This is a genomic window from Geomicrobium sp. JCM 19037 (assembly GCF_000698105.1).
Classification (GTDB): Bacteria; Bacillota; Bacilli; order Bacillales; family Marinococcaceae; genus Geomicrobium_A.
Window position 1 is genome coordinate 57,672 of record NZ_BAWZ01000011.1, and the last position, 50,402, is coordinate 108,073.

Genomic DNA, 50,402 nt, shown 5'->3' on the forward strand with positions numbered 1-50,402 from the left:
AAATGACAGCCGCGAGCCAACCGAAAATGACAAGGGGTATGTTAAAGTGTAAAAATGTCGGTACACACGTATCCCAAATGTGGTTGTGCTGGCCATCCGCATTAAGACCCGCAGTAGGCCCTAATGTACTGTCTGATGCCGGTGCACCTGCATCACCAATAGCACCAGCTGTTCCGATTAATGCAATCGTTGCAAGGGGACTAAAGCCCATCGCTGCACAAATCGGTACGAACAAAGCAGCGATAATCGGTACGGTCGCAAAAGAAGAACCAATCCCCATCGTGATCAGAAGCCCGACTAGAATCATGACGATGGCAGCTAGCCCTTGGCTGTCTCCCATCCAAGCTGTGGAAGCATCGACGATCTGTTCCACATGCCCCGTTTCTCGAATCACTTCAGCAAATCCAGCAGCGGCAATCATAACAAAAGCAATAAACGCCATCATTTTCATACCATCGGTTAGAAGTGCGTCCGATTCTTTAAAACGAACGTTTCTGCTAAACACAAGAATAATGAGTCCGGCAAGACCTGCAAAAATCATGGACCCGTAAATGATTTGAACAATAACTGTTGCAATGACAGCGAGAATCGCAAAAATGATGGAGTATACCGTGTAAGACACCGGTTTGTTTGTGTTATCACTCTCGATCGGTACGTTTTTATACGTTCGTTGCTTACGATACGTAATAAAAACAGCAACGAGTAGTCCAAGGAACATTCCAGCTGTAGGTAACAACATTGCCAACGACATCGATGAGCCGGCAGGGTCCATTCCGTTCAATTCCATGTTTTCAAGAACAATATTATGGAATAGTGCCCCGAATCCAAACGGTAAGAGCATGTATGGCGCCTTTAGACCAAACGTCATAATTGACGCAACCGCTCGGCGGTCAATTAGAAGCTCATTTAACACTTGTAAAATTGGCGGAATGAGGATCGGAATAAAAGCAATATGAATGGGAATAACATTTTGTGACATACAAGAGATTAAAAAGATGACGAAAAGAATGAGCACTTTCGGCAAAGTTTTTGACCGCGATTCTCCTTTTCTGCCAATGAGACGAACAGCCCCATCAACGAGCAACTGTGGCAGTCCCGTTCTAGTGAGCGCCACTGCGAAGGCACCAAGAACAGCATAACTAAGTGCAATTTCGGCATTTTCTCCGAGGCCTTCGCTGAAGGTAGCAATCGTTCCTTCCATGCCGAGGCCGCCGAAGAGCCCACCAGCCAAAGCACCTATAATGAGGGCAATGACTACATGTACACGCATAAGGCTTAGAATAATCATAAGTAAAACAGCAATAATAACAGCATTCATGAGAATCACCCTTTGATTACTTTAGCTCGATAAATCACTAATGAACTAAAATGTAATCTATCATTTCATAGCAAGACTGTCAACCGTGTATGCTTTCATCAGACAGAATAGTTTGAATTAATTCGTTTCTGTATTCTTTTTCGTTTCACGTATGTGCCGCCAGACACTTCACGAACGTGATGGACGACGATGAATGCGTTAGCGTCAATTTTTTCAACGATCTTTTTAGATAGAACAGTTGAGGAGTCGGTACGATAATGTACATTACATTTCGCTCTTGTTGTGTATAAATGCCGTGCCCTTTAAAAACGGTAGCACTTGCTGTCATTTTTTGAACAACTTCTTCAGCAATTTCAGGTGCTTTGTTAGAGACAATATTCACTGCCCGTCTCGTATTGACTCCTTCTAAAACAAAATCAGCCGCTTTCTTTCCGATAAATAGCGCAATGATGGTGTACATCGTATACACAGGTCCAATAATAAAAACTCCGCTCAGGACGATCATGAGGTCTAGAATAAAGTTCGTAGCTGTAAGATCGAAACCGAAACGAAAATTCAGCATTCTAGCAATAATCGATGTACCACCCATGGAGCTACGTGCTCGGAAAATAAGCCCGAATCCAGCACCTGTTAAGATCCCTGCAAAGATTGCAGCAAGTAGCGGATCGTTAATTGGAGATCCTAGGCCTTCTGTGAGAAAGATAAACAAGGAAAGTAGTGGGATGTTCATGAGCGATAACATCACCATACGTCGTGGAAGAAACCGATAACCGATGGCTAGAAGAATGCCATTTACGATGAATGTTACGAGTGCGGGTGATAAATTGAGGCCATAATAGAGTAGTAATGAAAGTCCAGCAACTCCTCCTTCAGCAAGTTGATTTGGCATTGATAATAGTGTGATGGACATGGCAAATAATAAGGTGCCCATCGCCATCACGAGAAAATCTTTAATCGTATTCACCATTCTTCACCTCCATTAATCATGATCATCATAACACTTCCACTGTGACAATATTCGTACATTTCTTTATTATGGATAATAAGATCAAGAGAGGAGTGTGTATCATGAAAGCAGTCGGATTTTATCATGATGGAAACTTGGAAGATGTTACCGTTCAACAACCTGAACCTGCGGAGCGTCAATTGCTCGTAAAAATCAAAGCGGTATCCGTGAACCCCGTTGACACGAAACAATTTACGGCTGGTGTTGGTCAGTTTGAAGAGCCACGAATTCTTGGTTATGATGCGGCAGGTGTCGTTGAACGAGTCGGTGATGGGGTCAAACAATTTCAAGAAGGCGATGAAGTGTACTATGCGGGTGATGTCACAAAGCTTGGCACGAATAGTGAGTACCATCTCGTGGATGAGCGTATTGTGGCGAAGAAACCACGGTCGTTATCTTTTTCCGAGTCAGCTGCAGTGCCTTTAACGACAATTACTGCTCGGGAAGCTTTATTTGATCGAATGGGTGTTAAGAAACAACGAGAAGAAAACGCAGGGAAAAGGTTGCTAATTGTCGGGGCAGCCGGAGGCGTAGGCTCAATGGCGATTCAGATTGCGAAGTGGGCTGGTCTTAGCGTTACGGCGACAGCGTCGCGTAAAGAAACGAAAAAATGGGTGCACACATTAGGTGCAGATCACGTGATCGATCATGGAGACATATTAGCTGATGGACAAGGTTTGTATACGTATGTCTTGTGTTGCACTCATCTATCTGACTACTGGGAAATCATTACAGCGGCCTGTGCGCCGCAAGGAAACATTTGCAGCATTGTCGCTGAAGAGCCTTTGGACCTTTCACTACTGAAAACAAAAAGCATTACGTTTAGTTATGAGTTCATGTTTACTCGCTCAATGTATGAAACCGATGACCAAATTGCACAGCATGAATTATTAACAGAAGCTGCGCGGCTTTTCGACGAAGGTGTGCTAAAATCAACGGTTCAAGACGTATACTCACCGATTAATGCTCAGAATTTAACACATGCTCATGAGAAACTGAAAAGCGGGCGTGTGATTGGCAAAATTGTCGTCGAGTCTTTTTAACGCTTTCGCCAAATTGCACGCATATATCCAATCAGAAACCCTGTCTTCATTAAGTTTGACATGCTTTGACTCTGAAAAGACGCTTGGGCAATGGCAAGTGAACAACCTGCCTGAGCGCTTTTTACGATCCTCGTGTGAATCAATTTTTGATGATGCCCCTTACAACGCTCTTTAGGTAGTGTACCTGCTCCGGTAAGGTTGGCCAAATCACCAGCGATGTGGAGAACGCCAAAACTATCGTCCCGATGATAATAAAACCAATTCGGATCGTTCATTAATTGCTCGTTATTGATTCCAATCGTTTCTGAAAAGGATGAAGGCATGGCGAATGCACCGGCATACAGCTTCCCGAAATACGATGAATCGTTACCGGTTAATTGTGTCGACAACTCATTGTCGGAAATGCTCGTGTCGGGATTGATCGGCTTAAAAAGGCAAACATGGAACCCTGCTTGACAAAATCCATATTCTGACAAACCACGTAGCAACGGTTCAATGTTTGTCGTAGGAGCGATGTCAAACGTGGGCGTGAGATTGTGCTGTTTGTAAAAGTCAATTATTTCAGGTAATAATGGCAAGTGACTTGGGCTTAGAAGTCGTACAGTATTGAGGGAAGGGCCTGGGATTTTCTTTACGATGAAAGCCTTTGCGCCTTCAAACACCCCCATTTCTACACCCATCGGGTTACCTGGCTGTTCCATATATGACTGCAGGCGCTGTTGAAGCGTATACGCTTCAACAGCTTCCATTTTTTTACTGAGCTTTGAAGTTACGAGCAAAAGTCTCGCTCCTTTCAAGGTTCTGTTTCCTATCATTGTACTTTACTTTAGAAAACGTTGTTGTAGAATTTCTAGTGAGAGGGTACACTATAATGAGAAATTTGGACTCGTTTGCCGCATCCACATATTGTTCACACGCTTATTTGTGGATTTGCGGTTTTTTTGTGCGAATCATGGTAGACTATATAGAGATATCATCGGCGTCAGAGGAAAGAGGGGGACAATGAGAAGTAATGTAAAAGTGGACAAAACAATGGATAAGGCAACGACGACCTCAACCGCATCTGCCTCCCTATCGGTTCCACGTCAAAGCATTTCAAAAGTCATCGCTGAGACAGTTAAAACAGGGATTGTTAAATCAAATCTGATTGCGATGTTTGCGGGTATAGCACTAGCTTTATATGCCAACCAAGTAAGTCCATTGCAAATGATCCCAGAAATTGTGCTCGCAACGATTGGTTCAGCATTTATTATCGGTGCTGCCGGCACGTTTAACAATGTATATGATCGAGATATTGATAGCATCATGGAACGTACAAAGAACCGTCCTACAGTGACGGGAGTCATGCCTGTACGTACTGCACTTATATTTGGAACGACAATCGCTCTTTTAGGGCTACTCGCTTTATTCTTTGCATCACCACTCGCAGCATTATTCGGGTTTATGGGTCTATTTCTATATGTTATCCCTTACACGATGTGGTCAAAGAGACGGTCGATTTATAACACTGAAATTGGAAGTATTTCAGGAGCAATGCCTCCGCTTATCGGTTGGGCAGCCATTTCAACGGATATGCTTAGCGCGGGTGTACTTGGACTATTTGTCGTAATGCTCTTATGGCAAATGCCACACTTTTACGCGATTGCCATTCGTAAGCATGATGAATACAAAGCCGCTAAAGTGCCAATGCTACCCGTTGTTAAAGGATTGAGACGCACATACGTGCAAACGAACGTATACTTAGTTGCACTTATTTTTGCCAGCTTTTTGTTTATGCCGCTCAGTTTAGGAATTGTGCTCGTTGCACTCCTCTTAGGAGTCGGCTGGTTGTTGCTTAGTGTGATCGGGTATCGGCGGATGGATCCCCAAAAATGGGCGAAATCCATGTTTATTTACTCTCTAAACCATATGAGTATTTTATTTGCAACGATTATCTTGTATTGCATTGTTGCAACGGTATTTTAATGAAAAATAACAAGCTGCCATAAAAGAGCATCATCTTTTATGGCAGCTTGTTTATTGCAATGAATTGTCCTTACGGTGATCCTCTAGTAAGGCATTGCAACCATACGCCCGATTGTGCTTCCACTAAATGGTCATGAACAAAGCCAAATTGCCGATATAAATGAAGAGCAGGTGTATTCAAGCTTCCAGTATGAACGTGTATAGGCGTTTCAGGGATGGAATGGGTGAGTAAATGGTTAACGAGACGTGTTGCGACCCCTTTTCTGAAGTAAGCCGGGAGCACGCATAGCCTCGTAATTTGAGCCTTGTTGACGTCAGTTTCAAAAGCGATAAACCCAACTAGCGTATCATCTTCAAAACAACCGAGAAAAGTTTCCGTACTTGATTGAATCGAATGAACGGTATCTTTTAGATAAGGAATGCCGTCGAATCCAATCACTTTTGCCTCTTCTTCATATGCGGGGCACTGAACCGTTAAGATTTCTTCTGCGATGCCCGGTTCACTCGTATTCACGAATCGAATTTGCAATGAGAGCCTCTCCCTTCATGGGATTTTTCCGAACAATCGATCAATTCACATCATTGTAGCATAGGTTGGCCATCTATACGATTGCCTTTTCGTATACCGTATGTTTCGTTTAGCAAATAGGCGACGATTGAATCACTGAAAAAAATGGGAGAAATTACAGAAAAAAATGATCATTGAAGGAATTAATTAATGTTATGATGAAAGTTACGGAGATGGAGAATGTTGAGGAGGAATTTCTTTGAATCAACCGAGAACTCAATTACAAGAAATTATAGAAGCTGTTGAACATGTCGTAGTCGGAAAACGTGAAGTCATCACACTAACGCTTACTGCACTTTTAGCACGTGGTCATGTACTTATTGAAGATGTTCCTGGTGTTGGAAAGACGATGCTCGTTCGTTCAGTAGCTAAAGCAACAAGTGCCGATTTTAAACGAATTCAGTTTACCCCGGACTTACTTCCATCCGACGTCACGGGTGTATCAATATATAATCAACGCACGCAAGAATTTGAATTCCGCCCTGGACCGATTATGGGGAATATTGTGTTGGCTGATGAGATCAATCGCTCCTCACCAAAAACACAATCAGCGTTGCTTGAAGCACTTGAAGAAGGCATGGTTACCGTCGACGGTCAAACCCATCAACTGCCTGAGCCTTTCTTTGTCATGGCTACGCAGAATCCAATTGAGCACGGAGGGACGTATCCGTTGCCCGAAGCACAACTGGATCGCTTTTTATTCCGTATTCAGATGGGATACCCAAATCAAATGGAAGAACTGGATATGCTGGACCGAACAGAGAATACTCATCCGTTTTCGCATTTGCAATCGGTCATTTCAGTAGATGAAATTGAACAATTACAACAAGAAGTCACCGGCGTATATGTCGATGATTCGGTGAAGCAGTACATCGTCGCCATTGTTAGGGAAACGAGAGATCTTGAAGGTGTCGAGCTTGGCGTCAGCCCGCGTGGTTCAATTGCGCTCATGCGTGCGAGTCAAGCGTATGCTTATGTGAATGGTAGAGAATATGTGCTTCCTGATGATGTGAAATACCTTTCACCATTCGTACTCGGTCACCGGTTGGTACTTCAGACCGATGTATTGGGTGTACAAGGGGAAGATACTGCCTGATTGAACGCGTGTTAAAGCGTGTAAACGTGCCAGCAACCTGGAAAGATAGCGTACGATGAAGTTCAAATACGGGAACTTTTTCGGTCTCGTGTTCCGACTGTTGTTCACGGTCATTATGATTGCCGTGTTATACAGCTATGCCATGTTTCAAGGTGGATTTATTAGTTGGTTTTTATTTTATAGTGTGGTAACCATCGTCGTTCTTGGCATGCTCTCGACCGTCACGCCACTCAAGTTTGTGCAAGTGAGCCGTACGATTCGTGACCAGCAACTTAAGAACGGGGATCATACGACGGTTGAAGTGACCGTAAAGAAAACAGGCCCATTCCCTCTCCTTTATTTAGGCGTCATGGATGAAGTGCCAAAAGGGGTGCGAATTGAAAGTCACCCTGGTGCATTCTTTTTTATGTTGTTTGCCAAAGAGAAGACATACAGTTATGTGGTCAAAGGTGTTAAACGTGGATTGTACCCGTTCGATCACTTCACACTTGAGACAGGGGATATGATTGGATTCTTTCGCCGAAAAGCGATAAAAAAAGTGACGAATGAGCTTGGTGTATACCCGAACCTTGCCACGCTCCCCGATTCGTTTTTGCAAAGGAAGATGCAACCACACCACTTGGCGAAACTTGAAGGCGGTGGACAGGCAAAATCAAGTTATGATGAGACGATGGATTTTTCCAACGTGCGTGAATATGTAGCCGGTGACCGCTTGTCAAGTATTGACTGGAAAGTCACCGCCCGCCAGAACAAGTTAGCAACAAAGGCTTTTGACCGTGAAGAGAGTCGAGGGTATACGGTCATGTTTGATACGAGGTCGGAAGACAATGGTGCATTTGAGTCGGCGATTGAATGGACAGCAGGGCTGGTCGATCATAGTTTTGAACATGGGATTCTAATGAATTTCGCTGCTGTAGGTGAAACTTCTTATACGACGAAGAAAGGGCAAGATCATGCGCATTTACGACACGTCATGAATATCCTTGTCAAAATCACTCCAACAGCAGGTATGAAACGCGCGCCCATTCAAAAAGGTTTCCAATTTCTAAACACGGTGATTTATGTGACCCCTACCCTTCATGACGGTGCCGTTGCGGATGTTCGCAAGCTAAAACAATTGGGGCAGCATGTGATTGTTTTTACGGAAATCACGAAGCAGCGCCGATCCAATTCAAACAGATGCGTATTCCGACAATAGAAATGCCGCTCACTCATCAAACCGATGTACGTCGAGTGTCGAGAAGGAGGAGCAGCTGATGAAAAGTGGGACATCTTTTTTTCAAAACCCTCAACACGTATTTTTGTATCTGCTCACATACATTTTATTGGCTGAGTGGTTATTTCCATTGCCTTATTTTACGGATACCGGATACGTGCACGTATTCTTGTTGTTAACGGCATTTCTTTTTGTTGTCAATGCAATTTCAATGCATTTCTTACTCCGGCTTTTGTTTGTCACAGGTGCAATCTTGTATAGTATGCATACGATTTTCTTTCAAGATGTGTTTTTAGGAATTTCGTGGTGGCAAACGTTCTTATCGATGACGTTTGAGCAAACGCTGCTCATCTTTACAGGTGATTTGTATGCTCTGAACGAAATGTACCGCTCCTTTTTGTTTATGATTCTTTTAGCACTCATGAGCTTTCTCACGTTTTATTGGGTTGTCTACGTCAGGCGAATGATGTTTTTCTTTATATGTTCAGTTATTTATGTTGCTGTTCTTGATACATTTACGCTTTATGACGGCTCATGGGCAATGCTCAGACTGTTCATCATTGGGTTTGTGCTCGTTGCACATCTAAAGATGTCACGGTTATCATTAACGTATATGAACATTTCCATGAGGCATTGGTGGCGTTGGTCGATCGTCACGTTAGTCGTCGTTAGCATTGCAACGACTGCAGCTGTCTCAGCGCCAAAGTTGGCGCCGCAATGGCCAAATCCAGTCCCTTTCATTCAAGCTGCAGGCGGTTTTGGTACGGATTATGATACAGGCAACCGCAGGATTGGTTATGGGGATCATGACGATCGTCTCGGCGGAGGTTTTGAAATGGATGATACACCCGTCATGTATGCATCCGTTGATAACCCTGGGTATTGGCGTGGTGAGTCCAAACATGTGTATACCGGACATGGTTGGGTAACAGAACAACATAGTGAAGCGATTGAAGAGAGAGGCAACGTGCAGCTTTATGGAAATGACACAGAAGTAGAAGAGCAATCGGCGCATGTGACGTATACACCTATGTTTAGCGCCAATGATATGATTTTTACGCAAGGAGAGTTTTTAGAAGCTCGTTCAAATGACAACCTCATGAATTATTATGTAGATTCGGTGAGCGGAAGAATTGAAATGGGGTCGGGTTACAATGAAGAAGCAGGCATGGAAATTGAGTATAACGATGCTGACTTCTCGATAGAACGGATGGAATACACGCCATTAGACGACAGTGATGACCCGGAATCGATTGTGTCCCGGTATTTGCAATTGCCAAACGAGCTTCCAGACCGGTTCGTGAACTTGCCGATGATCTAACATCTGAGAGTGAAAATCGATATGACGCTGTAAAAGCCATTGAGACGCATTTGCGCCTTGAATACGACTATGAAATTGAGAACGTGCCAATTCCTGAAGAAGGACAAGATTATGTCGATCAGTTTTTATTCGACAGCCAAATTGGTTATTGTGATAACTTCTCTACCGCGATGGTTGTGATGCTGCGTTCTCAAGACATTCCAAGTCGCTGGGTCAAAGGGTTTACGTCTGGTGAGCTTTCTGGCACAGAAGACAACCAGAGCGTGTATGAGGTATCCAATTCCAATGCCCACTCGTGGGTGGAAGTGTACTTCCCAGACGTCGGATGGGTGCCATTTGAACCGACACCTGGTTTTGATAATGAATCATCACACGTGTACACGGACATCGAGATTGGGGATACCGAAGACGTGGACCCGATGGACGATTATGATCCTCTATTAGATGAGCAACAAGAAAACGCTGGGCTTGAGGAAGAGGAGGAAGGCGCAGCGGCTGTAAGCGGTGATTCGTCATTCCCGACGGGTTTAGTCGTTGTTCTACTCGGAGTCGTCGTGACCATCGCAGCAACGCTGTTTTTCTTACGGAAAAAACTCATTTATGCATGGATGAAACGAAAACACCGGTCAGTTCAGTCAAAAGGGGACTTTTTGCAAGCGTATGAATCTGTGTTGTGGTATTTGAAGTTTATTGGATTAACACGAGCGAAACATGAAACACTATCAGAGTATGCGTCGAGAATTGATTTTCGTTTTCAAGATGAGCAAATGAGCGTGTTAACGAATGTGTATCATGACTTGTATTACGGAGCTAAAGATCCGGTTCTTCCCGAAAAGACAGATGGTCATATCCAGAAATTGTTTGATTATATTCACAAGAGCAGTTCGTCGTTGCGTTGACCATTCTATCGTATATTGATAAAATTAATCTCGGATTTTAACACGAACGGCAGATAAAACATTCACGAGGTGCGAGCAAATGAATAAGGAAATGAATGAAACGATCGCTGTTTTAGATTTTGGCGGTCAATACAATCAACTCATCACACGGCGAATCCGTGATCTTGGGGTGTACAGTGAGCTCTATTCAAACGAAGTGACGGCTGAAGAGCTTCAGCAATTGGACTTAAAAGGCATTATCTTCTCCGGTGGCCCAAACAGTGCCTATGTAGAAGGAGCACCGACGTGCGACCCGAAGATTTATGATTTAGGCGTGCCGATCCTCGGCATTTGCTACGGGATGCAACTCATGACCCATCATTTTGGGGGCAAGGTAGAAGCGGCCAATCATCGTGAATATGGAAAAGCGATGATTCAAGTTGAGAACGAATCAAAAGTATTCAAAGCGTTGCCGAGTGAGCAACTCGTATGGATGAGTCACGGCGATAAAATTGTTGCCCCACCTGAGAATTTCATCGTGGATGCAACGAGCCCATCATGTCCCGTTGCGGCGATGAGCAACGAAGCCGAGCAACTTTACGGTGTGCAATATCACCCAGAAGTTCGCCATTCCGAGCACGGCGACGCGCTTCTGAAAAACTTTGTGTACGAAGTGTGTAACGCAAGTGGCGAATGGTCGATGGAAAACTTTATCGACATGGAAGTCGAGAAGATTCGCGAAGCCGTTGGCGATCGCAAAGTGCTCTGTGCGCTCAGCGGTGGTGTTGACTCATCAGTGACGGCGATGCTCGTCCATCGTGCCATCGGCGACCAGCTTACGTGTATGTTCATTGACCACGGTTTGCTTCGCAAAAACGAAGGTGACCTTGTTATGGAAATGTTCGAAGGCAAATTTGATATTCATGTGAGACGAATTGACGCCGCTGATCGTTTTCTCGGAAAGCTCGAAGGCGTCAGCGACCCTGAACAAAAGCGTAAGATTATCGGCAACGAATTCATTTACTTGTTCGAAGAAGAAGCATCTAAGCTCGAAAACATGGACTTTCTTGCCCAAGGCACATTGTACACCGATGTGATTGAGAGCGGTACAGCAACAGCAGAAACGATCAAATCACACCATAACGTTGGCGGGTTGCCTGAAGACATGCGCCTCGATTTAATCGAGCCACTGAACACGTTATTCAAAGATGAAGTTCGCATACTTGGAACCGAGCTCGGCTTGCCAGAAAGCTTCGTATGGAGACAACCTTTCCCTGGACCTGGCCTCGGTATTCGTGTCCTCGGTGAAATTACCGAAGAAAAATTAGAGATCGTTCGGGAATCCGACGCCGTCTTGCACGACGTGCTTCAATCCCACGGACTCGACAAAGAGATTTGGCAATTCTTCACCGCACTTCCAGGCATGCGAAGTGTTGGCGTCATGGGAGATTCCAGAACGTATGACTATACCGTAGGTGTACGTGCTGTCACATCGATCGACGGCATGACGTCAGACTGGGCAAGAATTCCACACGACGTGCTCCAAGAAATCTCAACACGAATCGTAAACGAAGTCGCACACGTCAACCGCGTCGTGTACGACATTACGAGTAAGCCACCCGCGACGATTGAGTGGGAATAGCAATGGATGCCCTAAAAACCTTGGTAAAACCGAGCTTTTAGGGCTTTTTTATTCTTCATGGAACAGTTGTGACACACATTGGAATTTATTAAATAGCGGCTAATTTCGTTTTATTATGAATCAAAAAATTATGACTCTACAACTTACAGCTTAATGTGTATACTTATTTTTGTAGGAGAACTGATGTGATTGTATTAGAGGAGGATGTATGTTCCAAGATATACAAGTTGTGTTCATTAATCGAGACGGGACAATGGGTGAAACGGGTCATTTTATCCACCCAAATGATTTTTCACCGTATCCATTCACCCGGAAAACACTAAAAAAGCTAAAAGATCACGGTGTGAAGCTATTTGCTCTAACGAATCAGCACCGGATTAGTAAGGGCGAGGCAACAGTAGCGGACTTTCGAATGGAATTCGACGAGCTGGGCTTTAATGATTCGTTTATTTGTCCTCATAATCCAACTGAACGGTGCGGATGTCATAAACCTGAGATTGGCTTGCTTTTAGAGGCTTAAGAAAAATATTATTTAGATCTTAAAAAGACCGTTATTATCGGAGATGTAGGTTCAACGGATATGTTAGCTGCACATAAAGTGGCGGCTTACAAGGTATTAGTGGCGACAGGTTGGGGCGAGCGATCAAAAAGTGATTATCGTCACACTTGGCTAGAGACAGAGGCTGACTATTATGAAGAGCACTTGCTTGATGCCGTAGATTGGATACTAAAGAAGGGAAAAGGTGCTAAGTAGATGATTCCACTCGTATATGATCAAATTAATCAGTGGGGAAAAGACGATGAATTCTTTTTACAGTTATTGAAAAAGGTACAGCCGAAGAATGTAGCCGATGTAGGCTGTGGCACAGGACGGTTTACAATTCATCTAGCAAGAGCTGGCTACGATGTAACCGCAATTGATCCGAATGCTGAAGCGATTGCTTTAGCGAAGGAGAAAGAACATGCCGCCGAAATAAGCTGGATGATTGGAGATAGCGCCACGCTACCATCAGAGATGTTTGACGTTGTCATCATGACGGCAAATGTAGCGCAGGTCTTTTTGACGGATAAAAGCTGGCAACAAACGCTTGCCGACGTGTACCGCTCTTTAAAACCAGGTGGACATTTTCTCTTTGATACGCGTAACCCGAGCGCAAAAACATGGGAAGTATGGGAACAAGACCAAACCCCTGACCGGGCAGTAGATGAGGCTACAGGGGACCCGCTTGAAATATGGACAGCGTACGATGGTTTTGTTGACGGTGTGTATACGTTCTATGAAACGGTTAAACATGCAAAAACAGATGAAATTCTTGTGCATGAAAAAATGCAATTACTATTTCGCACGGAGGAAGAGATTACGCATTCGTTAGAGCATGCTGGTTTCGCACAGGTGCAAGTTTATGGTGACTTTGACTGGAAAGCAGCAGGAGTGGAAACGAAAGCGTTTGTTTTTCACAGCATAAAGTAGGGCTAAGATTCTAGCTAATCGACCATAATTTGTACTAGTAGGAATAATGAATTTGGTCATCAACATTTTCACAAACTCAGGTGTTACCATAGAGATTACATCTAAAAAACCATCAATAACGAAGCAAACAAGCTCACCGTTTTTGTACTTTTTACTTTCTTGTTCATTAGATAACCCCCACTACGTCAGATCTAATAAAGGGTATACATAAATTTAGCTCACTGACGTTTTATTCATAACTGCCCCTGTCGTTGATTATTTCAGGGAGCATTGGAAAGTAGAGGTGGTAAAAATGAAAACAGTAACGAAAACAACAGCTTATATTACGAGGAATAAAAAGAACAAGTTTCAATTACTAACGATGATTGAAGAAGGTGTAGAGTCATACGGAATTCAAGTTCCAGGAGGAACGTTAGAAGACGATGAAACGTTGGAGCAGTGCCTACTGCGTGAGATTGATGAAGAGTCTAAATTAAAAGCGGTTGAAATTAATGAATATTTAGGCTCTCATAAGTATTATTTAGCAACGAAACAGGCAATGATTACGAGACACTATTATTTACTCAATATAACAGAAGATTGTCCTGATGAATTCTCTGTCGTCGTGGAAAGCGACGGCATTGATAACGGTTGGCTATACCATTACAGATGGATCGATATTGAAGAAAATCAAAAGATTAAACTAGGTGGTGAGTTAGGAGAGTACCTTGACCATCTTTACAATATATAGCTGTCATGAAGAAATTAATAAGGAACAAACCTTGTAGTATTCATAAAAGGATGATGCTCGTAAACTGATGAAAAGTTTGTCATATTATGTCGCATTCCGTTTATTCTAAATGGAATATATTTAATTATAAGAAAATTTAATGTGTAATTATCGCAAATATGATTTTAAATGATATTCTTTACCTTGAAAGGTTGTGTATGTAGTGACGAATGACCAATCTATTATTAAGGAAATTGGTGAATGGTTTCGCTTACTATAACATTTTGATCTCCGTGGTGCAGCAGATAAACGAGTTGAAGTTTGCGACCTGTTGAGTAGTAAGGAAACTTCTAAGCAAGTAAAAGACTATTTTCATTTAGTCGATTTTAGACATAAGGTTACTACTGGTGAGATTATTCATCAACCAGTAAAGCAAAAAGAATTAAAAAGTATTTATGCAATTACAGAAACGGATCGTGTACTGGAGTACCTATACCATTATATGGGGGGGTTATACACTTTAATCAAGAAAATTATGGAATTTCACTAAAGCATTATCGAGTAGCAGAGAAGTCTTTGAATAAGGTGAATCGTTATGAGCAAGCTGAATTTTACTATAGGTTTGGAGCGAGTCTGTACCGAATAGACCAAAATATCATTGCAATGAACTATATTAACGAAGCGTACGAGATTTTTAAAACAAGTGATAACCATCAAAGAAGACGGACGAACTGCTTAGTTTTAATGGCGTGTATACAATCAGAGGCGAAATCATTTCATAAAGCGAGCCAATTGTTTGAACACACATTAGAACTTAGTGCTCCCTATCCTTATATGAACTCTTTAGTATTGAGAAATCGAGGGTTGCACGAATATAGGCAAGGTTTCTACGAGGTGGCTAAACACTCGTTTTATGATGCACTTCATACGGGTAACCAAAGTCAAACAATCGTAGGTGAAAAGACGAAATACAATTTAGCGAACATCTATTTAAAACTTGGGGATATAGAAAAAGGTTTGTTACTACTGAATGAAGTCGAGCAAGAATTCCGATCTTGTGATTTGAATGAATATATAGGCAGATGTATGGTGACAAGAGGACTATATGCATTTGAAGACATTAACATTGATCTTGTTGATAAAGGAATAGAAGTCTTTGATCAGAATAACTTGTATTTTCAAAAAGGAGAGGTGACTGAAGAAGTATCCAATCGATTCAACGATAAGAAAGCATACGATCAGGCATTGAAGTTCATGGAAATCTCTAAGAACACTAGTATTGAACAAACTTATATGGGAATAGTTAACATATGAAAAAAATAATTTATTGAATTAACGTTCGTGATATTAATTTTTACCGTCAATGATTTTGGTACAATCACATAGGTGAATAGTGGAGACTACGTTGCTCCTCATGATAAAGGTGATATAGAATAATAAGGTCATGTCGTTATACACTTGGAAACAAGGTGAAAGCCGATTCGTTGTGGAGTTTGATGAGGAACAAGAGTTGAAAAAAGAATAAATATGCTAAACGTAAAGCGCGCAAACGGCGGGTTCTGACGGATGAACATTTCGTTTCTTCGGTCAATTTCCGCTTCGCGCGCTTTTTCTATTGATTATGGCGTGTATGATGCAAGCGCGAAAGCTCGGAACGGAAGTTCTTGAATAACATTATTCGTCACGGTGTCAATGACATAAATACTATCACTTTCGAGGTCAGAGAGGTATGCACGCCTAGCATCGGCGTTTATGGAAACCGATCTCGTATTTACGTTTCGATCCAAATTGATTGTGCCGAGCAAAGTGTTCGTGTTTGCGTCAATAACATAAGCGAGCACATTGGATGAGTTGCCCGTGTTTAGATTTGTAACATAAATTCTGTTATTAATCTCGTCAACACTTAAGTCTGAAGACAAATTCCCAGGCTCTTCAAGAGGAATTGTTGTAACGACGGTGTTTGTGTTTCCGTCAATAACGGTAAGCACGTTTGGCAGACTGATGTTGAGCTGTTTGTATTATAAATAAAATTCGTAGCGGCGTTTGTAGCGACAGAACCGGCATAGTTGGGTGCGGTGTTTATAGTACTTGCCCATGAGTTATTTAATAAATCCAACACATACATATTGAAAGGACTAACAGGTAGATAGCCTAGACTTGTGGAAGGATTTAGCGCAAACCTTCCTGATGTCCCACCAGTTCTAGGGACGTCAATCGTCGCAATTAATTCGTAATTGTTACTAGCATCAAACCCAAATACTCGAAAATCTGCACCTACATAAACCGTGTTGTTGTCTGGATTATAGCCAATCTCATTAAAGATGCCACTCATCGGTACAGGGGTTTGAGCAATTAACTGATACGTTGAAAGGTCAATGACACTTAATCCTTGCTGGGATGTTGCATATAGGACATTCATTGGTTGATTGATGAAAATATCATTTGGTGTGCCGGTACTCTCAATTTCTGTTATTACTTGATTTCTTGCCACATCATATACAGTTATTCCGCCGTTTCGACCAATAAATAAGATATTTTCAAGTGGTGGGACTGGAGGAGTCGGTTGTGTAGGTTGGGTCGGTGATGTCGGAGTCGTAGGAGAGGTTGGCTGTGTAGGTGGAACATTCCCAGGTCCGTTAATCAGGTTGTTATTAATCGTAATTCTTTTTCTCATTTCTTCACTCCTTTACGATTAAGGTATGAAGAAAGGCGCGGTAATGCATAGTTGTTTATCAGTAGGCAAGGTCATTTTTGATGACGCTTGTCCGTGGGTGTAGCGTATAAAGAGGGGGGATAAACGATGATGTTTGTCGACATAATTGTCAATGGGTTCTAATAGAAATAAAAGCCGTTTACGAGCAAGGCTTTTACGTTGTTAAAAGGGAATAACGTATTTAATTAGATCATTTCACCGTTTGCTTCAATACTTTTGAAATGGCTTGAAGAGCGACAGCAACGTTGTCGTTACTCTCTTCTACGTGGAGCATACGGGCGTTCATGTCGAGTTGGGCAACTTCTACATTTCCAACACGTTTCGTAAGAGCGGTTTGTTCGTTTTCAATTCGGCCTAAGCGCTCTTCCACACGGTCGAATCTTTTGTCTATTTCCTCAAATTTCTTATGCATAAGATCAAATTGAGTGATCATCGTTGTTCTTGTGTCAGTCATCAAGTCAAAAAGTTGTTGAAAGTCATTGTTTTTATCCATCCGTCAACCTCCTCTTTTCTTCATTATAATCGGATTGATTTAAGCGAGCAATGGAAATATATAAGCGATCGCTAATGGGTGATATCAACCTCTACGATTCCAATGGAAATGTACATATGCGTATTCGAATGGGTATAATGGAAGAACATGGAACTGTTTATCGGAGAGCGGTATGTTCGTAAACGATAAGGGATGGGCGCAATGCGTTGGCGATGAAGGGGTGAGGGGTATGGCGTATTTTATTGAGCGGCTGGACAAATTGAATCAACGCTTTCTACAAGAGGCCGTAGCGGTTTTGGTCATTTCTTTTCATCGTGATTTGGCGTTTCTGAATCGAACGGATGAACAATTAATCAAAGCGATTGCCCCGACATTTAGACGAGAGCAAATGTATGTGGCGATAGAAAATGACAAAGTCATCGGATTGGCTGTCTATTCAACGTCAAAAGCTTATTCGCAAGTCATATCACTGCGACATGCGATTCGCTCATTTGGGATATGGAAAGGATACCTCTGTTGGATCTCGATGAACCGAAAACCGATACGATTAGCCGATGACCAATGTTATATCGAGGACGTTGCCACGCACCCTGAACATCGTAGAAAAGGGGTGGCCCATGCGTTAATGAATGTTCTAATGCAGGACGTAAACAATATGGAATATGTACTCGAAGTCGTGGATACGAATGATGCGGCGATTTCGGTATACACGGACCTTGGTTTTCATAAATACCACGCCGTTAAAGAAAATAAGCACGTGCAAAAAACATTAGGCTATTCAGAAAGGCAGTATATGAAGCGAGCAACATGAGCAAAGGTTTTGTGCTTCAAGAAAAAATGCATTACGCTGTTACGAGAAGGAGGCGTTAACGATGAACGTAGAAGTTTGGTCGGACATTGCTTGTCCGTTTTGTTATATAGGGAAACGAAAGTTCGAAATGGCTTTGGAGGATTTTGAAGGGAAAAACGATGTGAATGTGACATTCAAGAGCTTTCAGCTTGAACCAGATGCTCCGAAACATTCCGTTGAATCGATGAATGAGAAGCTCGCGAAAAAATATGGCAAGTCTGTTGAAGAGATGGAAGCGATGCAGCAACAAGTAGCTGCACAAGCGGAAGAAGTCGGATTGGATTATCGGTTAGATCTCGTCCAATCAACGAATACTGAAGCGGCTCACCGCTTGACACATTATGCAAAAGAACACGGAAGATGAATGAACTGACCGAAAAGCTATTGCATGCGTACTTTATTGAAGGAAAACATATTGGCGAAGAACAAGAGCTTGTTCGGTTAGCGGAAGAAGTTGGGTTGAAAAAAGAAGCTGTCCAAAATATATTGGCGAGCGGCGCATACAAAGAAGCTGTGCAGCAAGATATTCGCGAAGGGGCGGAGCTTGGCGTTCAAGGGGTTCCGTTCTTTGTTTTTAATAGAAAGTATGCCGTTTCAGGCGCTCAACCTCCTGAGGCCTTTTTGGAAGTGTTAAACAAAGTGAAGGCAGAAGAGCAGCCAAGTCCTCTAAATGTTGTGAAGCAAGGGGACGCTTGTTCAGATGAAACGTGTTAAGCAGCCATCCGGCTGCTTTTTCTATTTACGAACATATTGTCTTTATCGAATGATATTGTTCGGATTTCGTTGACAAGCGATATGGAACGTTGGTAGAATAATATTGTACAAAAGAATACAAGATACCTCATATAACCACAAGAATATGGCTTGTAAGTCTCTACCAAGACACCGTAAATGTCTTGACTATGATCGGTATATGTCTGCACTACTTGTGCAAGTCATTTTCGGTCGTATTGCCAATGGGGGCAACGACTTTTTTTATGGGTTTTCTTAAGGGGGAACAGTCCGTTGAAGAATTATTTTAATTTTGCAGAGCATGGAACGAGTTATAAGCGAGAGACGCTCGCAGGTTTTACGACATTTTTGGCGATGGCTTATATATTGGCTGTGAATCCTCTTATCCTCGGTGATGCGGGCATGGACGCCAATGCAGTGTTTGTTGCAACCGCCATTGCTGCAGCGATTGGTTCATTTATTATGGGGCTATGGGCAAGTATCCGATCGCATTGGCTCCAGGAATGGGATTGAATGCGTTCTTCGCCTATACCGTTGTACTAGGCATGGGGATTGATTGGCAAATTGCTTTGTTTGGCGTCTTTTTATCGGGAATTATTTTTCTTATTATTACGCTCTTTAAGATTCGTGAAGTGATTATTAACGCCATCCCTTCAGAAATGAAATATGCTGCGGGTGCAGGTATCGGTTTGTTCATCGCGTTTATCGGTCTACAAAATGCGGATATTATCGTATTGGATGAGGCAACGCTCGTTAGCCTCGGAGATTTATCAAACCCGTACACATTGCTTGCGATGTTCGGGGTTGTCATTACAGCATGCTTCATGGTGTTGAAGCTGCGTGGCGGTGTGTTCTATGGAATGGTCGCTACAGCGATTGCGGGTATACTATTTGGCTTAATTCAACCGCCGACTGGAATTATTAGTAGCATTCCAAGTCTCGCTCCGACTTTTGGGGCAGCGTTTACGCATTTAGGAGAAGTGCAGTGGACAACGGAAATGATTTTGCAATTATCGATTGTCGTAATTACGTTTTTATTCGTTGATTTCTTTGATACAGCGGGGACGCTTTATGCCGTTGCCCAACAAGCGGGATTCGTTAAAGATAACAAGCTTCCAAACGCCGGACGAGCGTTACTGTCTGATGCTTCTGCAACGTCTATCGGTGCGATTCTCGGTACGTCAACGACGACAGCGTACGTTGAGTCTTCAGCCGGTGTCGCTGCAGGGGGGCGAACCGGTTTTACCGCCATTGTGACGGCAGGGTTTTTCTTAGTGGCTCTGTTCTTCTCACCGCTTCTTGAAGTCGTCACGTCCCATGTTACAGCCGCAGCCCTCATCATTGTCGGCGTACTAATGGCATCGTCACTGAGACTTATTGAATGGGACCGAATTGAAGTTGCGATCCCTGCATTTCTCGTCGTTGTTGGTATGCCACTAACGTATAGCATCGCTAGCGGAATTGCACTAGGCTTTATGTTCTATCCAATTACAATGGTTCTTGCTGGAAAAGGAAAAAATGTTCACCCGATTATGTATGCGTTGTTCTTCATCTTTGTCGGATATCTGTTCTTCTTATAGCATGGATGACGATAAGCACTGCACCGTGTCCCCGTGACGCTGTGCAGTGTTTTTTGTGTGGATGGGAATGGCTTTGTTTGGGAAAAATGGGAGCAGTTCAGTAGAAGAGAAGGTGTTTTAATTGAAGAAAGTAGTATGGCGTTTAGCAATGATTGCTGCGGTAGTAATTCAATCAACGGTTCCGGTGGAGGCAAGTGACCCGGTCACTTCACAACTCGTTGACCGGGATGGTATTCCGATGGGGCTTGTCTATTTGGAACCTGATGACGCAGGCGTGCGTGTGCACGTAAGTGTGTCGGGTTTACGCCCAAACACAAATTACGAATTTCATTTTCATGAGTATGCAGCATGCGATGCACCGGAGTTTCAATCCGCAGGTGCGTATTGGAACCCCGACCATGAATCATCGTCAGTGGCAGGGGAATTGCCGAACATCCGTACCGACAACGATGGCCGGTACAGCGATTCGATCGTCGCAGAACACGCTAGTCTAATAGAGGGTTCGATAAATAATCCTGTGCTGCCAGCAGGTTCTTCCCTCGTTTTAGAAAGATCAGGTGCTCGAATAGCGTGTGGCACGGTTGAAGGGTGACTGTGATATGCGTTGCTTAGGAGCGAGGGGGCATTAATCCCCTATAACTTATCTGCTCATTTCAAATCTACTTCCGACAAAATGCCCGCATATCTTTTCATATGCGGGCAAGCTCTTAAGCTGCTTAATGATCTGTCAACACCCAGCCATTCGCATCAAAATCTGTAATCACATTTTCATCAGCACTTATTTGATCGATGTACCAACCTCTGCCGTTTGATTCGCTCGTTTCATAACGAAAGCGGACGTCGATCGTTCCTGAGTAATCGGCAATTGGAAAGTTTGCGGATACCCATTCCCATTTGTTTGATCCTACCCATTCGCGGTGAATGGTGTTTTGTGTGTCGTCTCGGTTGACCGAGCCTGACAATGGTTGCCACGTTTCTCCGTCATCATCGGATACTTCGACGATTCCGTAGTCACGTTCAATGTCATTGGCAATATGAAACCACGTATCAAACGTTATGGCATCATGATCTGTCGCATCGATGGAAAAGGAGAGGGTATGGCTCGCGTTTCTAGTGTACCCAGAATACCATGCCGGTTCACCGCTTGGTGCAGATACGGGTATTGCACGAGCCGCTTGTTGTGCGACGTCATGACGGACGGTATTGATTGACCCTTCATCTCTCGTCGGGTGAACTCTGTTGGAAAGAAAGATGACGAAACTGTCTGTAATCGGATCCACGACAAATGTTGTACCGGTGAACCCGGTATGGCCGACCGCAGATGGGGAAGATAACCCACCCATGAACCAACCTCGATCAACGTTCCAGCCTAGACTTTGACCGATGTGGTTTCACGGATGATTTCATTTCGCATCATCCGCTCCACCGTTTCTGGCTGTAAGATTTGCTCATCATCATACGTTCCGCCATTTAAAAGCATTTGTAGAAAAATCGCCAAATCATAGGCGGTGCTGAATAGCCCGGCGTGACCAGTTGCACCACCGAGATCATCTGCTTTTTCGTCATGCACAATGCCCCATACAAGGCCGCGCTCGTCGGTGTATTCAGTCGGAGCAATTTGCCCGAGTAGCTCTTCTGGAGGATTGAACATCGTCTCGTTCATGCCAAGGGGCTTTGTAATATGCTCATGAATATACGCATCAAGTGGTTCAGATGATACTTCCTCAATAAGTTTACCGAGAACGAGCATACTTACATCGCTATAAACCATCGTCGTGCCAGGAGTATTGATCAGTTCAATTTCTAGGATCGCATCCCACATTTCATCAACCGTATCGTATTGGCTCGTTTGAATGGAAGCGGGTACACCAGATGTATGTGTGAGTAATTGCTTGATCGTCACCTCTTCTTTGCCATGAGTCCCAAACTGAGGAAGATAATTGGCTACCGGGTCATGAATCGACACCAGCCTCGTTCCTCGAGTTGCATGACGGCTGTCGCTGTAAATGTTTTCGTTAAAGAAGCGAGATCAAAGATCGTATCCGTCTGCATCGAGATCTTTTCGTCTGAAGGCAACTCTTCTCCGTCAGCGTCAAAACGATAAGCATCGCCGTATGCTTCATGTTGAACAATCTTCCCGTCTTTTCCTACAAGAGTGACTGCACCAGGGAATAGTTGATCGGTTGTCATTCCAGCGTCGACGATCGAATCAATCTCATCGATAAATGAGGTGGTTAAGCCTGCTTCTTCGGGTGGGTGATAGGCGAGTGTGTGTGATGTGTCACGGTTGTTCCAATCTTGATCAAAAGTGGCAATCGGCGTTTCATCACGCAATAAATAGAGATCGGATTTTTTTCTGAGAAGCTCGTAAGCGGTCGTACTCAACCGGTTTTGAGCGTGGTAAAGCGAAAGGTCATCTTTGAAAGCGAGCATCGCTTCGGTGAGTGCATCAGTATCATTCGGGTCAATCATCATGCGCATGACGACGAGTTGACGCTGTAAATCATTATGTACGCGTGCATCCACGAACCCGTCGTGACGTTTGAGATGTTCAATGAGAAGTTGTACGTCAGATACCTTTGTTGGTTCGGTCGTTTGTTGCGCGGTGTCTACTGTGACCGAGTTCGCTTGAACGTCAGCTGTGAGCGGAGCAAAAGCAATGAGCAAAATCGAACATAATATGAGTAGGTGCTTCATCGAATTCCCCTTTTCCACATAAATTGTAAATACTATTCTTAATATTTACACACAGGATGTTCTGAACGTCAATCAGCAGGAAGAATATTTTTGAAAAACAGGTCCGAGGATACGGGACGATAATCAGATCATCCATCGGTGGTTCGGGGTGTGGAGGGAGTGACTTGTGAGCGTGTAGTTGCTGAGTGGGTGGTTCGGTTAGATCGACTAGCTGTTTCCAAAGAACCGCTATTGGAAGTTGATTCAGTCGCATATGAACGTTTTCCCCACGTTTGCTTCCAATCAATAGACGTCTAGTTCCAAACACGCGTAATTGGAAACAGATCCCAACTTTGTAGCGTTCGTGAAGTCTTAAATTTATATGCGGCCCTGATGGAACCTTGAGGTTAAAAGAAAACTGACTCGGTTGAGTCAGTTTATTGACAGATGGCTAGCTAATCGATGTGCCATTGGCGACAGGTTCATCAGGAGATAAGAGAATGACATCACCTTTTCCTGGAACGGCACCGAGGACAAGCACTTCTGAGGTGAAGCCAGCAATCTTTCGAGGTGGAAAGTTGACGACGGCGGTCACTTGTTTTCCGATGACCGCTTCAGGTTCATAGCGATTTGTTATTTGGGCGCTAGAATGTTTGATACCGATCTCGTCACCGAAATCGATGCTCATTGCAATGGCTGGAACCTTTGCTTTTGCTAATGGCTCAGCGGTTTTTACTGTTCCAATTCGAATGTCTAAAACTTGAAAGTCATCAATGGTAGCCACAATCATCCACTCCTTTTTCTCTAGTCTACCTTAGTAAAATAAAAAACGCACCTTCTCGTTTTGTACGAAAAGATGCGTTAGTCACTATGTATGGTGGAGCTGGAGGGATTCGAACCCTCGACCTCTTGTCTGCCAGACAAGCGTTCTCCCCCTGAACTACAGCCCCGCGTTTATGTATGAACCTATATTAATATAACAGCTCTCGCTATTTTTCGTCAAGAGAGTACAAAAAATAGCGAGTCTCTTCACTCAAATAACACCGTACTTGTGCAACAACTCCGATTCATCCCCGGTAATCCAACCGAAAATTTTCGGTTCTCCTTCTTGAAATTGCAGCAAATAGTTGGCACGAAAGGAACGTGAATGGTCTTTTCGTTTACAACATAACTCGCTTGCCACTCGGTGTGAGCAACCCCGTGATGAGCATCAATGATGTTCAGTTTGACGTGTAAGCATTGCATCGCTTTTGTGCCGATTGATCGGTAATATTCATAGCCTTGTTTCATATTTTTTTGAAGTGATTCATCGTTATCCCCGGTCATTACCCCATTCGGGTTGGCAGCGATGAAAGAATCTGTATAAAATGACGCAAAGTGATGCATATCTATCTCGCCATTCAGTGCCCCGTTGAAAGCTTGTTCATACTTCGTGAATAATTCGTTTGCGCGGTCTAACATTGTTTGTTCATTCATGGTGTTTCCTCCTTATTGGATATATGGTTTAAACGCGATATGATTGTAATGAATCTTACACTCGGGAGGTGGCCATGTACATTCCTAAGCATTTTGCAATGAAGGATGAAGATGAAGTCTATGCTTTTGTGCAGCAATATCCGTTTGCTTCTCTCGTTTCACTCGATGTAGACGGTATACCTGAAGCGACACACGTACCGCTCATTCTAGATGAAAACAAAGCGCATTTGATCGGGCACTTTGCAAGAGCCAATCATCAATGGAAAACGATTGAAGGGCAGCGTGCACTCGCAATTTTCCTCGGTGCACACAGCTATATTTCTTCTTCATGGTATGAAACCCAAAAAGCAGTGTCTACATGGAATTATGAGAGCGTACATGTGTATGGAACGATGGAATACTTGCGAGATGATGAGCTGCATGACGCATTAAAACAGCTCGTGCTCACGTATGAAGACACTTTTCTGGAAGACAGTGACTATATTGAAGGCATGAAAAAAGGCGTTGTTGGCTTTAAAATGAAAATAACAGAATTGCAAGGTAAATCTAAGCTGAGCCAAAACCATTCACGAGATCGCCAGCGGCGTGTGATTGCGAAATTGCAACAATCTGAGCGAGAAGATGACCAACAGATCGCGAAGCGAATGAAGGAAAACGAGAAAAATAAAGAAGAATAACCTGATATGTTCAGGTTATTCTTCTTTATATGCACTAAAACGTAGGCGAACGTAATCGGCATACCATTGGTCGCCGTCACGAAGGGCCGGTTCAGCAAACTGTATAGTTCGTTCTAACACTTCTTCACGAATTTCAGGTTCTAGAGGTTGCAAAAGTGGATCAGCAAAGTTTTGCATCCAAATCTTCAGTCCTTCTGCACCGTTGACGAGCGGTGTCGGACGATTGAAGTAGACAGCTTTTTCTACGACAAAACCGTGTTTCTCTAGTAGAGATGTGTACTCTCCTAAACTCGGGAAGTACCATGGGAAAATCGTCGGCATCGGTTCTTGCCCAATCTCTACAAAAGCCATATTCACAGCGGCAATAATGGTTGCGATGTTATCTTGAGCACCCATCTCTCCAATAAACCGACCACCTGGCTTTAGTGATTTAGATACCGATTGAAGGACTGGATCAGGTTCGGTCATCCAATGAAGCGCCGCATTTGAGAAAACAGCGTCAACAGGCTGGTCGACTTTGAATTCTTTCGCATCGGCTACTTCAAATGATAGGTTTGGATACTTTGCCTTCGCCGTTTCAACCATAGAGCTAGATGAATCAATTCCGTGAACGGTTGCGCCGAGTTGGGTAATGCGGTCAGCGAGCTCGCCCGTACCACAGCCAAGGTCAAGAATGGTTTCCCCTTTTTTAGGAGCTAACCACTCTTCTAATAAGTCTTTGCCATACCTGGAAACGTAGGCAGCTGTATCGTCATAAAGGGAAGGATCCCATACTTTTGCGTTCATGAACACCACTCCTCTTTAATTACATAGTATATGGAAAATCTACGAAAAAGCCAATAGAAATGATGCAAAGAAATCCGACAAAAACTGAAACGGATGCGCGTTCTAATCTAGTAGACATCGACATAGAGTGTACGAGATACGGTTTAGGAGGAGTTACTAGTGAAACAGACACCCATCTATTGGATCACCGGTATGCTGCTTGCAATGTTGTTATTGTACGTTCCGATTCACTATATCTCTACGGTGCATCAAGAACGGGCGTTAGAAGCGAGTATTTTTGAGGAATCAAATTGGAAGTATTATACGTACCAGTATCTCGGAACAGGCACACAATATACATCAGGCAACCCTACGTTTTATTTAGCTCATAACGGTGCGGGGTACTTTGTCATCCATGTTGCTCAAAATGATCGCCAAGTGGAAAGAATTACACCGATTTCTACAGATCAAGAGCAGCTCTTAGAAATCGTCGACCGCTATGAAATTCAAAGGTAACGTGGGAGAAACTGTCACAAAAATGAGGGTCGCATACGTCTTTATTTTTATGAAAAATACCTGTATGATAATATAGATTGACTATTTTACTGATAGAAAGGAGGGGTATGTGATGAAGCGTGAAAAAGCAGTCGTCGTATTTAGTGGGGGACAAGATAGCACAACTTGTCTTTTTTGGGCATTAGAGCGTTTTGAAACGGTCTATGCGGTTACGTTTGCGTATGGTCAGCGTCATAGTGAAGAATTGAATGTCGCAAAGGCGATCGCGAAAGACGTAGGCGTCGAGCATCATATTCTTGATATGGATCTGTTGAACCAACTTGCTCCGAATGCACTCACTCGTTCAGATATTGATGTGACTGATGGAGGAGAGGGTGAGTTACCGAGCACGTTTGTGCCAGGCCGTAACTTGCTTTTCTTAACGTTTGCTACGATTTTCGGTCAGCAACGTGGGGCGAATCATATCATTACAGGTGTGTGTGAGACCGATTATAGTGGCTATCCTGATTGTCGTGATGGGTTTGTTAAATCTTTAAATGTAACGCTAAACCTTGCGATTGACGACACTTTCGTTATTCATACTCCTCTCATGTGGCTGGATAAAGAAGCAACGTGGAAGTTAGCGGATGATTTAGGTAGGCTCGATTATGTACGTGAGCGGACATTAACATGCTACCACGGTGTTCAAGGTGATGGGTGTGGCGAATGTCCAGCATGTGAGTTAAGACAACTTGGGCTAAACAAGTATCTCGAGCGTAAAGGTAGTGATCGCTAATGCTTCAGCAGTTTTACCCGCAAGTACAACATGACTATCGTTATGAGTTGAATAAAGATATGCACTTTGCTGCTGCGCATTTTATTGACGATCCGAGTGCCGGCATTTGCCAAGAAATGCACGGACATACGTATTTTGTAAATGTGACCGTTGCTGGAGATGAGCTTGACAGCACTGGATTTTTAATAAATTTTAAGGAACTAAAAAAACAAGTGCATGGTCGTTTTGACCATTCACTTCTTAATAAACATCCGGAGTTCAAGGCAGGTATACCGACGACAGAAGTTGTGGCAAGTGTCATTTGGGACCAAGTCGATGAACTTTTGTCTAAAGAGGCGCACCGACCGTTTTGTCTGCAAGTCATCGTGAGGGAAACCCCAACAAGCTATGCGATTTATCGTCCGAAACAGGAGGAGCATCGATGAAAATTCCTGTATTAGAGATCTTTGGGCCGACGGTTCAAGGAGAGGGTATGGTTGCAGGGCAAAAGACGATGTTCGTTCGTACAGGTGGGTGTGATTATAGTTGCTCGTGGTGTGACTCCGCATTTACGTGGGATGGCAGTCAAAAGGCAGAAGCGCTATCGGCAGAAAGTGTGTTGGAACGTTTGGACGACACCGGTGGAGATCGTTATAATCATGTAACGATTTCTGGTGGAAACCCAGCGCTCCATAAAGCATTGGTGAGCTCGTAGAACTTCTTACAGATCGAGGAATTCAAACTGCGGTGGAAACCCAAGGGAGTTACTGGCAAGACTGGCTCCTCAGTATTGACGATGTGACCATCTCACCAAAGCCGCCGAGTTCGACCATGGTTACGAACTTCGAGCAGTTGGACTTGTTTGTTGAGCGGTTATCATCGCGAAGTGAAGGTTCGCAATCGCTCAAAGTCGTGATCTTTAACGATGGAGATTTGGCGTATGCGAAACAGGTACATCAACGGTATCCGCGCATGCCTTTTTATTTGCAAGTCGGTAATGACGATTTGCACGAGAATCAACCTGAGAAACTTCGGGACCACTTGCTTCATCGTTATGAATGGCTTGTAGACACCGTAATGGAAGACAGAGAGCTGAACAATGTGCGTGTGTTGCCGCAAATCCATGCACTCATTTGGGGCAACAAGCAAGGCGTGTAAATTGAAATAAAGGAGCTTCTCCATGGCTGGAAGAGGAAAAGAAGATTTACCAGAAATTACACAGCTTGGGAATCAAGGGACCGCATATTCTTTTGAGTATGATCCAGCAGTTCTTGAGACGTTTGAGAATCAACATCAAAACCGGGATTATTTCGTGAAGTTTAACACCCCGGAATTTACGACGTTATGCCCGATCACAGGTCAACCGGATTTTGCTACGCTTCATATTAGCTATATCCCTGACGTAAAGATGGTCGAGAGCAAATCGTTAAAATTATACTTGTTTAGTTTTCGTAATCATGGAGATTTCCATGAAGATGCGATCAACATCATCGTTAACGATCTCGTTGAGTTAATGGACCTCGTTATATAGAAGTATGGGGGAAATTTACGCCGCGAGGTGGCATCTCGATTGACCCGTATGTAAATTATGGCAAACCGGGTACGAAGTTCGAGAACATGGCAGAACAACGTTTGTTATACCATGACCTTTACCCGGAAACGATTACTAATCGATAAAAGTAAAAAGTAAAAACGCACACGGCCAAGCGCCGTGTGCGTTTTCTTTTGGGTGTGCTGTATAAGGGGGATCGGCGGCACAGACCGGTCGCGCCGCTTTCCGTCGGTGGGCGCTGGATAACCGTTTGAGTTTTTGCGCCTGGACTTATTTGGAGGGATATTGGAATTCAGCGGCGATCTAGATTAGTTGCACTAACATGTTTCTGCAAGGGCCAATGGTGAGCTTGGCAAAGTGGAAACTGTTCTCAAGTTCGGTAAAATCGCTGGAAAAGCGATATTTTCTCATAAACGAGGGAACAGATCACAAAGTCACGTGTACATCCTCGCTCTGAAGTATCCACAAGCTGTCGGCGCGAGCCGCGCCGAACCGAGTCCGGTTTTGTTTCGGCCCCGGCGGGGCCGACGTGTCGTTGGCACATCAGCCTGGAATCTGCGCGCAAGTTGGAACAAACTGCGCAGGAGTTTAGCAAAATGAGAGCCAAAATCGTTAAACTAGGCAAACTAGCACCGCGCTCCTCCTCCTCCAACCCAACAGCGCAAATCAGGAAAACCTTACGTTCAATTGACCTAGATGGTTCCGGGAGGTGATCTAGATCGCCGGTCTCCTAAAGATTCCCAAAAACAAGCAAGCATTAGCACCGCTGGTGCTGAAAGCAGTGAAAAATGATCTAGATCACCATGAAAATGATCTAGATCATCCAATATATGAGAAAAACAGTCTTTTTACCGTGATCTAGACCATTTTGGGCGTGATCTAGATCGCAGATCTCCTAGAAATTACCAATATCGAGCATCCATCCAAAGTAGAGACAGCACCATGTTGCCCTTGTGCTCTGGAGTGCAAGTATCCGCCTAAAGTGGAAAGCAACAACAAACTGTGTAATTAGGAAAATCTTAAGTTCATCCTATATAGATCACCGATCTCCTAAATATACCTAAATTCTTTACAACTAGAGGTGGTTATGAGTAAACACCACCTCAACGATATAAAAGCGATGGCACTATTATTCGCTGCGTCACGTGCGTTTTCTTTTGGCGTTAAAATGCATTTCGGTTTACGATCTGGTCGATTGCTTCATAGAGTCGGGTTCTGAAGCGGGGTCCATCATCCATCCCCGGAATGGTTGCATAAAGAGTTACAGAGAGTGATCGACCTTGTCCTCAATGAAAATCAATGCGCAAGCGGTGCGCGTCCTTTTATAGATGAAGATAAGCTTTTTTGTTTCCGAACAAATATGAGTATCGTGCTGTGCGGCACAGACCGTGAGCTTCGACGTCATCACATTTCGCCACTAACACTACAACTAGCTTACCGTTTATAAACGGTATAGATATACTTGATGTTGCCTTATGCTTTTTATGAAAAAGCTCATAAACTATATCGCTAATCAGCGTTTCACTTATTTCTCATTCGACACTTCGAACAATTCTGCAACTGTGACAAACTGAAAGCCGGCTTGTTGAAGTCTTGGAATCAATTCGTTTAAGGCTTCAGGTGAATTGACCGTGAGAGATGGCTCATCTACGCCATCGTGCAGCAGAATAACCCCGCCTGCGGTCGTGTCTGCTAGTACTCGCTCTGTCACCTCTTCTGCAGAAATTTCTTGCCAATCGTTTGGATCAACCGTCCAACCCACTGCATAATTGCCCATTTGTTCGAGACGTTCCATTTGTGAATCGAGAATCATGCCATACGGCGGGCGAAAGAGTGTGGTCGATAGCCGACGAGTTGCTCGATGATCTCATCTGTTTGCTCAATTTCAGTTTGCATTTGATCGGCAGTTAAATCCGTCAAATTAGGGTGGGTAAGTGTGTGATTTCCAAGTTCATGACCTTCTTCTTGAATGCGGCGAATGTAGTCAGGATTTGCTTCGGCCCGTTCACCGATGACAAAGAATGTAGCTTGTACTCCGTAGTCTTCAAGCGTATTCAACACGGTTTCTGTAAAACGGGGATCAGGGCCATCATCAAAGGTCAATGCAATCTGATTCGTATCAGGGTTGCCTCTTATCAAAATCACACCTGGGTATGCATCTGCAAGTTCAGGAAGTGTCTCTCCTTGTCTTGCTTCGTCAGTTTGCCCGTTTACAATAGTAGGAATTGCGCACAGAAGAAGCGCCATTAAGGTGATCCATGTACGTTTCAATCATTTCATCCTTTCAAAGAAAGTTATGTGTACCCTCGGAGTATGCCCTGGTTGAGGGGGGATTACTCTCGAATTAAAGATTAATGGGAGGTTACACTCGTAACAGATAATAGAGGGCACAACGGGGCAGGGGCTTGACACAACGGGAGCATTCCCGCGAATGGAGGGATTGCGATGTATCGTTTTGATTGCATACAGATGTCAGTATTGTGAGAAAAAGTAAAGCAAAATCAAAAATCCGCAGAACCTCTAGGCGAAGGCTGGTTTCGTTGATATGATATTCACAGCTAACAACAAGAGGTTAGCCAATACGAATCGAATGAGGAGTGTTTGATCATGAATAAAAAACTTCTATACGGAGCACTATCGGCAATCCTTTCAGTAGGTATGTTAGCAGCATGCGGGGAAGATGCCCCAGAAGAGCCAGAAGGTGGCATTGATGAAGCGCCTGCAGAAGATGGTCTCGACGATGAGCCAATGGATGAACCAGCAGATGAGCCTGCAGAAGATCCACTCGGTGAAGATGACGAAGATCCATTAGGTGAAGAAGACGAAGATCCGCTAGGTGAGGAAGACGATGAAGATCCACTTGGCGCAGATGATGACGAAGAAGACGACGAAGTATAATAGAACAATAGATGAAGGGCATTGACCACCAGCAATGCCCTTTATTTTTTGTACATAAATCTTCCACTTTTGGTGATGCTTAGAATAAAGTCATGCGCATTGAGGTGGAGAGGTTGTCGAAAATAGAAGCGATTGCAACGGTAATGCCCGAGAACAATGTATCTCAAAAAGAGATTGCATCGTTTGCTAGACGGATATTTAAAGATCGGTATAAAGATATCGATCGACTGTTGCAAGTGTTTGATAATGGTGACATTGTGAACAGACAGTTTGTCATGCCGATCGATTGGTATTCTGAAGCCCATTCATTCGGAGAGAAAAATGATACGTTCATAGAAAAAGCTGTTGATCTTGGGCATAAAGCGATTTCGAAGTGTTTGCAAGACGCACATGTGACGAAGCTGAGATCGATGCCATTTTTTGTGTAACAAGTACGGGGGTGTCTACCCCGTCTTTGGATGCAAGAATTATGAATCGGCTAAACATGAGTCCACACACAAAAAGAATTCCAATTTGGGGGTTAGGTTGTGCAGGAGGTGCTGCTGGGCTGTCCCGCGGATATGAGTATTGCCGTGCATTTCCAGAGGCGCGAGTGCTCATTCTTTGTATTGAACTATGTAGTTTGACATTTCAACCGAACGATCAAAGCAAAAGTAATCTGATCGGCACATCTTTGTTCTCTGATGGGGTCGCTTGTGTATTAATGCAAGGGGAGAAAGTGAAGTCCCGGCATACGCATGTGCCTGTCATTACACATACGAGGTCGACGCTCATGCCTGATTCTTTACGGGTGATGGGGTGGGACGTAAGTGATACCGGATTGCATGTCGTTTTTTCAAGAGACATTCCTTCGATTGTGACCGACTGGTTAGATGAGAATGTGAGTAGCTTTCTATCCGCCATTGACCGCTCAAAAGAGAATATCGATCAGTTCGTCGCGCATCCAGGGGGCAAAAAAGTTCTCACGGCGTATGAACAATCGCTGCAGCTACCTAGCGGACATACCGAGCCAGCAAGAGAGGTGCTGAGAAATCATGGCAACATGAGCTCACCTACAGTACTTTACGTGTTCAAAGAGATTATCGATCGTGGACCGACAGCGGGAGAACAAGGTTTGGTGACGGCACTTGGCCCAGGATTTTGTTCTGAATTATTGTGGGTTGAATGGAGAGAAGAGCGATGATTTTATTTCTCATTGTGATGAGTTGGGTCATATTCCAACGTGTCGTTGAACTTCAAGTTGCGAAACGAAATGAGCGACTGACTAAAGACGAAGGTGCGATCGAATACGGAGCCCGGCACTATCCATATATGGTAGGCATGCACGTGTTATTTCTCGTAACCTTAATCAGTGAAGTGTTCTGGCGAGGGTTTCCTCTCTCCCCGGTATGGCAGCTATTACTTCTCGTGTTTCTTGCCATACAAGGATTACGGTTATGGGTGTTGTTGACATTAGGCCGTTTTTGGAACACGAAAATCCTCGTTGTTCCTGACGGGGAGCGAGTGGCAGAAGGACCGTACCGGTTTTTGAAGCATCCGAACTATGTGGTTGTCATTCTTGAAATCCTCATCCTCCCACTGATTTTTCAAGCGTACATTACGATGGCGGTTTTCTCGGTGCTGAATTTCTTGTTCTTGTACTTTGTGCGAATTCCGAAAGAAGAAGAGGCACTTGGAATCCCGAAGAAATAAACGTCGCTCCTTGTCGGAAATAGCGTTTTTTATCCCCTATCCGTTTGCTCCATTTCATGATATATTTTGGCGGAAATGAAAACTTAGGGGGTAAGGGCGCCGCCGAATGAATGAGTTAATGGAACATGCGTGGAGTGTCGTTTTTATTATATTTGCGATTAATATTGTCTACGTTAGTTTGTTAACGCTTCGTTTAATCTTAACCTTGAAAAACTTGAAACTACTAGCAGCAAGTGCAGGGATGTTTGAAATTGTCGTTTACGTGACCGGTTTAGGCATCGTTTTGGATAACATGACTTCCGTCTTTCACGTGACGGCCTATGCACTCGGGTACGGCATTGGTGTGATTGCAGGCATCAAGATTGAAGAAAAGCTCGCCCTAGGCTACATTACAGTGAACGTCATCACGAAAGAATACGAGCCAGACATTCCTAACCAATTGCGTGATAAAGGCTACGGAGTAACCAACTGGGTGGCATACGGACGAGAAGGCGAACGGTTAATGATGGAGATTTTGACTTCTCGTCGAAGTGAGAAGCTACTTTATGATACAGTGAAGTTACTTGATCCGAAAGCTTTTATCATTTCCCATGAGCCAAAAGCATTTTTCGGCGGGTTCTGGGTGAAAGGATTGCGAAGATAAATGGCCCGAAAGAAAACATTTGAAGTTGTAGACAATGAAACGATTGGTGATTGTTTAGCGAGAATTGACGAAGAAGGCTATCGACCCGTAAAGCGAATAGAAAAGCCAATCTTTACAGAAGATCGTGAACAAAATGTAACCGTTAAAGCGCAAAAGATTGTGTTTGAGGCGGTCGCTAAAGATTAGATGTTCAACCGATCTGAGCTTGTCTTCAAGATAAGTTCAGATCAGCTTTTATGTATAGAAAAAACGAACCCTATTCTATCGGTAGATTAGGTTTCCGCTTAAGAAGATGAAGTGGAGGGATTTCGGTGTGTGGACAAAGACGTGTTGTGTTATTTATCGCGGTTAGTTTAGACGGTTATATTGCGACTGAGAATGAACAACTTGACTGGTTATTCGAAGTAGATGGTGAAGGCGACAATGGGATTTCTGCCTTTTATGAGACGGTTGATACAGTCTTAATGGGCAGAAAAACGTACGATTGGGTCAAAAAAGAAACGATTAACGAAGGCTTTCCTTATCAAGATAAACGAACATTCGTGTTTACAAACCAATTCCTTGACGGTGAACCGTCCGTTCAGCGTGTTCATGAAGATCTTGAATCCTTCGTTAACCAATTAAAACAAGAAAGTGGAAAGAACATTTGGCTCGTCGGTGGCGGTGAGCTAGTTTCTTCATTCTTGAAAGCAGATCTTCTCGATGAAATCACTGTAACGGTTGCCCCAAAACTCATTGGTAAAGGCGTACGGTTGTTTCCGGAAATGAATTCAAAACATAACTTGTCATTAAAACAAGTGCAGACGTTTAATCAGTTTGTAGAATTGCATTATGTGGTTGACCGATTGTAAAAGAATCATTATATCTACGCATGTAATATCAAACGAGCCATTCGTTTGTTTTTTTGTGTTGCAACATAGGAACTACTTGGGTTAATGCAATGCTCTTTCGTGATAAGAATGATGCTTAAAGCAGTTGACATTCGTTTTATTTAGCCAATATCCGAACGATCGATTATCAATATTGGTAAATATTCGAGTTTACATTGACAATTAATCTGACGCATACTACGATAGAAGAAGAGTAAGGCATTTCATTGATCTTTCACAAGATACCTCATATAAATTCGAGAATATGGCTCGAAAGTTTCTACCTGGCTACCGTAAATGGCTGGACTATGAGGAGACAAATGGTTGTCGTACGTCTATGGCAACATGTCTCCTCCCGGTGCTCGAATGAATAAGACAGCGGGTTCTTTGATATGCCTAAAGATAGGAGCGTTTAGAATGACTGTTGATGTTGGCGTAATCATGGGAAGTACATCCGATGATCCGACGATGAAGTTCGCGGTACAAATTTTAGAAGAATTACACATTCCGTATGAGAAACGGATTGTATCGGCCCATCGTACGCCTGATTATATGTTTGACTACGCATCATCTGCAAGAGAACGTGGATTGAAAGTCATTATTGCCGGAGCAGGCGGTGCGGCGCATCTTCCTGGGATGGTTGCGGCGAAAACGACATTGCCAGTAATTGGTGTGCCTGTACAATCCAAGACGTTAAGTGGATGGGATTCACTGTTAAGTATCGTACAAATGCCAAAAGGCGTACCAGTTGCGACAGTAGCGATCGGTGAAGCAGGAGCTGAGAATGCTGGATTGCTTGCAGCACAAATGCTTAGCGTTTGGGACCGAAAGCTTGCACACAAGTTAGAAGCAAGAAGAGAAGCGAAGAAAAACGATGTACTTGCCAATCAGGAGGTACAATCATGATTACACCTGGCCAAACGATCGGTATTCTAGGTGGCGGACAACTTGGCAGAATGATGGCGCTCGAATCGAAAGCGATGGGATATCAGATTGCCGTGCTTGAACCTGTAGCTGGATCTCCTACAGCACAAGTCGCTGATATTGAAATTGTCGGTGCGTATAATGACGAAGAAGCAGTAAAGCATTAGCCGCAGTGAGTGATGTTGTTACCTTTGAATTCGAAAACGTAGATGCGAACACTGCAACGATTTTGCAAGAAGCTGGAAAGTTGCCGCAAGGGATAACGTTATTAAAGACAACACAACATCGCTTACGTGAGAAAGAAGCGTTAGAAGAAGCGGGATTAACCGTCGCGCCGTACAAAGCAATTACGTCTAAGGATGATTTAACAGCAGCCATCGACGTTTTAGGCACTCCAGCTGTTCTTAAAACATGCCGTGGAGGCTATGACGGAAAAGGGCAATACGTGATACATTCAAGAGAAGAAAGCGATCAAGCATTTCAAGAGCTCTACCGTGAGGGTGTAGAACTTGTTGTTGAAGGATTTGTGTCTTTTGAAAAAGAGATTAGTGTCATCGTTACGCGCAATCTAAAAGGTGAACTTCAAACCTTCCCAGTTGCTGAGAACATTCATGAAGATAACATTCTTAAACGAACGATTGTGCCTGCAAGAATTAGTATAGACGCAAAAAAGCGAGCGGTACAAATGGCAGAAGCGTTTGCGAACAGCATTGAACTCGTTGGCACGCTTGCCGTAGAAATGTTCTATACAATGAGCGGTGAGATTTACGTGAATGAACTTGCGCCAAGACCACATAACTCTGGACATTACACGATGGACAGTTGCAACGTCTCTCAGTTCGGGCAACACGTTCGTGCAATTTGCGACTGGCCGCTCGTGAAACCAAAGTTGTATCACCCAGTCATTATGGATAACATTCTTGGTGAACACGTGGAACGAGCAATAAAGATGATTCCAGAATTTACGGATGCATTCCTTCATCTTTACGGGAAAAGCGAAGCTCGGCCTGGACGAAAGATGGGTCATGTGAACATTATCGCAGCAACGGTTGAAGAAGCGCTAGAACGATCATTACAACTACACATACGTACACATACAATGGAGGCAACACAATGATTGAACGTTACACGCGAGAAGAAATGGGAAGTATTTGGACGGAGCAAAATCGTTTTCAAGCATGGTTAGAAGTTGAAATTGCCGCTTGTGAAGCTTGGGCTGAGCTTGGAGACATTCCAAAAGAAGACGTTGAGAAGATCCGCAAAAACGCTTCATTTGATGTGGATCGTATTCACGAAATCGAAGCAAGTACACGTCACGATGTTGTCGCCTTTACACGGGCAGTATCTGAAACGCTCGGTGAAGAGCGTAAATGGGTGCACTACGGATTAACGTCAACAGATGTTGTTGATACAGCACTTTCGTATCTTTTGAAGCAAGCGAACGAAATTCTGCGTGCAGATCTTGAACGTTTTATTGATGTTCTCGGTAAAAAAGCGAACGAACATCGTTATACGTTAATGATGGGACGTACACACGGCGTTCATGCTGAGCCAACGACATTTGGATTGAAACTCGCACTTTGGTATGCAGAAATGAAACGAAATCTTGATCGCTTTGACCAGGCAGCAGAAGGCGTTCGTGTCGGTAAGATGTCAGGGGCGGTCGGAACGTTTGCGAACATTCCACCAGAGATTGAAGCGCACGTATGCGAGCGATTAGGAATTCAAGCCGCGCCAATTTCCACACAAACACTTCAACGAGATCGACACGCGCATTACGTATCTACACTTGCGCTTATTGCGACGAGTATTGAGAAGATAGCTGTTGAAATTCGTAACCTCCAAAAAACAGAGACTCGTGAAGTTGAAGAGTTTTTTGCAAAAGGTCAAAAAGGTTCATCTGCGATGCCACATAAACGAAATCCTGTTGGATCAGAGAACATGACCGGTCTTGCACGTGTGATTCGTGGTCACGTTACGACAGCATTTGAGAATATGCCACTATGGCATGAGCGTGATATTTCGCATTCATCGGCAGAGCGAATCATTTTGCCAGACAGCACGATTTTACTTAATTACATGCTAAATCGTTTTACGAAGATTGTTGATGAGTTGACGGTCTATCCGGAAAACATGAAAGAAAATATGGAGAAAACGTTCGGTTTAATCTATTCTCAACGTGTTCTGTTAACACTTATTGACCGTGGCATGGCGCGAGAAGAAGCGTATGACATCGTTCAACCAAAAGCGATGGAAGCTTGGGAAACACGCGTGCCGTTTCGAACGCTTGTTGAAGCAGAACCGAAGATTACAGACGTATTAACGGATGCAGATCTTGATGAGTGCTTCAATGAAAAACATCATATGAAAAATGTCGACGTCTTGTTTGAGCGTGTTGGACTCTAAAACGTAGATGAACTTCTGGAGGGAAACGGTATGACACTTCTATATGAAGGTAAAGCGAAACAATTATTCACAACCGAGAACAGTGATCAACTTCGAATTCAGTACAAAAACGATGCGACCGCATTTAATGGAGTCAAACATGACATCGTCGAAGGAAAAGGAAGACTTAATAACGAGATTTCATCATTGTTTTTTCCGCTTCTTGAACAAGGTGGAATTCCCACACACTTTATTAAACGCTTAAGCGAAACCGAACAACTCGTGAAACCAACAACGATTATTCCTTTAGAAGTGGTCGTTCGAAACATCGCTGCTGGAAGCCTTGCAAAACGCCTCGGTTGGGATGAAGGCATTGAACTAAAGCGTCCGATTGTCGAGTTTTATTATAAAGATGATGCTCTTGGTGACCCGCTTGTTACCGAGGAGCACATCTCCCTCCTAGAAGCAGCATCGACGGAACAGTTGGAAGAAATGAAGCGTTTGGCATTGCTAACAAATGATACGCTTCTTCCAATCTGTGAATCTGCGAATTTGTTGCTCGTTGACTTTAAATTAGAGTTTGGAATGACGAAAGACGGCGAACTCATTTTGGCTGATGAAGTATCACCAGACACGTGCCGCTTTTGGGATCGTGACACAAGACAGAAATTAGACAAAGATTTGTATCGTTATGAACTCGGTTCACTTACAGCAGGGTACGAAACAATATTAGAGCGCATTGGAGGCGTTGTTCATGGTTAACGTGCACGTATACATCACACTTAAAGAAGGCGTATTGGATCCACAAGGTAAAGCGGTAGAACATTCTTTATCATCACTTGGCTACGAAGGAGTCGAAGAGGTGAGTGTCGGAAAGTGGATCCAATTGAAGGTGAAAGATGGAGAAGGATTAGAGACACGTATTGAAGCGATGTGTGAACAACTACTTGCCAATCCAGTGATTGAGAACTACACCTACAAAGTAGAGCGGGAGGCAACGGTATGAAGGCCGCTGTCATCGTTTTCCCAGGATCAAACTGTGATACAGACATGTTTCACGCCGTGAAAGATTTCACCGCTGCTGATGTGGTTGAATTTGTTCCTCATACGGCTAGTAGCGTAGCCGATTACGATGCAATTTTTATTCCTGGCGGCTTTTCATATGGCGATTATCTTCGTACTGGAGCGATCGCACGCTTTGCACCTGTTATGAAGAGTGTGAGTGAAGAAGCGGCAAAAGGAAAATCAATTGTAGGCGTTTGTAATGGATTTCAAATTCTTCAAGAAGCAGGCTTACTCCCAGGCGCAATGAAGCGCAATAAAGACTTGAAATTTATTTGCCGTACGGTCAGTCTAAAAATTGAGAATCATAGCACTCGTTTTACATCGGAATATGCAGAAGGAGATGTGCTGCAAGTTCCGATTGCCCACGGAGAAGGAAACTTTGAATGCGACGATGAGACGCTTCAAAAGTTACAGGATAACAACCAGATTGTTTTCACGTATGTGAACGATGTGAACGGATCAAAATCTCAAATTGCCGGTATTCAAAACGAAGAGGGTAATGTTCTTGGAATGATGCCACATCCAGAACGCGCGATGGAAGCATGGCTTGGTAGTGAAGACGGACGTCAATTGTTTACGAGTGTTTATCGCCATTGGAGGGAAATGAATGTTGTTACAAACTGAACCAACACCATCACACATTAAAGAAGAGAAACTCTATCAAGAGATGGGCGTGAAAGATCACGAGTACGAGCGAATTGTGAATTTAATCGGCCGTGAACCTAATTATACCGAGATCGGTATGTTCAGTGTACTCTGGTCAGAACATTGTAGCTACAAGCATTCCAAACCATTGCTTCGCCAATTCCCAGTTGATGGACCCCACGTCCTACAAGGACCGGGAGAAGGTGCTGGTGTTGTAGACATCGGTGATGAGCAAGCAGTCGTTTTCAAAGTTGAAAGTCATAACCACCCATCAGCGGTTGAACCGTATCAAGGGGCAGCAACAGGGGTTGGTGGTATTCTACGTGACGTGTTCTCCATGGGTGCTCGTCCAATCGCGCTCTTAAACTCGCTACGTTTCGGACCTCTTGATACACCGCGTGTACGTTACTTGTTTGAAGAAGTTGTTGCGGGAATTGCCGGTTATGGCAACTGTGTAGGTGTACCGACCGTTGGTGGTGAAGTCCAATTTGATCGCTCATACGATGGCAATCCACTTGTGAATGCGATGTGTGTGGGGTTAATCGATCATAGCAACTTGCAAAAAGGCGTCGCTGCCGGTGTAGGAAACACGGTCATGTATGTTGGAGCAAGTACAGGGCGCGACGGCATCCACGGGGCGACGTTTGCTTCAGAAGAACTGAACGAAGAGTCTCAAGCGAAGCGTCCGTCGGTTCAAGTTGGTGACCCGTTCACGGAAAAGCGAGTACTTGAAGCATGTTTAGAGCTCGTTGAATTGGAATCACTCGTCGGGATTCAAGACATGGGTGCAGCGGGTCTTACGAGTTCTTCTGCAGAAATGGCAAGCAAAGCCGGTTCTGGTATCAACATGAACCTCAATCTCGTACCACAACGTGAAAAGAATATGACCCCATACGAAATGATGCTTTCAGAATCACAAGAGCGGATGTTACTCGTCGTGAAAAAAGGTCATGAGTCTGAAATTGAAGAGATTTGCGAAAAGTGGGACCTAGATGTCGCATCGATCGGAGAGGTAACCGATGATCGCAATTTAACGCTCTATTTTGACGGTCAAGTGGTTGCTGATGTACCTGTAACGGCATTAACAGACGATGCTCCAGTGTATGAAGTTGAGTCAATTGAACCGGCTTCATTTAAAGAGAACCAAGCAAAAGACTGGAAGCCAGCGTCAATCACCGATTACAACGAAACACTCAAAGACCTATTGCAACGCCCAACAATCGCTTCTAAAGAATGGGTGTATGATCAATACGATCATATGGTACAAACGAATACTGTTGTAGTACCAGGATCTGATGCAGCGGTTCTTCGCATTCGTGGAACGAAAAAAGCGCTTGCGATGACGATGGACGGTAACAGTCGCTACATTAAGCTTGACCCAGAAAATGGAGGCAAGCTTGCCGTTGCAGAAGCTGCGCGTAACATTGTCTGTTCAGGAGCGAAACCACTTGCACTCACGGACTGTTTGAACTACGGCAGCCCAGAACAACCGAACATCTACTGGCAAATGAAAGAATCGACGAAAGGCATGAGTGATGCTTGCCGTACGCTTTCAACGCCAGTCATTAGCGGAAACGTCTCGCTTTATAATGAGACTTCAGGGGAAGCAATTTATCCAACGCCGATTATCGGTATGGTCGGTCTTATTGAAGATACCGCTCACATTACGACGCAACAAGCAAAACAAGCTGGAGACCTCGTTTATGTCCTTGGTGAAGGTTCAGCACACTTTGGTGGTAGCGAGCTTCAACTGATGCAAGACGATAATATTTACGGTATTGTGCCAAAAATTGATTTGGATGTTGAAGCGAGTCGTCAAGAATTGGTATTACGTACAATTCAAGCAGGAATCGTTCAGTCGGCACACGATTTAGCTGAGGGTGGTTTAGCAGTAGCACTTACAGAGAAAGTCATGGGCACGTCTTTAGGGCTTAACATAACGCTTTCCAAAGACGCAAACACGCTATTCTCAGAAGCACCTTCACGTTATGTGTTTACGGTTAGAGCAAGTGATGCAGAACAGTTCGAATCACTCATGCCAGAAGCACGAGCAATTGGTCATATAACCGACGATGCACAAGTGATTGTGAATGATGATTCTGGTCAGTCGTACATCAACGAGTCAACTGAAGAATTAACTCGCATTTGGAAGGGAGCCATTCCATGTTTGCTGAAATCAAAGGCTTAAACGAAGAGTGTGGACTGTTTGCGATTTGGGGCCACAATGAAGCGGCACAGCTTTCTTACTATGGTTTGCATAGTTTGCAACACCGTGGGCAAGAAGGTGCAGGCATCATTTCTAGCGATAAAGAGCAATTGTATGCACACAAAGGTGTTGGACTTCTGACTGAAGCATTTGGCCCTGGAGACATTGAGCGCTTAAAAGGCAACCATGCGATCGGACACGTACGTTATGCAACAGCAGGAGGCGGCGGCATTGAGAATGTTCAGCCGCTTCACTTCCGCTCAGAAGACGGCGGCATGGCGATCGCGCATAACGGAAATCTCGTAAACTATCAAATTTTAAAAGGTGACCTTGAACGTAAAGGCAGCATCTTTCAAACGACGACGGACACAGAAGTGTTGGCTCACTTGTTGAAGCGCCAAAGTTCTACGAACCTTCGTAAACAACTTCACGCGGCACTCCCTCAATTAATTGGAGCTTACGCGTTTGCAGTGATGACTGAAAAAGAACTGATCGTCGCCCAAGATCCTCATGGACTTCGTCCACTTTCACTCGGGCGGATTGGTGATGCGTACGTTGTTGCTTCTGAAACGTGTGCCTTTGACATTATCGGTGCAACGTATGAACGTGAAGTCGCTCCTGGAGAAATGATTATTTTCGATGAGAGCGGGATGCATTCTTCTCGCTTTACTGAAGCTGAAGATCGTGCGCTTTGCAGTATGGAGTACGTTTACTTTGCTCGTCCGGATTCAAATTTAGATGGCATTAACGTGCATACAGCGAGAAAACAACTCGGTAAGCAGTTGGCCAAAGAAGCACCGATTGAAGCGGATGTAGTGACGGGTGTACCTGATTCATCCATTTCAGCAGCGATTGGGTATGCAGAACAAACGGGCATTCCATATGAGCTTGGTCTCATTAAAAATCGTTATGTGGGTCGTACGTTTATTCAACCTTCCCAAGAACTTCGTGAACAAGGGGTTAAGATGAAGCTCTCGGCGGTACGCGGAGTCGTTGAAGGCAAACGAGTCGTCATGATTGATGATTCAATCGTCCGTGGGACAACGAGTAAGCGAATTGTTCGATTATTAAAAGAAGCCGGTGCAAAAGAAGTCCACGTAAGAATTAGTGCACCGCCAATTATTCGTCCGTGTTTTTACGGCATCGATACGTCAAGTCGTGGTGAGCTTGTTGCAGCGAACTTAAGTATAGAGGAAATGCGGGAAATGATGGGTGCTGATTCTTTAAGTTTCTTAAGCGTAGACGGCTTGAAATCAGGAATTGGCCGCGATGATTCACAGCCAAACTGTGGACAATGTTTAGCGTGCTTTACAGATGTATACCCGACGGCAATTTTTAATACAAAAAAAGAACTTGTAACCGTAGGCATGGAGTAGGAGGAATCGCGTTGAGTGAAGCATATAAACAAGCTGGTGTTGATGTTGAAGCTGGTTATGAATCGGTAAAACGAATGAAAAAGCATATCAAGCGTACGGAACGCCAAGGGATTATGGGTACGTTTGGTGGTTTTGGAGGAATGTTTGATCTTTCAATGCTGAATATGAAAGAGCCCGTCCTCGTTTCAGGAACCGATGGAGTTGGAACGAAGTTAATGCTCGCATTTCAAGCGGATCGTCATGATACCATTGGGGTTGATGCGGTAGCGATGTGTGTGAACGACATTTTAGCACAAGGTGCTGAACCATTGTATTTCCTTGATTACATTGCTACGGGTAAAGCCGATCCTGCACGGATTGAGCAAATTGTCAAAGGTGTAAGTGACGGCTGTGTAGAAGCTGGAAGCGCATTAATCGGAGGCGAAACAGCAGAAATGCCAGGCATGTATGATGAAGAGGAATACGATCTTGCAGGTTTTGCGGTTGGCGCAGTAGAGAAAGCGAACATCGTTACGAATGAAGACGTCAAAGAAGGCGATGTACTCATTGCTTTGCCATCATCGGGGGTTCATAGCAACGGTTTTTCGCTCGTACGTAAGCTAATTGCTGATCATAATTTGAACTATCATGAGACGTACGAACCGTTCGATCGACCACTCATTGAAGAACTACTCACGCCAACGCGCATTTACGTTCGTGACGTTCTACCGATCATTCAACAAACCGATGCGATTAAAGGAATGGCCCATATTACAGGTGGTGGTTTGTATGAGAACATTCCACGCATGTTGCCAGGCGGTCTTAGTGCAACCATTGATCCTCGTCGTTGGGAACGGTTGCCAATCTTCTCGTTTTTAAAAGACGTTGGGCAATTGGCTGATCATGATTTATATGGAACGTTTAACATGGGAATTGGTTTCGTAATGGCCGTGCAAAAAGAAGACGAACAAGTTGTACTCGATCGTCTAGAAGGTGCGATTACGATTGGCGAAGTAACGGTTGGCGATACGCTCGTTATCCAAGGTGTAAACTCGTGAAGTTTGCCATTTTCGCATCAGGATCAGGAAGCAATGCTGAACAGATCTTAAGAGCGGTTCAAAACGGTGAATTAGGCGGTACACCCGCATTTGTGTTTAGTGATCAACGTGATGCAGGTGTTCTCTCAAAAGCAGAACAGTATGAGGTAACGACGTATCAATTCTCTCCAAAACAATTTGACTCAAAAGCCGATTTCGAGCGTGCATTGCTTGAAAAGTTACACATCCACGAAGTGGAATGGATTGTACTCGCAGGCTATATGCGCTTAATTGGTGAGGTTTTGCTTTCGAACTATGAAGGGAACATCATCAACATTCACCCGTCACTTCTACCACACTATCCAGGGTTAGATGCCATTGGCCAGGCGATTGACGATGGTGCGAAGGAAACAGGAGTGACCATTCATTATGTTGATCGTGGGATGGACACAGGACCGATCATTGCGCAAGCAGCACTTGCGATCCATCCAAACGAATCGAAACAACAACTCGCTATGCGTATTCAACAACTTGAACATCAACTGTATCCAAAAACGCTACAAACGGTTTTTAAGGAAGGGGAAGCTTAACGATGAAACGCGCAATCATTTCCGTAAGTGATAAAACAGGAGTGGCATCTTTCGCCAAACAACTTCTTGAACTCGGTTTCGAAATTATTTCCACAGGCGGTACGAAAAAAGCCTTGCAAGATGCTGGGGTTGATGTAATTGGCATCTCAGATGTGACCGATTTTCCAGAGATTTTAGAAGGTCGTGTAAAAACGTTGCACCCGTCCATTCATGGTGGATTGCTTGCAAAGCAACACGATGATAAGCATATGAAAGCTCTTGAAGAACAAGGAATGGCTCCGATTCATCTCGTCGTTGTCAATTTGTATCCGTTTAAAGAAACGATTAAAAAGGCGAATACAACGTTTGAAGATGCAATTGAAAACATTGACATCGGTGGACCAGCGATGCTTCGTGCATCTGCGAAAAACCATGAAAGTGTGACGGTTGTAACCGACCCGAACGATTACGACGTTGTTCTTGAAGAGCTTTCCAAAGGTGAAGTAAGCATGACGACAAAACGTCGCCTTGCGGCAAAAGTGTTCCGTCACACAGCGAGTTACGACGCCTTAATTGCTGAATACTTAACGAAAGAAAGTGGCGAGAAATATCCAGAAAGCTTAACGCTCACTTATGAACATAAAGAAACACTTCGTTACGGCGAAAATCCACATCAACAGGCAGCGTTTTACGAAACGCCGCTTCCGGCTTCGCCGTCGCTTGCCAATGCGATTCAATTGCACGGCAAAGCACTATCGTACAATAACATAAATGATGCTGACGCAGCGCTTGCAATCGTCTCAGAATTCAAAGACACGGTTGCAGCGGTTGCAGTAAAACATACCAACCCATGTGGTGTTGGCATTGGTGAGACGTTAGAAGAAGCTTTTAATGAAGCGTATGAAGCCGATGCTGTTTCGATCTTTGGTGGAATTGTTGCGGTGAATGAAACCGTCGACGTTGCAACAGCAAATAAGCTTGCAGACATATTCTTAGAAGTGATTATTGCTCCAGATTATAGCGAAGATGCACTTGCTATTCTACAAAAGAAAAAGAACATTCGTCTTCTGAAAGTAAACACATCAACAAAATCAAACGACGCACAAATGATTACGTCCGTTCAAGGTGGTCTACTCGTTCAAGATGATGATCGTGCCGGGTTTGACGATGCGAACATTGAAGTCGTAACCGACCGTGAACCTACCGAAGCAGAGTGGAAGAGTTTGAAGCTTTCATGGAGCGTTGTCAAACACGTAAAATCCAATGCTATCGTACTCGTGAATGGTGATCGCACTGTTGGTGTAGGTGCTGGACAAATGAACCGAGTTGGCGCATGTGATATTGCCGTTAAACAAGCAGGTGAGTTATCAAAAGGAAGCGCACTTGCGTCTGACGCCTTCTTCCCAATGAAAGACACCGTTGAAGCTGCGGCAACAGCAGGGGTTACTGCGATTATTCAGCCAGGTGGTTCGATTCGCGATGAAGAATCGATTCAAGCAGCAAACGATGCGGGCATTGCGATGGTATTTACCGGCATGCGCCACTTTAGACACGCATAGGAGGACCAAGAATGAACATTTTAGTCGTTGGGAATGGCGGACGTGAACACGTATTGGCTTGGAAATTCGCACAAAGTAAGCGTGTCAGCACGGTTTACGTGGCACCAGGGAACCCAGGGATGGAAGACGTTGCCACATGTGTAACCATTGATAGTACGGATCATGAAGCACTCATTCATAAAGCAAAAGAGCTAGACGTTGAATTAACCGTTATTGGACCAGAAGCGCCACTTGCAGCAGGGATCGTTGATGCGTTCAAAGAAGCGGGTTTAGTCGTGTTTGGTCCGAGTAAACAAGCAGCTCAAATCGAAGGTAGTAAAGCGTTTGCGAAGGACCTCATGCACCGTTACGAAATTCCAACAGCCCAGTACGGTGTTTTTACTGATTTCGATGAAGCCATTCACTATACGAAAGAACAAGGTGCTCCGATTGTCGTTAAAGCGGACGGTCTTGCAGCTGGTAAAGGCGTTACGGTTGCAACAACGTTAGCGGAAGCCGAGCATGCGCTTCGTGATATATTACTCGATGATACATTCGGAAGCGGTGCGAAAGTCGTCCTTGAAGAATTTCTTGAAGGCGAAGAAGTATCAATTCTTGCACTCGTCAATGGCGACACGGTCGTGCCACTTGCTGAGTCACAAGATCATAAACGTGCGTTTGATGCCGATCTTGGTCCAAATACAGGCGGGATGGGGGCGTATTCACCTGTACCTCATATTGATCAAGCGCAAATTGATCGTGCAATTGAAACGATTGTTATTCCAACCGCTAAAGCGATGATTCAAGAAGGAACACCTTTACGGGAGTTCTTTACGCAGGATTAATGATGACGCTGACGGTCCAAAAACGATAGAATTTAATGCCCGTTTCGGTGACCCTGAAGCACAAGTTGTTCTTTCACGTATGGAAAGTGATCTCGTTGATGTGATCATCGCTATTTTAAATGAGGAGGCACCGACAATTGAGTGGAGCGATGATGCCGTTGTTGGCGTCGTACTTGCGGCTAATGGTTACCCTGCTCATTATGAAAAAGGACTCGCAGTTCCGACTGCCCCGAGCGGTAACGTGTTTTACGCAGGTGTTACTGGTGAACGTGCTGCGCTAAAAAGTAACGGTGGCCGTGTATACATTGCACTCGGTAAAGCTCCTTCGATTCAAGAAGCTCAAGCGAAAGCGTACGAGCGAATCGAGCAGCTAGATACGAATGGATACCATTATCGTCGTGATATTGCTTATCGTGCTTTCTAGTAAAGGTAGTTCTACCCCTTTAAAATAACTCATTAATCCCTTTCAATGGTTGGATCGCCTTAGTCATAAACCTGGATATATTCAGGGGTGACTAAGGGTTTTATAATGTGATTGAAATTTCTGCTAAATAACTATACTATTTAAATATATAAGAAGGAGGTTTCACCCAATGGTAAATGTGAAATAAACGAGAAAATCTATAAATGTTTCAATACATGTAGGTTTTCTCAAACGATAATTGCCAAGATGATTATGTTGAAGGAGAAAACTTATGTTGCAAAAAATAACAGCAAATACGTACTATTTAATAAATGATGATAAAAAAGAAAGACCGGCGTTAGGTGTGATTTGTGGAGAAAATGCAAGTTTAGTCGTGGATGCAGGGAATTCATCATTACACGCGCAAGAATTGATCAGTGAAGTGAAACGGTTACGGTTACCGGCAATAAAATATGTCGTTGTGACTCATGCACATTGGGATCACTTTCTCGGTGTGAATGAATACGAGGCAGCTTTCATTGTGAGTAAGAAAACGAATGAGAAACTTCAATTATGGAAGAACTGCTCTTTTTCAGATGAAGGTTTAGCTGAAATTGAACGTGAACAAAACGTAGGTTCAATCTTTTCAGAAGTAGTAAAAACTGAGTTAAATGATAGAGATACTTTCCAACTAAAAGATGCGGATGTAATTTTTGATCACCAACTGACTGTTGATTTGGGGAATATGCTTTGTGTAATCGAAGAGATGGCTAGCACACATACAGAAGATGCTACCGTAGTCTATAATCCTAAGGAAAGAGTCGTTTTCTTCGGTGATGCAACATACGGAAAAACAACGGATTCGTTATTTCATTATAGTCACAACTCTATCGATGCCATGATAGAGGATGCAAAGAAATACGAAGTGGATTGGACTGTTCTAGGTCATGAGTCAGTTTGCGACAATGAAGAGATGAATTTATATTGGCGCGAGTTAGCCTCCTCTTCGAGAGCAGCTCACACACGTTCTTTCGCCGATTCAATAAATACTTTCCGGTTACTTGAAGGAAGAGAGCCAACGGATAATGAAATGTTATTTATAGAAGCATTCGTTAACGATGTTTTAATTGAATCAAAGGCATAATGAACGAAAAGAGCTCCCTATAAAAAGGGGAGCTCTTTTCTATGGCATTAGAGATTTAGTTAAGCAAGGTATTCGGTGAGAATGCTATGCAACTTAACTCATTTGACCATTTGTGGGGCACTCCTTTTTGGGGGCATGGAAGTATTGGGAGGCTATAGCTGAGAATTATGAACTTCACCCTATTAAACTTTTTTAAATTAAAGTAAAAGGATAATAATGTTAATAATTTTTCCTTGAACCTTACGTTACGTAATGATTTATAGTTAAAATTAATTAGCTAACGTAAGGAATGATTGCAAGTGCAAAACCGGATTATAAAAGCGTTAATCTTTAACAAACAAGTAAGGCTTTATCTTATAAACAATACGAGCTTACTAAATGAAATACTACACATGAATCAAAACGCCAACACCATCATTAAAGAAGCTTTAGCTAGCTCAATATCGATTATGAGCATATTATCTGCAACGCTAAAAGGTAATCAACGCTTAAGTGCTGCTCTCTCATTTGACCACCCTAAAAGCAAAATCTTTGTTGACACAGATGCACATGGAAATGTGCGTGGCTATGCGAATGATTTCTTATTATCGTCATCAAAAAACTATTCGACTGTTAAGGAATTGATCGGTTTAAAAGGATCAATCAGGATGATAAAGGCCAATGATTTTAATCAATTTACAGGGATTACCGATATGCCTTATCAAGATTTAGATCGTGATTTTTCTCATTACTTTAAACAAAGCGACCAAACAGAAACGTTGATTAAAACAACGATTCATTGGCAAGGAAATAAAGAGATAAAAAACAGTTATGGAATATATGCGCAATTACTTCCTCAATCACCAACACACCTTTTAAATAAGGTAGAAGAACATTTTCAATCTATACAATGTGTATTAAATGAACCTAAAACTTTAATTAACAGTGAAATTTTCAGCTTACTAAACCAGTATTTTGGTGAAGGAGAGATTATTGGTGAAAGTAACGTCCAATTTTTCTGTGGCTGCTCCAAGGAAATGTTTTTTGGATTGTTACATTCAGTAGATGCGGCAGAACTAAAGGGTTATCTTCACTCTCGTGATCCAATAATATCCACATGTAATAGATGTGGTAGAAATTACTCGTTCAACGAAGAAGAAATTAAACTCATTTTGGGGGAATTAAATG

47 protein-coding genes, 1 tRNA gene, 9 pseudogenes and 2 riboswitches (1 of these 59 only partly in view) are annotated in these 50,402 nt (G+C 43.6%); of the genes and pseudogenes, 42 read left to right on the forward strand and 15 right to left on the reverse strand.

From position 1 onward, the window contains the following. Both JCM19037_RS08295 and JCM19037_RS08300 read right to left on the reverse strand, forming a co-directional pair. A protein-coding gene (locus tag JCM19037_RS08295) for a Na+/H+ antiporter family protein (protein WP_042399850.1) crosses the window boundary here: on the reverse strand, positions 1-1,318 show its 5' portion. It extends 5 nt beyond the left edge of the window; the window shows 1,318 of its 1,323 coding nt (coding positions 1-1,318); its start codon is at positions 1,316-1,318; the stop codon falls past the left edge of the window. A gap of 145 nt (positions 1,319-1,463) precedes the next feature. Beyond that, a complete protein-coding gene (locus tag JCM19037_RS08300; protein ID WP_238544618.1) occupies positions 1,464-2,285 on the reverse strand; it encodes a YitT family protein in 822 nt (273 codons plus the stop codon). A gap of 101 nt (positions 2,286-2,386) precedes the next feature. Here JCM19037_RS08300 and JCM19037_RS08305 point away from each other — a divergent pair, with 101 nt between their 5' ends. Then, positions 2,387-3,367 carry a zinc-binding alcohol dehydrogenase family protein gene (locus JCM19037_RS08305; RefSeq protein WP_042399854.1) on the forward strand — a complete coding sequence of 327 codons (981 nt, stop codon included), beginning with the start codon at positions 2,387-2,389 and terminating at the stop codon, positions 3,365-3,367. On the opposite strand, the gene JCM19037_RS08310 is transcribed toward JCM19037_RS08305, so the two are convergent. Further along, positions 3,364-4,146: a hypothetical protein gene (locus tag JCM19037_RS08310; RefSeq protein ID WP_042399857.1), complete on the reverse strand. Its 783-nt coding sequence runs from the start codon at positions 4,144-4,146 to the stop codon at positions 3,364-3,366. The two genes, JCM19037_RS08305 and JCM19037_RS08310, sit on opposite strands and share 4 nt — an antisense overlap. A 223-nt stretch (positions 4,147-4,369) precedes the next feature. Here JCM19037_RS08310 and cyoE point away from each other — a divergent pair, with 223 nt between their 5' ends. Then, positions 4,370-5,332 (forward strand): heme o synthase, encoded by a 963-nt coding sequence (gene cyoE / locus JCM19037_RS08315; protein WP_081829156.1) that lies wholly within the window; start codon positions 4,370-4,372, stop codon positions 5,330-5,332. A 70-nt stretch (positions 5,333-5,402) separates the two neighbouring features. On the opposite strand, the gene JCM19037_RS08320 is transcribed toward cyoE, so the two are convergent. Beyond that, the gene (locus tag JCM19037_RS08320; protein ID WP_052363702.1) at positions 5,403-5,861 is read right to left on the reverse strand and encodes a GNAT family N-acetyltransferase; all 459 of its coding nucleotides are present in this window, start codon (positions 5,859-5,861) and stop codon (positions 5,403-5,405) included. A 238-nt stretch (positions 5,862-6,099) separates the two neighbouring features. Between JCM19037_RS08320 and JCM19037_RS08325 the strand changes: the two genes are divergently transcribed. From JCM19037_RS08325 to JCM19037_RS08370, 10 genes and pseudogenes are all read left to right on the forward strand, one after another. Further along, a complete protein-coding gene (locus JCM19037_RS08325) occupies positions 6,100-6,996 on the forward strand; it encodes a MoxR family ATPase (protein WP_152548998.1) in 897 nt (298 codons plus the stop codon). A gap of 55 nt (positions 6,997-7,051) precedes the next feature. Beyond that, the gene (locus JCM19037_RS08330) at positions 7,052-8,194 is read left to right on the forward strand and encodes a DUF58 domain-containing protein (protein WP_042399859.1); all 1,143 of its coding nucleotides are present in this window, start codon (positions 7,052-7,054) and stop codon (positions 8,192-8,194) included. Positions 8,195-8,252: 58 nt separating this feature from the next. Beyond that, the gene (locus JCM19037_RS08335) at positions 8,253-9,533 is read left to right on the forward strand and encodes a hypothetical protein (protein ID WP_042399862.1); all 1,281 of its coding nucleotides are present in this window, start codon (positions 8,253-8,255) and stop codon (positions 9,531-9,533) included. Positions 9,534-9,571: 38 nt separating this feature from the next. Continuing rightward, positions 9,572-10,432: a transglutaminase domain-containing protein gene (locus JCM19037_RS08340; RefSeq protein WP_238544621.1), complete on the forward strand. Its 861-nt coding sequence runs from the start codon at positions 9,572-9,574 to the stop codon at positions 10,430-10,432. Between the two features lie 79 nt (positions 10,433-10,511). Continuing rightward, positions 10,512-12,053, forward strand: a complete 1,542-nt coding sequence (guaA, locus tag JCM19037_RS08345; protein ID WP_042399866.1) for a glutamine-hydrolyzing GMP synthase — start codon at positions 10,512-10,514, stop codon at positions 12,051-12,053. Positions 12,054-12,261: 208 nt separating this feature from the next. Continuing rightward, a complete protein-coding gene (locus tag JCM19037_RS27045) occupies positions 12,262-12,573 on the forward strand; it encodes a hypothetical protein (protein ID WP_238544619.1) in 312 nt (103 codons plus the stop codon). A 15-nt stretch (positions 12,574-12,588) separates the two neighbouring features. After that, positions 12,589-12,807 (forward strand): annotated as a pseudogene (locus JCM19037_RS27050) (HAD hydrolase-like protein); the annotation flags it as partial. Further along, on the forward strand, positions 12,808-13,524 hold the full coding sequence (locus JCM19037_RS08355; protein ID WP_042399867.1) for a bifunctional 2-polyprenyl-6-hydroxyphenol methylase/3-demethylubiquinol 3-O-methyltransferase UbiG: 717 nt from the start codon (positions 12,808-12,810) through the stop codon (positions 13,522-13,524). Between the two features lie 292 nt (positions 13,525-13,816). Beyond that, positions 13,817-14,254 (forward strand): NUDIX domain-containing protein, encoded by a 438-nt coding sequence (locus JCM19037_RS08360; RefSeq protein ID WP_042399870.1) that lies wholly within the window; start codon positions 13,817-13,819, stop codon positions 14,252-14,254. A gap of 555 nt (positions 14,255-14,809) precedes the next feature. Further along, positions 14,810-15,547 carry a tetratricopeptide repeat protein gene (locus JCM19037_RS08370; protein WP_042399876.1) on the forward strand — a complete coding sequence of 246 codons (738 nt, stop codon included), beginning with the start codon at positions 14,810-14,812 and terminating at the stop codon, positions 15,545-15,547. A gap of 305 nt (positions 15,548-15,852) precedes the next feature. Here JCM19037_RS08370 and JCM19037_RS08375 read toward each other — a convergent pair whose 3' ends face one another. The 3 genes from JCM19037_RS08375 to JCM19037_RS08385 all read right to left on the reverse strand — a co-directional run bounded on the left by JCM19037_RS08375 (position 15,853) and on the right by JCM19037_RS08385 (position 17,439). After that, on the reverse strand, positions 15,853-16,152 hold the full coding sequence (locus JCM19037_RS08375; RefSeq protein ID WP_042399879.1) for a YncE family protein: 300 nt from the start codon (positions 16,150-16,152) through the stop codon (positions 15,853-15,855). Next, a complete protein-coding gene (locus JCM19037_RS08380; protein ID WP_042399882.1) occupies positions 16,137-16,907 on the reverse strand; it encodes a YncE family protein in 771 nt (256 codons plus the stop codon). Before JCM19037_RS08380 ends, JCM19037_RS08375 begins: the two co-directional genes overlap by 16 nt. Before the next feature lie 229 nt (positions 16,908-17,136). Next, the gene (locus JCM19037_RS08385) at positions 17,137-17,439 is read right to left on the reverse strand and encodes a hypothetical protein (protein ID WP_042399885.1); all 303 of its coding nucleotides are present in this window, start codon (positions 17,437-17,439) and stop codon (positions 17,137-17,139) included. A gap of 229 nt (positions 17,440-17,668) precedes the next feature. Between JCM19037_RS08385 and JCM19037_RS22495 the strand changes: the two genes are divergently transcribed. From JCM19037_RS22495 to JCM19037_RS08405, 4 genes and pseudogenes are all read left to right on the forward strand, one after another. Further along, on the forward strand, positions 17,669-18,250 hold the full coding sequence (locus tag JCM19037_RS22495) for a GNAT family N-acetyltransferase (protein ID WP_052363703.1): 582 nt from the start codon (positions 17,669-17,671) through the stop codon (positions 18,248-18,250). A 127-nt stretch (positions 18,251-18,377) separates the two neighbouring features. Continuing rightward, a pseudogene (locus JCM19037_RS08395) lies at positions 18,378-19,003 on the forward strand (DsbA family oxidoreductase). 107 nt (positions 19,004-19,110) lie between these two features. Continuing rightward, a riboswitch (purine riboswitch) is annotated at positions 19,111-19,212 on the forward strand. An 82-nt stretch (positions 19,213-19,294) separates the two neighbouring features. Further along, a pseudogene (locus JCM19037_RS08400) lies at positions 19,295-20,601 on the forward strand (NCS2 family permease). A gap of 121 nt (positions 20,602-20,722) precedes the next feature. Further along, a complete protein-coding gene (locus JCM19037_RS08405; protein ID WP_042399888.1) occupies positions 20,723-21,193 on the forward strand; it encodes a superoxide dismutase family protein in 471 nt (156 codons plus the stop codon). 124 nt (positions 21,194-21,317) lie between these two features. Here the strand turns inward: JCM19037_RS08405 and JCM19037_RS22500 are convergent, their stop codons facing one another. From JCM19037_RS22500 to JCM19037_RS08425, 5 genes and pseudogenes are all read right to left on the reverse strand, one after another. Further along, positions 21,318-21,986, reverse strand: a complete 669-nt coding sequence (locus JCM19037_RS22500; RefSeq protein ID WP_255357874.1) for a serine hydrolase — start codon at positions 21,984-21,986, stop codon at positions 21,318-21,320. After that, positions 21,971-23,298 (reverse strand): annotated as a pseudogene (locus tag JCM19037_RS29255) (serine hydrolase domain-containing protein). The gene JCM19037_RS22500 and the pseudogene JCM19037_RS29255 overlap by 16 nt, the downstream one beginning before the upstream one ends. A gap of 430 nt (positions 23,299-23,728) precedes the next feature. Next, positions 23,729-24,061, reverse strand: coding sequence for a tRNA-binding protein (locus JCM19037_RS08415; RefSeq protein WP_042399891.1), 333 nt, complete (start codon positions 24,059-24,061; stop codon positions 23,729-23,731). Between the two features lie 91 nt (positions 24,062-24,152). Then, positions 24,153-24,227: transfer RNA gene (locus JCM19037_RS08420), tRNA-Ala, on the reverse strand. A 79-nt stretch (positions 24,228-24,306) separates the two neighbouring features. Then, positions 24,307-24,753, reverse strand: a complete 447-nt coding sequence (locus tag JCM19037_RS08425; protein ID WP_052363707.1) for a hypothetical protein — start codon at positions 24,751-24,753, stop codon at positions 24,307-24,309. Positions 24,754-24,827: 74 nt separating this feature from the next. On the opposite strand from JCM19037_RS08425, the gene JCM19037_RS08430 reads away from it, so the two are divergent. Further along, entirely contained in the window at positions 24,828-25,430 is a 603-nt protein-coding gene (locus tag JCM19037_RS08430; RefSeq protein ID WP_042399893.1) for an FMN-binding negative transcriptional regulator, read from the forward strand. Between the two features lie 15 nt (positions 25,431-25,445). Here JCM19037_RS08430 and JCM19037_RS08435 read toward each other — a convergent pair whose 3' ends face one another. Beyond that, positions 25,446-26,216 carry a methyltransferase domain-containing protein gene (locus JCM19037_RS08435; RefSeq protein ID WP_042399895.1) on the reverse strand — a complete coding sequence of 257 codons (771 nt, stop codon included), beginning with the start codon at positions 26,214-26,216 and terminating at the stop codon, positions 25,446-25,448. Between the two features lie 159 nt (positions 26,217-26,375). Between JCM19037_RS08435 and JCM19037_RS08440 the strand changes: the two genes are divergently transcribed. The 5 genes and pseudogenes from JCM19037_RS08440 to queF all read left to right on the forward strand — a co-directional run bounded on the left by JCM19037_RS08440 (position 26,376) and on the right by queF (position 29,142). After that, entirely contained in the window at positions 26,376-26,711 is a 336-nt protein-coding gene (locus JCM19037_RS08440; protein ID WP_042399898.1) for a hypothetical protein, read from the forward strand. Between the two features lie 112 nt (positions 26,712-26,823). Then, positions 26,824-27,486, forward strand: coding sequence for a 7-cyano-7-deazaguanine synthase QueC (gene queC / locus JCM19037_RS08445; RefSeq protein ID WP_042399899.1), 663 nt, complete (start codon positions 26,824-26,826; stop codon positions 27,484-27,486). Then, positions 27,486-27,911: a 6-carboxytetrahydropterin synthase QueD gene (gene queD, locus JCM19037_RS08450; RefSeq protein WP_042399902.1), complete on the forward strand. Its 426-nt coding sequence runs from the start codon at positions 27,486-27,488 to the stop codon at positions 27,909-27,911. Before queC ends, queD begins: the two co-directional genes overlap by 1 nt. After that, positions 27,908-28,623 (forward strand): annotated as a pseudogene (queE, locus tag JCM19037_RS08455) (7-carboxy-7-deazaguanine synthase QueE). The gene queD and the pseudogene queE overlap by 4 nt, the downstream one beginning before the upstream one ends. A gap of 22 nt (positions 28,624-28,645) precedes the next feature. Next, positions 28,646-29,142: pseudogene (queF, locus tag JCM19037_RS08460) on the forward strand (preQ(1) synthase). 1,400 nt (positions 29,143-30,542) lie between these two features. Here the strand turns inward: queF and JCM19037_RS22515 are convergent. Together JCM19037_RS22515 and JCM19037_RS22520 are read right to left on the reverse strand one after the other, a co-directional pair. Beyond that, positions 30,543-30,812, reverse strand: a complete 270-nt coding sequence (locus JCM19037_RS22515; protein ID WP_193744705.1) for a hypothetical protein — start codon at positions 30,810-30,812, stop codon at positions 30,543-30,545. Between the two features lie 14 nt (positions 30,813-30,826). Continuing rightward, positions 30,827-31,288, reverse strand: coding sequence for a polysaccharide deacetylase family protein (locus tag JCM19037_RS22520; protein WP_152548999.1), 462 nt, complete (start codon positions 31,286-31,288; stop codon positions 30,827-30,829). Between the two features lie 336 nt (positions 31,289-31,624). On the opposite strand from JCM19037_RS22520, the gene JCM19037_RS08470 reads away from it, so the two are divergent. The 20 genes and pseudogenes from JCM19037_RS08470 to JCM19037_RS08565 all read left to right on the forward strand — a co-directional run. Next, positions 31,625-31,915, forward strand: a complete 291-nt coding sequence (locus JCM19037_RS08470; RefSeq protein ID WP_042399904.1) for a hypothetical protein — start codon at positions 31,625-31,627, stop codon at positions 31,913-31,915. Between the two features lie 113 nt (positions 31,916-32,028). Beyond that, a pseudogene (locus JCM19037_RS08475) lies at positions 32,029-33,098 on the forward strand (type III polyketide synthase). Beyond that, positions 33,095-33,607: an isoprenylcysteine carboxyl methyltransferase family protein gene (locus JCM19037_RS08480; protein WP_052363710.1), complete on the forward strand. Its 513-nt coding sequence runs from the start codon at positions 33,095-33,097 to the stop codon at positions 33,605-33,607. Before JCM19037_RS08475 ends, JCM19037_RS08480 begins: the two are co-directional and overlap by 4 nt. 106 nt (positions 33,608-33,713) lie before the next feature. Continuing rightward, positions 33,714-34,250 (forward strand): DUF2179 domain-containing protein, encoded by a 537-nt coding sequence (locus tag JCM19037_RS08485; protein WP_042399907.1) that lies wholly within the window; start codon positions 33,714-33,716, stop codon positions 34,248-34,250. After that, a complete protein-coding gene (locus JCM19037_RS08490; RefSeq protein ID WP_042399910.1) occupies positions 34,251-34,436 on the forward strand; it encodes an NETI motif-containing protein in 186 nt (61 codons plus the stop codon). It begins immediately after the preceding gene. A 125-nt stretch (positions 34,437-34,561) separates the two neighbouring features. After that, on the forward strand, positions 34,562-35,101 hold the full coding sequence (locus JCM19037_RS08495) for a dihydrofolate reductase family protein (protein WP_042399914.1): 540 nt from the start codon (positions 34,562-34,564) through the stop codon (positions 35,099-35,101). Between the two features lie 245 nt (positions 35,102-35,346). Then, positions 35,347-35,448: riboswitch (purine riboswitch) on the forward strand. An 88-nt stretch (positions 35,449-35,536) separates the two neighbouring features. Further along, a complete protein-coding gene (gene purE / locus JCM19037_RS08500; protein ID WP_042399916.1) occupies positions 35,537-36,025 on the forward strand; it encodes a 5-(carboxyamino)imidazole ribonucleotide mutase in 489 nt (162 codons plus the stop codon). Beyond that, positions 36,022-37,160: pseudogene (purK, locus tag JCM19037_RS08505) on the forward strand (5-(carboxyamino)imidazole ribonucleotide synthase). The gene purE and the pseudogene purK overlap by 4 nt, the downstream one beginning before the upstream one ends. Then, a complete protein-coding gene (gene purB / locus JCM19037_RS08510) occupies positions 37,157-38,449 on the forward strand; it encodes an adenylosuccinate lyase (RefSeq protein WP_042399919.1) in 1,293 nt (430 codons plus the stop codon). Before purK ends, purB begins: the two are co-directional and overlap by 4 nt. Before the next feature lie 30 nt (positions 38,450-38,479). Next, positions 38,480-39,190 (forward strand): phosphoribosylaminoimidazolesuccinocarboxamide synthase, encoded by a 711-nt coding sequence (gene purC, locus JCM19037_RS08515; RefSeq protein WP_042399922.1) that lies wholly within the window; start codon positions 38,480-38,482, stop codon positions 39,188-39,190. Next, complete coding sequence (purS, locus tag JCM19037_RS08520; protein ID WP_042399924.1) at positions 39,183-39,434, forward strand: phosphoribosylformylglycinamidine synthase subunit PurS; 252 nt, start codon at positions 39,183-39,185, stop codon at positions 39,432-39,434. The genes purC and purS overlap by 8 nt, the downstream gene beginning before the upstream one ends. Then, entirely contained in the window at positions 39,431-40,117 is a 687-nt protein-coding gene (gene purQ, locus JCM19037_RS08525) for a phosphoribosylformylglycinamidine synthase subunit PurQ (protein ID WP_042399927.1), read from the forward strand. The genes purS and purQ overlap by 4 nt, the downstream gene beginning before the upstream one ends. Next, on the forward strand, positions 40,101-42,326 hold the full coding sequence (purL, locus tag JCM19037_RS08530; protein ID WP_042399930.1) for a phosphoribosylformylglycinamidine synthase subunit PurL: 2,226 nt from the start codon (positions 40,101-40,103) through the stop codon (positions 42,324-42,326). The genes purQ and purL overlap by 17 nt, the downstream gene beginning before the upstream one ends. Further along, entirely contained in the window at positions 42,302-43,720 is a 1,419-nt protein-coding gene (gene purF, locus JCM19037_RS08535) for an amidophosphoribosyltransferase (RefSeq protein WP_042399933.1), read from the forward strand. Before purL ends, purF begins: the two co-directional genes overlap by 25 nt. An 11-nt stretch (positions 43,721-43,731) precedes the next feature. Continuing rightward, entirely contained in the window at positions 43,732-44,757 is a 1,026-nt protein-coding gene (gene purM, locus JCM19037_RS08540; RefSeq protein ID WP_042399936.1) for a phosphoribosylformylglycinamidine cyclo-ligase, read from the forward strand. Beyond that, positions 44,754-45,326 (forward strand): phosphoribosylglycinamide formyltransferase, encoded by a 573-nt coding sequence (gene purN / locus JCM19037_RS08545; protein WP_042399939.1) that lies wholly within the window; start codon positions 44,754-44,756, stop codon positions 45,324-45,326. The genes purM and purN overlap by 4 nt, the downstream gene beginning before the upstream one ends. Before the next feature lie 2 nt (positions 45,327-45,328). Continuing rightward, complete coding sequence (purH, locus tag JCM19037_RS08550; RefSeq protein WP_042399943.1) at positions 45,329-46,864, forward strand: bifunctional phosphoribosylaminoimidazolecarboxamide formyltransferase/IMP cyclohydrolase; 1,536 nt, start codon at positions 45,329-45,331, stop codon at positions 46,862-46,864. A gap of 11 nt (positions 46,865-46,875) precedes the next feature. Further along, positions 46,876-48,112: pseudogene (gene purD / locus JCM19037_RS08555) on the forward strand (phosphoribosylamine--glycine ligase). A gap of 271 nt (positions 48,113-48,383) precedes the next feature. Then, positions 48,384-49,235: an MBL fold metallo-hydrolase gene (locus tag JCM19037_RS08560; protein ID WP_042399944.1), complete on the forward strand. Its 852-nt coding sequence runs from the start codon at positions 48,384-48,386 to the stop codon at positions 49,233-49,235. A 299-nt stretch (positions 49,236-49,534) separates the two neighbouring features. Continuing rightward, positions 49,535-50,402, forward strand: an 868-nt coding sequence (locus JCM19037_RS08565) for an Hsp33 family molecular chaperone HslO (RefSeq protein ID WP_042399947.1), incomplete at its 3' end; no start/stop codon positions are given.

Bases quoted from the DNA above. Each gene is read 5' to 3' on its own strand.
- purC (WP_042399922.1), top strand. From the start codon at position 38,480: ATGACACTTCTATATGAAGGTAAAGCGAAACAATTATTCACAACCGAG.
- JCM19037_RS08470 (WP_042399904.1), top strand. From the start codon at position 31,625: ATGAATAAAAAACTTCTATACGGAGCACTATCGGCAATCCTTTCAGTA.
- purE (WP_042399916.1), top strand. From the start codon at position 35,537: ATGACTGTTGATGTTGGCGTAATCATGGGAAGTACATCCGATGATCCG.
- queC (WP_042399899.1), top strand. From the start codon at position 26,824: ATGAAGCGTGAAAAAGCAGTCGTCGTATTTAGTGGGGGACAAGATAGC.
- JCM19037_RS08355 (WP_042399867.1), top strand. From the start codon at position 12,808: ATGATTCCACTCGTATATGATCAAATTAATCAGTGGGGAAAAGACGAT.
- JCM19037_RS08425 (WP_052363707.1), bottom strand. From the start codon at position 24,753: ATGAATGAACAAACAATGTTAGACCGCGCAAACGAATTATTCACGAAG.
- queD (WP_042399902.1), top strand. From the start codon at position 27,486: ATGCTTCAGCAGTTTTACCCGCAAGTACAACATGACTATCGTTATGAG.
- purF (WP_042399933.1), top strand. From the start codon at position 42,302: ATGTTTGCTGAAATCAAAGGCTTAAACGAAGAGTGTGGACTGTTTGCG.
- JCM19037_RS08360 (WP_042399870.1), top strand. From the start codon at position 13,817: ATGAAAACAGTAACGAAAACAACAGCTTATATTACGAGGAATAAAAAG.
- cyoE (WP_081829156.1), top strand. From the start codon at position 4,370: ATGAGAAGTAATGTAAAAGTGGACAAAACAATGGATAAGGCAACGACG.
- JCM19037_RS27045 (WP_238544619.1), top strand. From the start codon at position 12,262: ATGTTCCAAGATATACAAGTTGTGTTCATTAATCGAGACGGGACAATG.
- JCM19037_RS08305 (WP_042399854.1), top strand. From the start codon at position 2,387: ATGAAAGCAGTCGGATTTTATCATGATGGAAACTTGGAAGATGTTACC.
- purH (WP_042399943.1), top strand. From the start codon at position 45,329: ATGAAACGCGCAATCATTTCCGTAAGTGATAAAACAGGAGTGGCATCT.
- JCM19037_RS08430 (WP_042399893.1), top strand. From the start codon at position 24,828: ATGTACATTCCTAAGCATTTTGCAATGAAGGATGAAGATGAAGTCTAT.
- purS (WP_042399924.1), top strand. From the start codon at position 39,183: ATGGTTAACGTGCACGTATACATCACACTTAAAGAAGGCGTATTGGAT.
- JCM19037_RS22495 (WP_052363703.1), top strand. From the start codon at position 17,669: ATGGCGTATTTTATTGAGCGGCTGGACAAATTGAATCAACGCTTTCTA.
- JCM19037_RS08385 (WP_042399885.1), bottom strand. From the start codon at position 17,439: ATGGATAAAAACAATGACTTTCAACAACTTTTTGACTTGATGACTGAC.
- JCM19037_RS22515 (WP_193744705.1), bottom strand. From the start codon at position 30,812: ATGGAACGTCTCGAACAAATGGGCAATTATGCAGTGGGTTGGACGGTT.
- JCM19037_RS08480 (WP_052363710.1), top strand. From the start codon at position 33,095: ATGATTTTATTTCTCATTGTGATGAGTTGGGTCATATTCCAACGTGTC.
- JCM19037_RS08330 (WP_042399859.1), top strand. From the start codon at position 7,052: ATGAAGTTCAAATACGGGAACTTTTTCGGTCTCGTGTTCCGACTGTTG.
- JCM19037_RS08435 (WP_042399895.1), bottom strand. From the start codon at position 26,216: ATGAACGCAAAAGTATGGGATCCTTCCCTTTATGACGATACAGCTGCC.
- JCM19037_RS08300 (WP_238544618.1), bottom strand. From the start codon at position 2,285: ATGGTGAATACGATTAAAGATTTTCTCGTGATGGCGATGGGCACCTTA.
- JCM19037_RS08560 (WP_042399944.1), top strand. From the start codon at position 48,384: ATGTTGCAAAAAATAACAGCAAATACGTACTATTTAATAAATGATGAT.
- purL (WP_042399930.1), top strand. From the start codon at position 40,101: ATGTTGTTACAAACTGAACCAACACCATCACACATTAAAGAAGAGAAA.
- guaA (WP_042399866.1), top strand. From the start codon at position 10,512: ATGAATAAGGAAATGAATGAAACGATCGCTGTTTTAGATTTTGGCGGT.
- JCM19037_RS08485 (WP_042399907.1), top strand. From the start codon at position 33,714: ATGAATGAGTTAATGGAACATGCGTGGAGTGTCGTTTTTATTATATTT.
- JCM19037_RS08380 (WP_042399882.1), bottom strand. From the start codon at position 16,907: ATGAGAAAAAGAATTACGATTAATAACAACCTGATTAACGGACCTGGG.
- purQ (WP_042399927.1), top strand. From the start codon at position 39,431: ATGAAGGCCGCTGTCATCGTTTTCCCAGGATCAAACTGTGATACAGAC.
- JCM19037_RS08490 (WP_042399910.1), top strand. From the start codon at position 34,251: ATGGCCCGAAAGAAAACATTTGAAGTTGTAGACAATGAAACGATTGGT.
- JCM19037_RS08335 (WP_042399862.1), top strand. From the start codon at position 8,253: ATGAAAAGTGGGACATCTTTTTTTCAAAACCCTCAACACGTATTTTTG.
- purB (WP_042399919.1), top strand. From the start codon at position 37,157: ATGATTGAACGTTACACGCGAGAAGAAATGGGAAGTATTTGGACGGAG.